This is a genomic window from Pseudochryseolinea flava (genome assembly GCF_003286915.1).
Taxonomy (GTDB): Bacteria; Bacteroidota; Bacteroidia; order Cytophagales; family Cyclobacteriaceae; genus Ohtaekwangia; species Ohtaekwangia flava.
Genome location: NZ_QMFY01000016.1, coordinates 57,672 through 115,342, shown reverse-complemented (window position 1 = coordinate 115,342; position 57,671 = coordinate 57,672). Strand labels below are relative to the sequence as shown.

Below are 57,671 nucleotides of genomic sequence, written 5' to 3'. Positions count from 1 at the left end.
CACCGTGTACCTTCGTAAGCCAATTAATATTTCACGGCAGGTATTGTACAAAGAAGACCACGCAGAAATTTTCTTTGACGCACAGATTAACTCAACGGGCATTATTTGGAAGGGACCTGTGACGAGCACACAATATCGCAAGGTATTTCAGAAATGTTTAGATTTCGTGAAGGCCTATAACACACCTAACTACATTGCCGATCTATCAAACCAAGGAATTATCGCCCGTGAAGATCAACAATGGATGTTTGACAAGATTCTTCCTGAGGCATCACACAATGGACTTTCACGCATTGCTGCTATTCGCCCCGATGCAACTGAACCATTAGTAAAAGAATATCTTGCCGGTATCAATCAAACGTTATCTTCGCTGGGTGTTCATCAGGAATTTTTCCTATCTATGGACGAAGCTGTAACTTGGATTGAACGCGAAAATGAAAAAGCAGCGCTTAGACAAATGACAAATGGAAAAGATCATAGAACTCGATAAAAAACTATTACTCTTCCTCAATAGTTTTCACGCCCCCTGGCTTGATCCTATTATGCTGTTCATCACGCATACAACAACGTGGATCCCGCTCTACCTATTTTTGGTGTACCTTATCTCGCGTGACTACAAAAAAGAAGTTTGGATCATTCTGCTTGGTATTGTCCTTACAATTTTACTTGCCGACCAAATTACAGCGAGTATCATGAAGCCATATTTCGAAAGATGGCGGCCTTCGAGAGAACCAACACTCCAGGGACTGGTGCATCTTGTCGATGGTTACGTTGGTGGCAAGTATGGATTTGCGTCGAGTCATGCCGCTAATACATTTGGTACAGCAACATTTTTCTTTCTGCTTTATCGACATTCCAAAAAGTGGATTGTGATTTTATTCTTGTGGGCCGCTGTGATGACGTACACGCGCATCTATCTTGGCGTTCATTACCCTGGCGATATTCTCGTTGGCGGAATAATCGGTGTGCTCTCGGGCATTGCAGGATTCAGATTAACGAAATGGATCGCACGCAAGCGCGATGTACCGCTGGTTACATTGCAAAAAGTAAACGCTTAGCGAAAGTTTAAGATTTATTCATGCGCATCATTCGTTGGATGTATTTACCAACGATATCGAATTCCAAATTCACAACGCTTCCTGTTTTCAGTTGATGAAAATTTGTGTGCTCATGCGTATATGGAATGATCGCCACGGTAAAACCGTTGTCACGTGAATTAAAGCATGTTAGACTTACACCATTTACAGCAATCGATCCTTTCTCGACTGTTACATTACCGAGTGAAGGATCATATTGAATATGATATAGCCAACTGCCGTCTTTGTTTTCGATTGATTCAACCACGCCTGTTTGATCCACGTGCCCCTGGACAATATGTCCATCAAACCGTCCATTGTTGAGCATGCACCGCTCTAAATTCACTTTGTCCTTAACTTGAAGATTTCCAAGACACGATTTGATGAGCGTCTCCTCAATCGCCGTTACCCGATATTGGTCGCCTTGAATTTCCACTACGGTCAAGCAAACGCCATTGTGCGATACGCTCTGGTCGACTTTCAATTCAGGCGTCAACACGCTTGAAAACCAGAAATGACGATTTGATCCCTCATTTTGAATAGCCTTCAGCAAGGCAATTGATTCAATAATCCCTGTAAACATGGCCGAAATTACGCTAAAAATGGTGTTTTAAAAATATTATGGTTTATAATATAAACTAGTTTATAACAATTGCGTATTTATGTGGTATGAAACCAGAAGCACCCATGACAGCCGAACAAAGCCTTGCATTAATCACCAGGATGATTGATCAGGCAAAAGGAAATGTAACGCGCAATGCGTTTTACTTTTTACTCTGGGGTTGGATCGTGCTGATTGCCAACCTTGGAATGTTTGTATTAATCAAACTCTCTTATCCGTATCCATTTGCGATATGGTTGATCACAATCCCGGCTTGGGCTTACACTATGTACGCGTCTTTCAAGCGCCAAAAAGAAACATCGGCGTTAACGCATCTCGACAGCATCAGTGGATGGCTGTGGATTACGTTTGGTGTCTGCATCATCACATTGATTGCATTTGGTTATCGCATTAACTTTCAAATCAACCCTGTGATTTTGTTGTTCTGTTCCATTCCTACATTTATGTCGGGTGTTATTCTGCGTTTTACACCTTTAAAATTCGGCGGCGTAATGTTCTGGATATTCGCAATTGTGAGTTTCATCGTCGGACATGAATATCAATTCCTCAGTGGCGCAGCAGCAATTGCGTTCGGCTATCTTGTGCCAGGATATTTATTGAAGCGCAAGGAATCACAATAATATGTTTGACGAACTCGATCCACTACTCCACTCACAATTACGTCTTGCTGTGATGTCGCTGCTGATTAGTGCAGAGGCTGCCGAATTCACTTTCTTGAAAGAAAAAACAAATGCGACCGCGGGTAATCTCAGTGTGCAGCTGGACAAACTTCAGGAAGCAGGATATATCACGGTGGAGAAATCTTTCAAAGGAAAAAAACCATTGACCACTTGTCGCATTACAACAAAGGGAATTCAAGCTTTCGAAAAATATGTGAACACGCTAAAACAATACATTAACAAATAACTTTATGAAAAACCTCATCATTATTATGATTGCTTTTTTTGGTTGCTACACCAGCACGGTGATTGCACAAGAAATGGGTGACAAAGAAAAAATGAAAGTCTTTGAAGGATGGGCTGGTCGTTGGCAAGGCGAAGGTGCCATGCAAATGGGTCCGGGCGAACCGAAGAAATCCAAAGTCGATGAAATCGTTCAATTAAAACTTGATGGCATGGTGCTGCTTGTAGAAGGTAAAGGTTTTGTGGTTAATCCCGCAACCAAAGAAGAGACTGTTGTACACCATGCACTCGCTGTTCTCTCCTATGACAAAAACACTTCGCAATATAAATTCAAGACATATTTAAAAGATGGTCGCAGTGCCGATGCGTGGTTCACCGTTCTCGGTGATAACAAATTCCAATGGGGCTTTGATGTTCCCGGACGAAAAATCCGCTACAACATCACGATCGATTCTGCTAAAAAAACATGGAACGAAATTGGCGAATCATCGGTCGATGGAACTAACTGGGGGAAATTTTTCGAAATGAATCTCACTAAAACGGAATAGGCTTTCATAAACCAAACCGCTGTCGACGTGTGAGAACCTTGTACGCGACAGCGGCATTCGTACAACAAATACTGCTTTGCTCAACAGGCAACGTTGGCTTCACATTTTAACACCAAAGGTAATCAAACACATTACCTATGATTGCACGAGACGGAGCACACGAAAGCCTTTGGCAACAAACAACATTCGAATATCATTCGACAAGCCAGTGGAAAAACAATCAGCAGTTTGATGTCGCTATTGTCGGCGGCGGTATCACCGGTATAACGACTGCCCTATTGCTTCAGCAGGCAGGAAAAAAATGTATCATTCTCGAAGCACAAAACATCGGTTTCGGCACCACAGGTGGAACAACGGCCCATCTCAACACATTGCTCGATACGCCATACCAGACGATTATTAAAAACTTTGATAGAAACAGCGCTAAAATGATAGCGCAGGCAGCAAAAGATGCTATCAGCCTAATTCGACAACACGTAGAGATTCACGATATCGACTGTGGCTTCCAAGAATGTAGTGCGTATTTATTTGCGCAGGATGAAAAACAAAATAAAGAACTTGATAGCACAATTGAGGCAACCCTACACGCGGGTGTTGTGGTGAATGAAGTTCATGAAATCCCCGTTCCCATTAATTTTACTCGTGCTATCGAAATTCCGGGGCAGGCAAAATTTCATCCCTTACGCTATGTCTATAAACTTGCGCAAATATTTATTGAGAATGGCGGAGTGATCACCCAATATTGCCGTGTTACGAACGCCGAGAGCAAGGATGACGTTGTGCATGTCGAGACATCCATCGGCAGTGTAACGTGTAATACATTGATTTACGCAACGCACATTCCGCCGGGCATAAACCTTATCCATCTTCGATGCTCGCCATTCCGTTCATACGCGATGGCCGTGCAACTGAAAGATGCAAAATATCCAGAGCATCTGGCGTATGATATGTATGATCCGTATCACTATTACCGTACACAGGAGATTGACGGCAAATCATACTTAATTGTTGGTGGTAACGATCATAAAACGGGTGAAGAAAAAAACACCGAAAGCGTTTTCCTAAATCTCGAAAGTCACGTCCGATCCTACTTCAATGTTGAACGCACAACGCAACGATGGTCGTCACAATATTATGAACCGGCAGATGGCATTCCTTATATTGGTGTTCTGCCAGGCAATTCAAAAAATATTCTCGTTGCCACAGGGTTTGGCGGAAACGGGATGATATATAGTGCCGTAGCCGCACGCGTACTGACCGATATAATCACACTTAACGAGAATGCCTTGATCGATTTGTTCTCCCCGTCCCGCATCAAACCAATTGCCGGCTTCCAGAATTTTGTATCACACAACGCCGACGTTGTGAAAGAGCTTTTCAAAAAATTAAAGCCCATCGAAACGCTCAACAGTTTTGCCGACTTAGCTCCTGGCGAAGGAAAGGTTGCTAAGATTGAAGGCGAAACCGTTGGCGCTTATAAAGATAATAACGGCGCGATACATTTAGTCAGCGCGACCTGTACACACATGGGCTGCCCGGTGCATTGGAACAGTACGGAAAAATCGTGGGACTGTTCTTGTCATGGTGCGCGTTATTCTGTTGATGGAAAAGTGCTAAACGGACCGACAGATCGAGATCTTAACTTGGCCGTAATCACTGGTGCGAAAGAAAAAGTAAATACAGAACATTGACCACGCGCTGTTAAAACGAGATGCATGGCCATTGAAAACACGTTTTTACTTATCTTTCCTTTATGGAATTTGGACGCATTACTACCGACGAACTCTCAGGTGTAGATTTCTCTCTCCCTGCAGACCGCGCTGATACAACTCGCATTTTAGCAGCCTCATCATCCCTTCATCCAACGCCACAGATTTTTGTGGGATGCGCAAAATGGGGACGAAAAGATTGGGTTGGAAAAATTTATCCGAAGGGAACGAAAGATGCTGACTTTCTAAATCACTACGCAAAGCATTTCAACTGCATCGAATTGAATGCGACGTTTTATCGGATGCCAACTTTCGCGCAAACGTCAGGATGGAAGAACAAGGTAGGACCTGATTTTAAGTTTTGCCCTAAGTTTGTTGATCAAATCACACACATTAGACGACTGAAGGAAACGAAAGAACTACTCGACAGATTCTTCGAAGGTATTTCAGGGTTTGGCGATAACCTTGGTCCCATTTTCTTAATGCCACACCCCGGCATGGGGCCCAAGACGCTCGAGACGATCGAAACCTTTCTTCAATCACTACCGAAAGACATACAGGTCTTTACTGAACTTCGCCATACGCAATGGTTTGAAGACCAAGTAGCATTCGACAACGTTTTTCACATGTTAGAGCGCCAAGGATCAGGCGCGATTATCACAGATGCTTCGGGCCGACGAGACTGCGTGCATATGCGATTAACGACGCCAGAAGTTTTTATTCGATTTGTCGGCAATGGACTTCATCCGACCGACTACACCCGGGTTGATGATTGGGTACAGCGGATCAAAAGCTGGATGGCACAAGGTATACAGAAGGTATACTTCTTTATGCATCAACATGAAGAACTACACTCACCCGAGTTGAGTAAGTATGTTATTCAACAGTTGAATTTGCATTGTGGGTTGTCGATACCGGAGCCGGTATTTGTAAAGGCCGAGCCTTCAATTTTGGAAGCAATTGATGCAGCAAAAAGAACTAAGAAAATCCCCAATCAAAATTCCGCTTCAAAAAATAACAAGACAATGGTAGCTAAAGCGAAACCAGGGGCGAAAAAGAAAGGGGCACGAGAGAAATAAAAACGTCTCTTGACCGATTATTTAGCAAAAAAGGACGCCGTGAACGGCGTCCTTTTTTATTAAGGACGATATCTTAGTAACCAGGATTTTGTTCCAGTTTATAAGCATTCACGTCATTGTATGGAATAGGCAGAAGTTCGTGAACACCTGTCTGAAATCCAAGTGCTCCAAGTTCCTCATCAGCCAGCCCCCAACGCACAAGATCTAAGTATCGGAACCCTTCAAATGCAAGTTCCAAATGACGCTCCGTTACCAACGCGGTAAACAATGCATCGTCTTTTACAGAAACTGCTAATGGCGCCAAATTTGTCCCTGGTCGTTGTCGAACTTGGTTGATCAGGTCACGTGCAGCGTCTTGATCATTGTTTCTGAAGTTCGCTTCAGCAGCCATCAATAGAACGTCGGCGTAGCGAATTACCCTGACGTTTGTGCTATAGTTCAACTGCGGCGTGGCTCCGTCATCACCAGTAGTTGCCTGGGCGAATGAACCATATTTACGCTGCCAGTATCCTTCGACATCCCAAGCATCACCAACAAATTTACCACCTCCGGCTTCAAGTTCTGCTTTTGAGAAAATTGTAACGCGTCTTCTATTAACATCACCCGCTGCGACAAAGGCGTCATACATTTTTTTCTTCCCTGCATTCATCCCCCAACCAGCTTGCAAAGAGTCTCCAGTCATTGGGGTATACATACCTTCACGAGGGCCCATCAATTGCACGTGAATGTTACTTTCCGGACGATTACCCCAAGGGAAATTGCCCCAAGTATACTTTTCGCTGCTCACGAATGAGAATTCAAACAGCGATTCTGATCCAAACTCACCAGTTCTGTCAAACACGGCTTGAAGAGATTCTTCGAGGGCATACTCATCCGACGAGATTACGGCATTAAACGCTGTAACAGCGGCGGCCCACTCTCCTTGATAGAGATGTGCTTTTCCAAGTAATGCTTGTGCCGCGCCTTTTGACCAACGGAAAGTATCTGCTGCATCATAGTCGCTTTTCACCGGCAACACCAAAATTGCCTCGGTCAGATCTTTTTCGATCAAAGCGTACACTTCATCTTTCGTAGCACGTTTTGTCGTTGTAAACTCTGACTCAAGTACATCATCCAGAATAATAGGAACACCTCCCCAAAGCGATACCAACTCAAAGTATGCATATGCTCGGAGTGTCTTGGCTTCCGCGAGCAGTCTTTTGCTATAATCGGAACCAGGTTCAACATTGTTTAACACTTTATTGGCACGGTAGATTACACTGTACAGGTTAGCCCAATACGCAACAACCTTATCGTTTTGCGAACTTACAGCAAAGTCATCAAGCGTCTGATAACCTACTTGGTCACCATTGTTAGCACCGCCAGCATTACTCTCGTCAGATGGCATCGTCTTGATCATGAGTGAACTTGCCCAAATGGTATTGTATTCAGCACCCAACATATCATAGGCTGCAATCACGCCCTGCGCGGCATCCTCATCTGTCAGGTAGAATGCTTCTTCAAAAAGTTGACCGTTGACAGTTTCGTCCAAAAAATCATCACATGCTGATACGCCCATCATCGCGGTCAGCACAATACAAGATTTTAATATTATTTTTTTCATACGTGTTTCTTAGTTAAATTCTTAGAATGTGAAAGTAAGACCTCCCAAGAATGTTCTCGGAACAGGATAAATACCGCGGTCAATGCCTTGGCTTCTATCATTGTTACTACCAGCTTCTGGATCTAGACCAGGGTAATCTGTGAATGTGAAGAAGTTATCTAAAGAGATGTACGCACGAACATTCTTCACTTTCATTTTGCTTGTCAACGAATTCGGGAGCGTGTATCCAAATTGCAACTGACGAATGCGCGCAAACGATCCATTGAAAATCATATAATCACTGCTGTAAGTTTTCTCGTCTCCAGTGTTAGCTTTGAACCAATCATTCGTGGGATTTTCGGGAGTCCAAGCATCCGTTAAAAAGAACTCTGGTCTATTCGCTCCTTGACGGTCTGTTCTGTTAAAGCCCATTAGGATATCATTTCCTCTTTGTCCTTGAATGAAAAACAAGAAGTCAAATCCTTTGTAGGCCAAACTTACACGACCACCATAATAGAAATCAGGAATCGGATTACCGATCATCGTCATATCTTCCGGTGTGATACGACCATTACCGTCACGATCAACAATTACTGGCATACCAAGCGCACCAGAGTAGCCCGTATAGATTTCATCGTTGTAAGCATCAACTTGCTGTTGTGTCTGGAAAATTCCGTCGGTTTGATAACCTCTGAAATACCACACCGGATAACCTTGTTTGAAAGCTGTTGCTCCCCCCCATCCTGTACCAACGTTAGCGCCTAAGATCTCAGGTACCGCTGGGTGAAGATAAGTAACCTCGTTATCGAGCGTCGTCATGTTTACAGAGACTTCATACTTCAACTGACTTTGTCCATTATCACGATAAGCGAGTTCGAATTCAAACCCTTTATTTACAACATCACCGCCGTTAAAGAATGGAATTCCGTTACCAGCAAATCCAGGAGGATTACCTTGCGTGATAAGGTTTTTTGATTTTTTGTTAAAGTAATCTGTAACAAACGACAGGCGGTCATTCATAAATCGAAGTTCCAAACCAATATCTATCTGTTCGCTAGTTTCCCACGTTAAGCTTCTATTTTCCAAGTTTGTAGGAGCAGCACCGATAACGTACAATCCATCATTGGAAGGGTAACGAATCTGACCATTCACATTCGTCGAGATCGCCTTCTGCCAGATGCCTGGGTATAGTCCTGCCAAGCTACCATTTTGTCCCCAGCTCGCGCGAATTTTGGCAAAGCTAATTGTTGATCCGAGGCTCTCACCAAAAAAATCTTCCTCAGAGACCACCCAACCCAAGGAGACCGAAGGGAAGGTACCCCATTTTTTCCCATCTGCTAGCATCGACGAGCCGTCTCGACGAAAGGTCACAGCAGCCAAATATTTCTCTTTGTAGTCATAGTTTACTCTTCCAAATACTGAGACAAGTGTACGTGTTTCTTGGTTACTTCCGATTCGGTCAATGGCGTCAGGAACAAAGTTGCCATAAGACCACTTATCTTCTTCTCTGAACAATCCAGAATACGATCCACCCAAAGTATTATCGGTAAGCTTCTGTTGGGCTCCCCCCGCTAGGAACTTAAAGTTATGATCGCCGAAAGACTTGTTGTACTCACCAAAAGTTTCCCACTGCCAAGTATACCATTCCTGCCAAGCATCGGAACCTGTTGGTGTACCATTGTTGCTTTCTGGTGAATACCAATTTGTAGGATTCCAGTTGTGATTGCGTTGGAATGCTGCATCGATCGAGAAGCGAGTTGTTACTGTCAAACCAGTAATCGGGCGTACTTCAGCGTAGACGTTGCCCAACATTTTGTTTTGAACCGTTCTGCCCATTGATTGATCAATTCTAGCAAGCGGATTGCCATACTCGCCTTGCACATATGGAGAAATACCATACAATTCACCATTTCCATTGCGGACCAAAGCACGATTCGCTGCAATTGCATCCTTTACGTGCTGAGGGTAATTTGTTGGATTGATACCAGCATACGTTACAGGTGTTGTAGGATCAAGTGCAATTGCGCTGCCTATAAGCGATCCGAATTCCGAGTCCTCAGCTAAACCTGCTCTATTAGTACGTAAAATTGAGAGGTTCTCACCAATTGTAAGCCATTCTTTTAACTTGTGCGACGTATTTACACGAATAGAGTAACGGTCAAATTTCGCTTTGTCTCCACCGGCAATACCTTGCTGCTTAAAAATGTTCCCACCGACGAAATAGGTTGATTTATCAGTGCCCCCGCTGAAATTCAGGGAATGGTTTTGTTGTGGCGCATTTTTAAACACCTCATCTAACCAATCTGTCCCGTCACCCGACGTACCCACGTAAGGCCGTGCACCTTGTCCGGCAGCTTGCTGATATTGTTGATACTGCGGCGCATTCATCACCTTCAAACCATTTGGTCTAACAGATTGCACACCAATTTGGCCGTTGTAGGTTATTTCAGAACTATTTGAACGGCCTTTCTTCGTCGTAACGATAATCACACCGTTCCCCCCCTCAGCACCATAAATTGCGGTCGATGCTGCATCTTTTAATACGTCGATACTCTCAACATCACTGAGCGATAGAAAATCCATGCCCGCAGCTGATGTTCTCACCCCATCAATAATGTATAGCGGGTTTGAATTGTTATTGGATGACACACCACGAATACGGATTTTAGTTGCGGCACCTGGTGACCCTGATGTAGGGGAAATATTAACCCCAGGCGTTCTACCCTGCAAGGCTTGATCAATGCGGCTTACAGAAACTGTGCTAATATCTTCCGATCTAACAGACGAGATTGCACCAGTCAATAGGGCTTTCTTCTGTTCACCATAACCGACAACCACAACTTCACCAAGTTGCGTAATATCTGACGCTAGGGTTACGCTAATTGATGTCTGCGTACCGACAGCAACTTCCTGGGCCAGATAACCGATAAAACTGAACACTAATACTGTGTTGTCATCAACATTGCTGAGTGAGAATTTACCCTCAACATCTGTTACTGAACCATTGGTGGTTCCTTTCACGACGACGTTAACACCGGGGAGTGGTTGTCCACTTTCGTCGAGCACTGTCCCTGATACGGACCGATTTTGCGCGGTGAGCACCGAGGCGCTCAAAAGCAATGCAAGCACTGCTAAACTCAATTTTTGGTAGAGTTTTTTCATCATTATTTGGGTTTTGAATTGGTTTAGTTGCCATCATTCAAACAACACCTCAGTGTATTATATTGAATGATGGCGCGCACAAGCTATAAAATTTGGTTTCAACCGATAGCATAATCGAAAACAAAATTAATTCAAACGTTTGTGAAACCGATTGCGACTTCCTTACCAGTACCTATTCCGAGATCGTTTTCGACAACTACACGCACCTGATTTATAAGGTATTGGCGTCAAAACGGCGATGCTTAACTTTAGTGTATATATGACACCTATCATCGTGAACACATAATATTTCGCGCTTCCTTCCAGGGTGCGATTGTCATCACAGGGGGTGAACAAGCTTGGGCGATTACTCGTACAAACACTTTTTAAATACAGGTCGACAACAGAAATGAAAAAGCCCTATTTTCGGCCGACTTTTAATTATGATGCTTTACGATCAATACCCTGTGCATTTGACCAATTCGGTCGGCGGAAAAAAGGAACAGTTTATACCCGTAAATCCAGGACATGTGGGTATGTACGTCTGTGGACCTACAGTTTACAACGATGTCCATCTTGGAAATTGCCGCACATTCTTGACGTTCGACATCGTCGCGCGCTATTTCCGTTATCTAGGCTACAAGGTTCGCTACGTCCGTAACATTACCGATGTTGGGCATTTAGAAAATGATGCTGATGAAGGTGAAGATAAGATCGCGAAAAAAGCGAGGCTCGAACAGCTTGAACCGATGGAAATCGTCAAGCACTATACTGAAGGGTTTCATCACGTGATGCGACAATTTAATATCCTTCCGCCAAGTATTGAGCCTTCTGCTACAGGGCATATTGTCGAACAGATTGAAATCACAAAAAAGCTCATTGACAATGGGTTGGCCTATGAAACAAATGGGTCCGTCTATTTTGATGTACTTCGTTATAATAAAGATCATCACTACGGCATTCTATCGGGACGTGTTGTTGAGGAGTTAATGGAAAGTGGTCGCAAGCTTGACAGTCAGGATGAAAAAAGAAATAAAGTAGACTTCGCGCTGTGGAAGCGTGCGTCTCCTTATCACATCATGCGTTGGCCTTCGCCGTGGGGCGACGGGTTTCCTGGATGGCATATTGAATGTACGGTAATGAGTACAAAATATCTCGGTGAAGAATTCGACATTCATGGTGGTGGTATGGACTTAAAGTTTCCACATCACGAATGTGAAATTGCGCAAGCTGTTGGTGCCAATGGTAAGGATCCTGTTCGCTACTGGCTTCATTCAAATATGCTTACAGTGAACGGGCAGAAAATGAGCAAATCGTTGGGTAACTCATTTTTACCACACGAACTTTTCTCTGGAAACCATCCACTCCTTGAGAAAGGATTCAGCGCAATGACCGTACGATTCTTCATGTTGCAATCACATTATTCAAGCACACTCGACTTTTCGAGCGAAGCATTGCACGCCGCCGAGAAAGGTTTTAAGAAACTCTCCAACAGCTTGGGTATTATTAAAAAACTTACTTACTCAGGAAAAGGAGAAGGAAAAACACAGGTTAACGAAGAGTTCTCGCGCCTTGTCTTTGAGTTGCACACGAACATGAGTGACGATTTCAATACAGCCAAAACATTGGCGGTACTTTTCGAAATGTCATCACGCATCAATGATTTGAAATCGGGGAACATATCCATGACCGATGTTAGTGAGGAAAAATTCAACATCTTTAAAGGCAGCTATGTCAAGATGATGGAAGATGTACTCGGACTACGTGAAGAAGCAGAACATAATCATGAGTTACTGAAAGGTGTCGTGAATGTATTGATCGAGCTTCGGAAGAAGGCTCGTGAACAGCGTAACTACGCACTCTCTGATACAATTCGCGATGATCTTAAAAAATTAGGCGTACAACTGAAAGATGGTAAAGACGGAGAAATGACGTTTTCTGTTGAGTAAAACTTGCGCTCTAGTGTCTTGCATATTGTGGGCATTCGAACTTACTGGCTAGCGCCGACTACTAAATGATAAGGTCATTAACGTGCTAAAGAAAATTTTCATCCTTCCCATTCGATTTTATCAATGGGCCATTTCGCCAATGCTGGGAACACACTGTCGTCACACACCGTCGTGTTCGCAGTATGCAATCGAGGCTATCCTGGAATGGGGCGTGATCAAAGGAATATGGCTCGGTGCAAAGCGAATAGGTAGATGCCATCCTTGGGGTACAAGCGGATATGATCCTGTTCCCAAAAAGCACGACCACACGTCTACCGATCATCATCATTAATCCCTACATCAAATCATTTGCCGTCAGCTTTTTCGCGCGAAAAAGAGTAGCTTAGAAAATCGATTTAGCAAAAAAGTCGATGCCCTGAACTATGCCTGATTTTCAAATTAAAAAAACTTCTAAGTCGTATGACGTATGCATTATCGGCTCTGGTGCCGGTGGCGGCATGGCGGCATATGTTTTAGCCAACGCGGGCATCAAGGTAGTGATGCTGGAAGCTGGGCCAATGTACGATCCGCGGAAGAACGTGACGCAGTTGAAATGGAACTATGAATCACCGCGTCGCGGTGCAGCAACATTTACGCGTGGATTTGGCGACTTCGACGCTGCTTACGGTAGCTGGGAACTTGAAGGCGAACCTTACACGCATAAAGATGACACCAAATTCGATTGGTTCCGCTCGCGCATGTTAGGGGGCAGAACAAACCACTGGGGAAGAATCTCACTCCGTTTTGGTCCAAAGGATTTTAAACGCAAAAGCATTGACGGGCTCGGCGACAACTGGCCAATCGGATATGAAGACGTTGCTCCTTACTACGACAAAGTTGATCAATTGATCGGCGTGTTCGGGAGCAAAGAGGGAATCGAAAATGAACCTGACGGGATATTTTTGCCACCACCAAAACCACGGCTGCATGAATTATTCATTCGCGATGCTGCAACTTCGATGGGCGTTCCGGTTATACCTTCTCGCCTATCGATCCTAACAAAACAACTCCCGAACAATGATAAGCGTGGCAAGTGTTTCTATTGCTCACAATGTAATAGAGGTTGCCAAGTATATGCGGATTTTTCTTCATCATCGGTATTGGTAAATCCTGCACTTGAAACAGGTAATGTTGATGTGATTGCTAACGCGATGGCGCGCGAAGTATTGACGAATGAAAAAGGATTAGCAACTGGCGTTTCTTATGTGAGCAAAGATGACATGCAAGAGTATGTAGTCAACGCACGCATTGTTGTGCTTGCTGCAAGCGCATGTGAATCCGCGCGACTACTATTAAACTCAAAATCTACCTTTCATCCAAACGGGCTTTCGAATTCAAGTAACATCGTCGGAAAATATCTTCACGATTCTACCGGCGCTTCTATGGGCGGGATATTACCGAAGTTAGTCGGGCGTAAACGTTACAACGAAGATGGTGTTGGCGGCATGCACGTGTATACACCTTGGTGGCTCGACAATAAGAAGTTAGATTTTCCACGAGGGTACCACATCGAATATGGTGGAGGTCAAACACAACCAGGTTATGGTTTCGGTTTTGGCATGCATAAACACAATGGAAAATATCCGGGGAGAGATGGTAATACAAAACCTGCGGGTGGCTATGGTGCATCGCTGAAAGATGACTATCGCTATTTCTATGGTGCAACGTTCGGGATGGCTGGACGCGGCGAGGCGATTGCACGAGAAGATAACTATTGTGAGATCGATCCTACAACTGTCGATAAGTTTGGAATACCCGTACTTCGCTTCAACTATACGTGGAGTGAGCATGAAATCAAACAAGCTAAACACATGAAGGAAACCTTTGAGGAAATCATTCATAGGATGGGTGGCGTTGTCACGTTTGGGAAGAGCGGGCCTGAGAATAATTATGGCTTAGAGAATCCAGGAAGAATCATTCACGAAGTGGGTACTACACGCATGGGCGACGATCCTAAAAAATCTGTTGTCAATCGGTACAATCAGGCACATGATTGTAAAAATGTATTTGTTGTTGATGGAGGACCATTTGTATCACAAGCGGACAAAAATCCGACATGGACAATACTTGCACTCGCGATGCGTGCGTCGGAATACATCATTGAAGAAATGAAGAAACAAAACATCTAACCAGTACGACCATGGATAGACGAAAATATCTCAAAACATTGGCCGCCTCAACAGCAGGCTTAGGCCTGTTATTTCATGCGTGCAAACCGGAAGACGCTGCTAAAACTGCCCCGCCAAAAGCGCCTGTGAATTACGACCGAACTCCCGTTGAACAAGAACGCGAGCAAAAATTATTCACGGAACAGTTCTTTGATGCGCATGAAATGAAAACCATCACAATTCTTGTCGACATCATCATCCCCAAAGATGAAACTTCTGGTAGCGCATCTGACGCAGGTGTTCATGACTTCATTGAATTCATCGCGAAAGACATGCCACGATATCAAATACCATTGCGTGGTGGTTTGAAATGGCTCGACGTGCAGTGTATGAAACAATTTAATGCCGATTTTGCGTCACTCAATGCAACACAGCAAGTTCAGATTATCGATCAAATAGCATATCCTGAGCAAGCTAAACCAGAGATGCAACAAGGCGTTGCGTTCTTTAATACAATGCGTGACCTCACGGCATGCGGTTTCTTCTCAAGTAAAATTGGGATTGCTGACATTGGATACAAGGGTAACACTCCCAATAGCTGGGACGGTGTGCCTGCAGATGTCTTAGAACAGTATGGTGTGAAATACGAAGAGCATCGGCTTGACAGCTATGTGAAGCACACATAGCTCAAATTCAACGCCGCACCTACAAATAAATAATGTACTATACAGAGCGGACAAGTTCCGCTCTGTATTTTGTTAACAAGCTTGACTTAGAAACGAAACCAACGTACTTCCCGCCATCAACCACTGGAAGATTCCATTGATTGGTTTCCTCGAATTTTAAAAGGACATTGTGAACATTCTCCGTGCATTGAATAACGGCAGCTGGTGTCGTCATGAGTTCGCGCACAAGCATCTTCTCTTGATGCTCTGTATTAAACATGATGTTACGGATGTTATCCATGTAGATTAATCCAAGTAGTTCATCTTGGTCGTTTACTACTGGGAAAATATTTCGCGTAGAAATTGCAATTACATTGATAAGATCTTTCAACGTCGCATCCGGATTAATCCGTGAAAAGTTTTTCTCGATCAACTCGGTGAGATCAAGTTTATTCAACAGGAAACTATCTTTGTTATCGACCGGTGAATTCAATTTTGCGGCGAGCTTCTTCCCTTCCATCGACAATGGCTCTAAATAGTGCGACACCAGCGTACTTAAAGCAGCAACAATCATCAGTGGTATCATTAATCCATAACCACCCGTGATTTCAGCAATAAGAAATATGGAAGTCAATGGTGCATAGAACACCCCACTTAACACACCCGCCATAGCAACCAATGTAAAATTCGTTTCAGGAATTCGGCCCAGTCCACTGATGTTTACCAACCTTGCGAATACAAACCCTAAATACGCGCCAACAAAAAGCGAGGGACCAAAACTTCCACCATTACCACCACTTCCAATTGTCACAGCGGCTGCAATTATTTTCATAAAAATGAGTGCACCTAAGAACATCAAGAGATGCGTTTCATTTCCCATAAACTCGTAAAGGATACTTGTTTTAATAAGCTCTTCCGGATTAAGCGCAGCAAGTGATTTTATGGTTTCATATCCTTCGCCGAATAAAGGCGGAAACAAAATCATCAAACCAAATAATAATATTCCACCTGCCGCAACACGAAGCCATGTTTGATCAACGGCCTTCATGCGTTCTTCAATCCAAGTAAACACGCGCGCGTATAATACGGACACTAATCCGGCTAAAACACCCACCACTACATAAAACAAAACGTTTCGATAATCGAAAGGCTGCTGCAATGAAAATGAAAGTAAAATACCATCGCCAAGAATGATTTTCGAAAGCAATGCACCCGACGCTGCCGCAACAATCAACGGAATAAATGCAGATGCTCCTACATCGGTGAGTAAAACTTCGATTGCAAAAAGAACGCCTGCAATCGGTGCGTTAAATGCGGCTGCAATACCAGCTGCCGCACCACAAGCTAGAAGAATAGTTCTTTCCTTATACGATAACCGGTAGGTATTGCCGAAATTTGCACCTATTGCCGAACCTGTGCTAACCATAGGCGACTCCAACCCTGTCGATCCGCCAAAACCAACAGTCAATGCGCTGGTGACCATGTGCGTATACATGTTCTTTAATGGGAGAAGACTGGATCTTTTTACGATCGCAAAAACGACCTCTGCACTGCCTTTCGCAAAATGTCCTTTTAGTACAACCTTGATGAAAATGACTGTGAGTATTAATCCGATCAGCGGACACAGTGCGAAGAAGAAAAACTCCTCATATGTTAAGGCATACATCGATACAAGTGAGCCGATGTAGTGAACAAACGATTTCAATACGACGGCAGCCAACCCTGACGAAAGGCCTACGACGATACTCGATGCAATAAAAAACTGCCGTGGTGAAAGTTTATCCTTGAGCTTAAATACGACGCGTTTGAAACCCTTGTACATTAATCTATCTTTCTACAGTCTTGAATTTTTAAATATAGTAGAAGATCGCGGTTTCCATGTCAAATAAATGTAAAAGTCACCGTTAAAATTGTAGCTGCGGCGGCATGAACGTCGACTACTCGAAATCATTCAGACTTTGTGCCGTTTCTCATCGACATCATCGTATAGAGACTAACGCGCTTCGCACGGACGTTCGAAGACAAATCACGCAAACGAAGGTGCCACTGTTTCTGGATCAATAATCTAAAAAGACGAACCTTCAACTTGGGGAATTCTTTTTGTATGTACGCCTTCAATACTTTGTTCACAACTTCGAATACCACGAATCCAATCACAAGTGCGATCACCCACTCCAACCAACCAAATGTTTCTTTACTGACAACTGTTTTCTTTGCCGTTAATCCCCATAAGTTGCGTAGGCCCTTTGTTTCGAAAAATCTCGACACCAGACCCGATGCCGACATACCGATCAGAAATCCTAAAAAATTTCCCGTGAGTGATTCGTATAAATAGCGTGCTATTCCCTTTCGCGTAACCAAAGCCATGTCAATCAATTTGATTGGCAATAACGTATGCTCTCGCGGAAATCAAAACCGAACATCTGCCAAAAACTTACATCTATCGAATTGCCGCCAAACCAACACTTATTCCGCGTATTGAACAACCATCTTCCGAATACGGTCTTCGATCTTTTCCGTAGTCAGTTTTTCGCGTAATCGATCGACCATAATTGGGAACGCGAAAGGCGTTGGTTTCACCGGCCGCGTAATCACAATCTTCTGCTGGGCTATGCGCTTCAACGCTTTTCGAAGACGCGCTTCTTCCAATTGAAAATCCATAACTTCATCAAATGCCTGACGCAATAAAAGATTGTGCGCTTCATAATCGTTGAACACATTAAAGAAAAGCTGAGATGAAGATTGAAGGTGTCTGTCCTTCACAGGCTTTCCTGGGAAACCTTTGAAAACAAGACCAGAAATAGCGGAGATATCACGAAATTTCCGCCGCGCCATTTCGGTAGAATTGATACTTGCCTGAATGTCTTTCAACAGATTGTCTTCCCCTAATACATCGGTTTCGACAGCTTCCTCAATGGGGATAGGTTGATCTGATAACAATTCAAATCCATAATCATTCATCGCGATGGAAAAGGTTATCGGCTGAATTTGCGCGATGCGATAAGCAACCAACGCAGCGATACCTTCATGCACAAACCTTCCTTCGAATGGATACATCAATAAGTGATACCCTTCATCACTCTGAAAATATTCAATTAAAAATTCCTTCTTACCTGGAAGGTGTGATCTGTCTCGCTGCAGTTCAAAGAGGGGTTGTAGAAATTTCAGTTCTTCATCTTTCTCTCGACCTTGTACCACTTCATCAATTTTATTTCTGATCAACTCGCTCATTTGCGATGACAGCGGCATCCTTCCCCCTTGCCACGAGGGAACAAGTCCAGATTTTTTGTTCGACTTCCGTACCTGCACTTCCATGTCTTTGATCCGAACCAGTTCAAGGTTTCTTCCTGCAAACCAAAACACATCGCCTGGATTCAGTCGTGAAATAAAATACTCTTCAATAGTGCCAAGATACTTCCCGGATACGAATCGAATATGCAGGGAACTGTCGCTCACGATTGTGCCGATGGAAAGTCTGTGGCGCATAGCGATGGTTCGATTCTCAACGCGATACACACCGTTTTGAATAATTACTTTTCGATATTCATCGTATGCTTGCAGCGAATCACCTCCCGTTGTAATAAAATTCAACAGCCAATGCCACTCATCTTCGGTCATGGTAGAGAAACTGAAAGTCTTCACTATCTCGGGATAAATTTCTTCTGGTTTAAATCCATCGGATACCGCGAGTGTTGTAAGGTATTGCATCAGCACATCGAACGATCTAACATACGGATATCGGTCTTCCACAATCCTCTTATCAATCGCCTCACGGATTGCAGCAGCCTCCATCAATTCTAATGCATGCGTTGGCACGAAATGAATTCTGCTGGTCGCGCCAGGTTGGTGACCACTTCGTCCTGCACGTTGAAGAAACCGCGCGATGCCTTTAGGTCCCCCGATTTGAACAACGGTTTCCACGGGACGAAAGTCTACACCAAGATCAAGACTTGATGTGCACACAACCGCCTTCAACTTCCCCTCGTGAAGTTGTTCTTCTACCCAGTTTCTTAACTCTTGGCTAATCGATCCATGATGCATTGCAATAACGCCTGAAAGCTCTGGCGCCACATCCAACATTTTCTGATACCATATCTCTGCAAATGACCGGGTGTTGGTAAAAATCAATGTCGTGTTACTGGCTCTCACAATATCCACCACCTTTTGAAGCAGTAAAATCCCAAGGTGTCCTGCCCAAGGCATTCGATCGAGCGAGTCGGGCATCACGGAGACAACCTCGATTACTTTTTCGATATCTGCTTTTACAATCGTAAATCTCTTTTCATGGTAATAGTTGCCGAGTAAAGCATGCAGTGCTTCATCCATATTGCCAATGGTTGCCGAGATGCCCCATACCTTTAATTCTGGTACGATGGATTTTAATCGCGACAACGCAAGTTCAACTTGGACGCCACGCTTGGATCCCATGAGTTCATGCCATTCATCGGCGATCACTACTTTTAACGTTTGAAAAAATTCTGGATAGCCCTTGCTGGCCAATAACAGATGCATGCTTTCAGGCGTGGTTATAAGTAACTCGGGAGGTTTTTCCTTCTGGCGTGCGCGTTCTTTTACGGATGTGTCGCCAGATCGTACGCCCACTTTCCACGGGAGACCCAATCCTTGAATTAAACGATTTGCAGATAGCTCAATTTCCTTCGACAACGCTCGAATTGGCGTGATCCAAATCGCCTGAAGTCCATTATTTCTTTTTGTTTGCCAGTCGGGATTATCGCGAATGAATTCCAGCATGACGGCCATCATCAGTGAATAGGTCTTTCCACTACCGGTGGGTGCGTTCACCAAGCCGCTCTGGCCATCGAGGTAAGCGTGCCAGGCCTCCAACTGAAAAGGAAAAGCTTTCCACCCCCTACTTTCAAACCATTCTTTTCCTAACTTTAAAGAATCCTTCGCCATGAAAAATAAAGTTATAATTTCCGGCCAAGGCAGGAAAACAATTTACCCATCAACCTGTTTAAAGGTTGATAAAAGTAGATCATGGGGAAATATTCCATAAAAGATCTGGAACAACTCTCGGGAATTAAGGCGCACACCATTCGTATTTGGGAGAAGCGACATAACCTCATCAGCCCTAGCCGAACTGAAACCAATATCCGATTCTATTCCGATGAAGATCTGAAAAGAATTATCAACATCTCTTTACTAAACAACTACGGAATAAAAATCTCGCGCATTGCAAGCATGACCGATAAAGAGGTTCATGAAAAAGTGTTAGAGATCAGCGAAATCAAAAATGAAGCAACAATCCATATCGATCAATTGGTGGTAGCCATGATCGATATTGACGAAGCACATTTCGAAAAAATTCTAAACACACTCATCCTTCGCTACGGGTTCGAGAAAACGATCACGGAGATGATCTATCCATTTCTTGAAAAAATCGGCGTACTCTGGCAAACCAAAAACATCACACCAGCGCACGAACATTTCATTTCTAATCTAGTCCGACAAAAAATTATCGTTGCCATCGATGGATTAGCATTACCGCCAACGTCAGCACATCGCGTATTGTTGTTTCTTCCAGAAAACGAGTTGCACGAAATTGGACTATTATTTTATCACTATCTGGTCCGAAAAGCCGGCTACAGAACATATTACCTTGGGCAAAACGTACCCCACGATGACCTCATGAAAATTGTCGAAATCCATCGACCGCAAACACTTATTACTTCCATTACATCGCTGCCCAGCAAACCAATCGATCAGTATTTTCAACGACTTACCAACGACTTCCCCGACCTATTGATCCTCGCCTCTGGTTTACAGATACAGCGCTACAAAGGACTGAAAGTCAACAACATTCAAACTTTTTCCACCGTCCTTGAGCTGAAAAACATTCTTCCCACGCTGGCCAAGTAACGACTCTCAACCCCGCTATTGAAATCCTTTAAGTTAATTTTTGTTTAATGTTCTAACATTTTTATTAAACATTATATACCATAATTGCGTCTTTGCCCTATATTTGTTTAACATTTAAAACGAACAATTAAACATAAAGTCATGACCGCCATTGAATTTTCATACAAAATTGCAAGTCTGCGGAGCACTCTTCAGACTTTCACAAAACGCTTTACCCGCGACAAAGAGGAGTCACATGACCTCGTACAAGACACTTTATTAAAGGCGTTGACCTATCGTGACAAATTCAAAGAAGACACAAATTTGAAAGGCTGGCTGTTCACGATCATGCGTAACACCTTTATCAACAACTATAGGCGTGTGCAGCGCGAACGTACAAGTCATGATCGGACAAAAGATCTTTATTATCTAAATGTTGAAGAAGACTACACCTTCAACAGACCACAGGAAAGTGTTGAGTTCAAAGAAATTTGGCAGAACGTAAACCACATTAAGGACGAGTTTCTTACGCCATTCAAAATGTACACTTCTGGTTATAAGTATCACGAGATTGCCGAACATCTTCATATACCGATTGGTACGGTGAAGAACCGTATTTTTCATGCACGCAAGGAAATCCAAAAAAGATTACAAGGATATTAATTAACTTCCTGCTTACCTTATAAAGCTATGAGTAGAATCGGCGTGATTGGATCTGGATTCGCTGGACTTTCATCGGCGTGCTTTCTAGCAAAGGCCGGATTCGATGTAACCCTATTTGAAAAGAACGACTCGATCGGTGGACGTGCGCGAAAGTTTACATCTGCTGGATTTACTTTCGACATGGGCCCAAGTTGGTATTGGATGCCTGATGTTTTTGACAAATTTTTTCACGCCTTTGGCTTCGACACAAAAGATTTTTACTCGCTTAAAAGATTAGATCCATCTTATCGCGTTGTCTACGGGAAAGATGACTATCTCGATATCCCCGCAGGAGAAGATGCGCTTTGTAAACTATTCGAAAGCATTGAACCGGGAAGCGCCCAGCAACTTCGCAAGTTTTTGCAAGAGGGGAAATTCAAATATGATGTTGGCATCAAGGATCTCGTGTACAAACCTGGCCTTTCATTGACTGAATTTTTTGACATTAAGTTGATGCGAGACGCTGCACGGTTACATGTTTTCAGCTCAATATCTTCATACATCAGAAAATTCTTCAAGAATCCACGCCTGATACAACTGCTTGAATTTCCTGTTCTCTTCCTAGGTGCCACACCCGAAAAGACACCCGCACTTTATAGCTTGATGAACTACGCCGACATGTCGTTAGGAACATGGTATCCAATGGGTGGCATGCATAGAGTGATCGACGCGATGGCTACCATTGCCAAAAAAAGCGGTGTAAAAATCGAACTTTCTTCCACCGTGCAGCAACTTGAAATGAATGGCGTCGGCGCAAAAGGCCTTGTTGTCAATGAACAATTCAGACCATTCGACTATATTGTTGCCGGTGCCGACTATCATCACGTTGAACAACATTTGATTCCTGTAAAGTACAGACGATACGATGCGCGTTATTGGGACAACAGAACGCTTGCGCCGTCGAGCCTGATATACTTTTTAGGGGTGAACAAACGCATCAAAGGACTCTTGCATCACACTCTATTTTTCGATCAAGATTTTAAAATACACGCAAAAGAAATTTACGAGCAACCGCAATGGCCCTCGGCGCCACAGTTTTATGTTTCATGTCCATCGAAGACAGACGACAGCGTGGCCCCAGTAGACTCGGAGAATATTTTTATTCTTATTCCTGTTGCTCCTGGTTTGAATGATACCGAGGCTGTGCGCAACACATACTTCGACCTTGTGATGGAAAGACTCGAGGCGCTTACCGGTGAATCGATCCGCGACCATATTGTTTTTAAACGAAGCTACGCGCACAATGATTTTATTTCCGATTACAACGCGTTTAAAGGAAATGCATATGGCCTTGCCAACACACTCCGGCAAACGGCTAATCTTAAACCGTCCATTATAAACAAAAAAATAAATAACCTGTTTTATACAGGACAGCTGACTGTTCCCGGACCAGGCGTACCACCATCCATTATTTCGGGTGAAGTGGTTGCTAATGAATTGATCAAAAGACATCAGCAAACAAAAAGTCGCTTATGAAAGAACTCTTCGACAAAGTATCCGTGCGTTGCAGTAGGCTAACGACCAAAATGTATAGCACGTCATTTTCATTAGGCATCCGTTGTTTAGATCATTCACTTCGCGATCCAATCTATGCGATCTACGGATTTGTGCGTTTTGCCGATGAGATCGTCGACACTTTTCATGACTATGATAAGGATACACTCCTCAAACGATTTAAAGCAGAGACCTATCTAGCGATTCAAGAAAAGATTAGCTTAAATCCTATTCTTAATAGTTTTCAAGCAACGGTGAATAAATATAACATTGGCCACGACGTTATCGAACAGTTTCTAAAAAGCATGGAGATGGATCTCTTATGCAAAGAGCACGATCAAAAATCGTATGAAAATTACATCCTAGGGTCTGCTGAAGTTGTTGGATTAATGTGTTTGAAAGTGTTTTGCAATGGCAACGAAGAAAATTATAATAAGCTTACCCCTTTTGCGATGCGTTTAGGAGCTGCTTTCCAAAAAATAAACTTTCTTCGTGACTTGAATGCGGACTATGCGGGAATGGGACGAAGCTATTTTCCGGGCGTCAACCTGGACCATTTTACAGAAGAGTGTAAGCGGCAAATTGAAGTGCAAATCAAAGACGATTTCGATGAAGGATATAAAGGAATAAAACAACTTCCCAAGTCCGCCAGGTTCGGCGTGTACGTAGCCTATGTTTATTACAAAGCACTCTTCAACAAAATTAAGAATACGCCATCGGAGCTGGTGATGCGGCACCGAATTAGAATTAGAAATCGGCATAAGGCTGGTCTATTGGCCTATTCATTTGTTAAACATCAACTGAATTTGATTTAATGGAAAAAGTAATACTTGTAGATGAAGCCGACAATGCGATAGGGACCATGGAAAAGATGGAAGCGCATCGCAGTGGAAAACTTCATCGCGCCTTTTCAATTCTACTTTTTAATGACAAGGGGGAACTGCTTCTCCAAAAGAGAGCAAAGAAAAAATATCATAGTGGTGGTTTGTGGACGAACACGTGTTGCAGCCACCCCCTACCAGACGAATCGATGGATGACGCAGCGCGGAGAAAGTTAAACCAAGAAATGGGTATCGATCTGCAAGCGAAGTTCGCGTACAAATTTATCTATACGGCAAAACTCGACCAAGGGCTTACTGAACACGAACTCGACTATGTCTACTTCGGACAGTACAACAACGTTCCGAATGTAAACCCAGACGAAGTGGAAGATTGGAAATACATCAACATCGGTTCATTGAAAGACGACATCAAACGTCATCCTGAGCAATACACCGAATGGTTTAAATTGATTATCAACCATGGCGAGTACCAACACTACACGCTATGAGATGCCGCATCACTAAGTATTATCTATTTGATGTGGTCTAATGAACAGCTGTTTGAGATCATTAAACCTGAAGACACGATCTTCTGGTTTCGAAGAGATTTGCGTCTTGATGATAACGCTGGCCTCTATCGCGCCTTGCATGGCAACAGTAAAGTCGTACCCATTTTCATTTTTGATTCAGTAATCTTAAACGAACTGGAGGATAAGAATGATCGACGTGTTGACTTCATCTATCAGTCGTTGCTTCAACTGAAGTCACAGCTTGAAGAACTCGGCTCTTCGTTGCTCATCTTTTATGGTGATCCAATAAAATTGTATGACCGGCTTCACGCGAAGGCTGTTTATACAAACCATGACTTTGAACCATATGCGATCAAGCGTGACGATCAAGTGAAGGCGTTGCTGATGAAAAAAAACATTGCTTTTCATCACTTCAAAGATCACGTCATCTTTGAAAAGGACGAAGTCATAAAAGATGATGGGAAGCCCTATACTATTTTTACGCCTTACAGTAAAAAGTGGAAAGCCAAGCTGAACAAGTTCTTTCTCAAATCGTATCCTACAGAAAAGTACTTCAATAACTTTAAAAAGTTTAAGAAGGTAAATACACCCTCGCTTCAAGATATCGGTTTTGGAAAAAGTGATGCTTATTTTCCACCACGGGTAATTTCACAGGCCATTATTCAAAACTATCACAAGACGCGCGACTATCCGGCTATTAAGGGAACAACGCGGCTGAGTGTTCATCTTCGTTTTGGAACGGTAAGCATCCGAAAACTCGCGCAGATCGCTTTGAAAAAGAATGAAGTTTGGTTAAATGAATTAATCTGGCGCGACTTCTATGCGATGATCCTTTTCCATTTTCCGCACGTTGTGAATAAGGCTTTCAAGCCAGCATACGATCAAATTCGCTGGCGGAATAATGAGAAAGAATTTGAGAAATGGTGTGACGGAAAAACCGGCTATCCAATCGTCGATGCTGGCATGCGCGAATTGAATGCAACAGGATTTATGCATAACAGGGTGAGGATGATTACCGCGAGTTTCCTTGTCAAGCATCTCCTTATCGATTGGCGCTGGGGAGAAGCTTATTTTGCGCGACAACTATTAGATTACGACTTAGCCTCAAACAATGGTGGATGGCAATGGGCTGCGAGTTCTGGATGCGACGCAGCACCGTATTTCCGCGTGTTCAACCCAGAATTACAAACCGATAAGTTTGACGCGGACCACAAATACATCAAGCAGTGGGTTCCCGAATGGGGCACACCAAAATATCCAGCCCCGGTAGTAGACCATAAGATTGCGCGTGAACGTGTATTGGAAACTTATAAGAAAGCTTTAAACGATTAGTGGAGAATGAAAATATATCACCTGAAGCGAACGCAATTTCTTCCGATTTCAATTCAAGAGGCATGGACATTCTTTTCATCGCCAGCCAATCTTGGCGCCATTACTCCACCGCGAATGAAATTTCATATCGTGTCGATTTCGGGAGGTGAAAAAATGTACGCTGGTCAATTGATTCGCTACAAGATCAAACTATTCCCTTGGTGGACATTGCATTGGGTTACTGAGATAACACATGTTAACGAACCTCATCATTTCGTTGACGACCAACGGTTCGGCCCTTATGCACTTTGGCATCACCAACATTCTTTTTCAGAAGACAATGGCGGAACGTTGATGACAGATGAATTGCATTATGCAATACCCTTTGGCGTGATCGGTCAGTTGGCCAATTGGCTTTTTGTAGGACGCGAGGTAAGTCGTATTTTTGACTACAGGTTCGAAACGTTAAAAACATATTTCGATAAGAAAACTGATCACGATTTTAAACATTAGAACATGAGTATACTTACAATCATACTGTGTGCTTTCATCGTGATTGCAACATTTCTGTTTTGGGAATTCGTAGCGTGGTTTTCACATAAATATATTATGCATGGCTTCTTATGGGTGTGGCACAAATCCCATCACACCGTGCACAACCACGAACTAGAACGCAATGATTTGTTCGCTGTTGTTTTCAGCATTCCTTCGATCGCAATTTTCTACTATTTCACAATCGTACATTACAATCCATATATGATTGCCGTCGGGATAGGAATTTTATGCTATGGGATTTTCTATTTCATTTTCCACGACATCATTGTTCACCAGCGGATACGTTGGCGTCCGGTGAAAAGGAGCCGTTACCTTCAACGAATGATCAACGCGCATTACGTTCATCATGCAAAACACACGAAAGAAGACTGTGAAGCATTCGGTTTTTTGTATGCGCCGAAGAAATATGAGCCAAAAATATTTAGCTTTAAGCAAAACCGTCAAGAAACTCAATAGTATCATCCATTGAACCCCAAATATTTATATCTCACAATCGACATCCTCACGATTCTTGTCCCCTTTCTTGCGAGCTTTTACCCTAAAGCGCCATTTTACAAGAAATGGAAATACTTGCTTCCAGCGATCGCCATACCGGCAATAATCTTCCTCGTCTGGGATGAAGTATTCACCCAAGCCAATATTTGGGGATTCCGAAACGAGTATGTCACCGGTTGGTATATCGGCACACTCCCACTTGAGGAAGTACTTTTCTTCATCTGCATTCCTTACGCCTGCGTATTCACGTACTTTGCATTGAATCACTTAATGGAAAATGATTTCCTTTATCCTCATCACGAGCTGATATCGAGCGCCCTCATTGTGACATTGCTTGTAATCGGCGCGGCCTATATGGAAAGACTTTATACGGGCATCACATTCATTATGCTCGCGTTCTTCCTAGCGTGGTCTGTATTAAAATTGCGTCCGCGTTACATGGGAAGATTTTATTTTGCTTACGCCGTCATTCTCATTCCTTTTTTTATCGTGAATGGAATTCTCACAGGATCATTTATCGAAGGTGAAGTAGTTTGGTACAACAACACGCATAATCTTGGCATCCGCATTGGCACGATCCCAGTAGAAGATATCTTTTATGGAATGCTTTTGATTCTATCGAATGTAGCTATCTATGAGTGGCTACAAGAAAAAGCATCCAGTCTAAGTTGGCGTAAGTCTCACCGGAATTGACAAAATAAAAAAGCCCTCCATCACGAGGGCCTTTCATTCTCACTTATAACAGTCCTACATCGCTTCAGCAAGTGCAGGCTTTTTAACTTTCTTCGCTTTTTTGATTTTCGGCGCGGCATCGGCACGTTCAAGCTTGCGTTTTTTCTTTTCTTCACGCTTCATCATATCTGAATAAACCGTCGCCAATTTCTTAGCGTTTCTATAAATCAGTTTCTTAACCTTCTTTGTTGGTTCAGGCAATGCGAGACGACTAATGGCTTCTTGAAGCGTATCATTGATAAGCCCCTTCAATTCCTTCTTAGATGACTTTTGTTTTTCCATGTCCATTGTTAATTGGGAACGTAAAATAGTAAATGAAAACCCGATAACTCGGTTCTTAACAAAAACTTAACATTGGGTATTCGGCGAATCAACGTGAAAAGGTACCCTTTCGAGTACCTTCTGTTTATATTGTCGATGAATAAAAGATTATTCGTATCGAATGGAATTGATCGGATTGGCTACCGCAGCTTTAATAGCCTGGTAGCTTATGGTAAGCCACGCCACAAGGGCCGCCACAACACCACTCGTAACGAAAACCCAAATCGGAACGGGTATTCTAAATGCAAACGACTCCAGCCACCCATTCATCACATACCATGCCGGCACCACGGCAAGGAGAAATGCAACGGCTACCAATACCATAAATTCGCGCGATAATAATAAGCTCAGATTCGTTACTGATGCACCCATTACTTTCCGGATACCAATTTCTTTCGTGCGTTGCTCTGCCATAAATGCCGCCAATCCAAATAAGCCCATACAGGCAACTAAGATGGCTAGCGCTGTAAGAACGGTGGCTAACTTTCCTAATCGTTGCTCTTCACGGAAGATCTCATCGAAACTTTCATCCAAGAATACATATTCAAAAGGTTCACCACTCGCTTGTTTTTTCCAAAGTTCCTCCGCCGCAGCGATCGCTTCTTGAGGTGCACCCTTGTATCGTATTTGTAAAGTGTTATTCACATCTGATAACATGATAATCAGTGGACGTACCTGCGATTTTAACGTCTCGAAGTTAAAGTTCTTTACGACGCCAACCACCGTTAGTGTATCCGGACTATTCCCTTGATAAGACACGATCTTCCGGTTCAAAGGATCAGTCCAGCCAAATTCTTTCACCGTTGCCTCGTTAATGATACAAGCCAAACTGTCCGTTGGAAAGTCTTTCGAATAATAGCGTCCATCAGCCAATTCAAATTTCATAACTTTTTGATGATCGTGATCTGCCCAGTAGCAACCAAGGATTTTATCCTCCACCGTTCCATTCGCGCGAAATACTGAATTGCTAGAAACACCTGGAAAAATATTATTAGAATAACTCGCTGACTCTATACTGGTATGGCGGAGTAGTTCATTTTTAAAAGCTTCACGGCCTTTATCGAGGCGTGCCATATTTCGCAAAATCAAAACGTTGTGTTTGTCCAAACCAAGATTTTTCTCTTGCATGAACCGAAGTTGTTGATAAACAACGCCTGTACAAATAATCAACACAATCGAAATCCAGAATTGAAACACCACTAAGAAACTGCGAATACCTTTACTCTTTGCTCCTGCTCTAACCTTGCCTTTCAATACTTCAACTGCATTAAATGATGTCAAGTAGAACGCTGGGTAACTTCCTGCAATCAAACCCACCACCACAATCAAAGCTGCAATGGCTAATAAAAACGGACCAGACAAAAGGAGTCCAAATGATAATTCCTTCCCTGACAATAAATTAAACGAAGGCAGAAGTGCATACACGGCAAGCAAAGAAATTACTGCGGCGATGATGGTATAAATCACAGATTCAGCAAGGAATTGTCCGATCAAATGACTTCTGAATGACCCTAATGTTTTTCGAAGTCCTACTTCTTTCGCGCGACCTGCAGAACGCGCAGTCGATAAATTCATGAAGTTTATACAAGCGATTAACAAAACAAATATTCCTATCGCACCTAAAACATAAACGTATTTGATGTCGCCATGCACGGCAATGTCGTGTTCCAAATGAGGCACATACAAATGCGTATCGGTCATAGCGAATGAGTAGTATCCGTACTTACCGCCGTTCTTCACAAAATTTTCGAAGCTCATTCCGAGGAACTTCTCCAACTCGGCGCCTACATTCCGTATCGTAATCGCTTCCAATTTTTTGTCAATATCAGCTACCGATACTTGCGCGTTCTTTCGATAGTAGGTATGTAATGAGTTGTTTGTCCAAACAGGTTGTCTAAAAAAGTCTCCTTGCGACCCTGCTAATAAGACGTCAAACTTGATGTGTGAATTCCCTGGCGGTTCTTCACAAATGCCGGTTATCTTGTAGGCTTTGTTATCGTCTCCTACACTGAGCATTTTACCAATCGCTTCTTCTGTTCCGAAATATTTACTTGCAACAGCGCGCGTCACAACCATGGTGTTAGGCTCCATGAGTACTTTTGACGGATCGCCTTCAATGAGTTCGAAAGAAAAGAATTGAAAAAAGTTTGAATCAACCATCATCACGTGTTGCTCCATGAACGATTTATCTTCATTTCGGATCACCGTGTTTCGCCATTGCCAAATACGTGTCGCTGCTTCAACGCCTGGAATCTCCTGCACGAGTGCATCAGCCAACGGCGTACAAGTAGTTGTTGACTTAATTTCTTGGTCACCAAGTTTCCCATCCAGCGCAACACGATAAATGTTATCGTTATCGCGATGAAACTTGTCATAGCTCAGATCGTCAGCAATGTACATGCCCACCAGCAAACACACCGTTAGCCCAATAGCAAGACCGACAATGTTTATTGCCGAGAAGAACTTGTGCTTCATGATCGTTCTTAACGCGACAGTGAAATAGTTTTTTAGCATATGGTTATTGAGTTGAGTTCAAAAGAATTGTGGTAACCCGATATAAGACGCCTCGCCTATGCATCAGGTTACCACAACAGTAAATTTAATTTTATCGAGAATACTATTCCACGCGCAGCGTATTGACAGGGTTTGTTGCAGCCGCTCCCAGTACTTTTGCACCGATCGTTATTGCTGATGTAATGAACATCAACACGATTGCAATAACAAAAGTTAATGAACCTGTTGCCTGATAATAGTCCCAAATGCTATCCATGAGCGCATCAACCAACAACGCGCTGAGAAAACATCCCAACAGTGCAGCAACGCTCAAAATGATCGCGAATTCCGCGTTGATGATGCGGCTGATATTTCCAACGGATGCCCCGAGTACTTTTCTCACACCTATCTCCTTCATACGTTTGATGATATTCAACGAAACCAATGTAAACAACCCCGTGGCTGATAACATCAGCGCTACAACGCCCAAGAAGACAAATATCTTCACGATGTTGTTGTTTACAGTATAGGCCTCGATCATAATCTCATTAATGTATCTGCCGTTATAAAGTCTATTGGGAAATACTTCCCGCCATTGCGATTCCATGAACGTATTCACGGTTGTAGCTTTTTCCACCGGCACATTAACGATCACGTGTGTGTATTTTTCCTTATTGGCATATCGGATCATCATGGGCTGAGTCTCGCGCCACAATCCCTGTGTATACACATCTTTTACAACCCCAACAACGTAAAGCTTTACGGAATCATGCCAGATAATTTCCTTACCAAGCGGTTTATCCCAGTTGAATGTAGCCGCAAATTTTTCGGTGATGATAATCGACTCTTTCTGATCCGTTTCAGAATCCTTTTCGAAATCACGTCCATCCAACAAGGTAAGCCCCATCGTTTTCAAATAGTGATCTCCCACATTTATCGCTTCTACTTCTGTTTGTTTGGATTGATATTTCACTGGCGTAGAATACCGCGACGAATAAACACTATGCTCCGATCCCGCAATGCCTAGAATATCTTTGTTCTCCAGCAACGCATTTCGATACACTTCGAACTCACTACCGTTATCGACGTACGCAATGATGATACCGTCTTGATTAACACCAAGATCGAAGTCGCGTTGATATATAGAGTTTTGATAAAACGCAATCGCACAAACTAATCCAATAAATGAAAAAGTATATTGTAGTCCGAGCAGCACTCTTGTAAACCAGTTAGTACCACCAAAACGAAGTTTACCTTTTAAAATGCTTACGGGCTCGAAGTTGCTGATGTATAGGGCGGGATATCCGCCTGAAATAAGTCCGGTAAACAACAGCATACCCAATAAAAACAAAACGATCCCAGGATTGTCTTGGTAGTGCGAAGTAATCTTCATCTCTTCCCAAAGTGAATTCCAAGCATTGATCAATAATTCTCCCATGAACAATCCAATGATTAACGCGATGGCACAAATGAACATTGTCTCGCCAATAAATTGAACTACGAGCTGCATGCGCATACTGCCCATTACTTTCCGAACGCCTATTTCTTTTAGTCTGCGCGACGAAATGGCAATGGAAGTATTGGTCATATTAAAACATGCGATCAATAATAAAAGGACGGCCATGAAAATCGGTGCTATCACAGCCGGTATCGGGTTCGACTCGCGGGTATCAGCCCAGGTATCTGTTGCCCGATCACGATGCGCCATGCCTTCAAATGGCTCAACAACATAGGCTTGAATTTGAAAATCTTCACGAACCTTGTTGTGATTCGTTTTATATTGTTGCAGCTGCGCCGTAATCGTGTTGACACGTGTTGGATCATCCACCTGCAAGAACAGTGTCGTTTGAGCGCGCCAATCATCGCGCTTCAGGTTTTTATCGTCATCAAACACGTTTTCAAAATTCGCATATGAAGAACGTTGAAAGCTTGAGTTCTTTGGTTGATTCTTAAAAACGCCGGCTACTTGAAATTCTTTGAGATCGTTTCCAATTACCTGTGTCACCATTTTTCCTACAACATCTTGCGAGCCAAACAATCGCATCGCCATTTCCTGGCTGACAAAAAGTTTAGACTTATCTTTCAAATCTGCCGGCTTACCGGAGAGTAACTCAAACGAAAACATTTCAAAGAAATCAGGATCGACATAACCAAGGTCTGCATAGAAGAGGTTATCGCCTATTTTAAAATTTGACCACGACAGTGAAAATCGCGTCGACTTTGATGCATCTGGTATCGTCTGCTGAACAATTTCGCCCAAAGGAAAAGAAGCATGAGAATGTAATCGCGTTTGCCCTTCAAATTCACGCGTCATGCTAACACGATAAATCTTTTCTTTGTTGGTATGGTGTGCATCCCAACTTGCATCGTGCTCCCAGTTAAAATAAGCAACAATGCAACAGCCAATACCGATGGCCATGCCGAATATGTTGATGAAGAGAAAAAGCTTATTCTTCATCATACTTCTTAGCGTGATCAGTAGAAAGTTCTTGATCATATGGGTGAGGGTGTATGTTTTTTCAAAAGCGATATCGCGTTAAAGGAGTTCGCGGAGAGAAGCTGGTTCCGTCGAAGTAGAAAGATAAAAGAGAGAAAATAAAAGAGACATCAGGTACTGATGAAAGGCCACGATCACCTGATGTCTCTTTAACGAATTCTTTAGAAAAGACTAAATATGGAAAGCTTTCTGTGTATTTTCAGTTACAACTTTTCCATCGAACAAGTTGATGATACGGTGTGCATAGTTTGCATCATACGGAGAGTGCGTTACCATCACAATCGTTGTTCCTTCTTCGTTCAACTGAGAGAGGAGTTTCATCACTTCTTCGCCGTTGGCAGAGTCCAAGTTACCTGTAGGCTCATCGGCGAGGATCACTCTCGGCTTGGCAACGATGGCGCGCGAAATCGCTACACGTTGTTGCTGACCACCCGACAACTGTTGCGGGAAGTGATTTCTTCTATGCATAATATTCATGCGCTCCAACACCTCTTCTACACGTTGCTTACGCTCCGCTGCCGGTACTTTCATGTACAGTAATGGAAGCTCTACGTTTTCAAATACGGTAAGCTCATCGATCAAGTTGAAGCTTTGGAAAACGAAACCTATAGAACCTTTGCGTAATTGCGCGCGCTGACGCTCTGAGTATTTCGCAACTTCATGTTCGCCGAAGAAGTACTCACCCCCTGAAGGATTGTCAAGCAAGCCAAGGATGTTCAGCAACGTAGATTTTCCGCAACCTGACGGTCCCATGATAGCGACGAATTCGCCTTCTTTTATTTCTACATTAATGCTGTTAAGCGCTGTTGTCTCCACTTCTTCGGTGGTGTACACTTTTTCAAGGTTTTTAAGTTTGATCATGGCTGGTGTTTTAAATAATGGTTATCGATTAATTCCTTATATACTGTGTCTTTTTCGAATCGTTACATCGTTTGACAACATTTCGATGCGATAGGTTACATTTTAGTTGAGTACGAGCACTTCACTCGTTCCAAAATTTTCGTAGGAAGATGTGATCACTTTATCGCCAGGCTGTAATCCTTCTAGCACTTCAAAGTATTCGTTGCCACTTCTACGGCCCAACTTAATCGGACGTTTCTCTGCCTTGTTATCGGCTGTTAATACAAAGATTGAATTTCCGCCGGTGTCCTTGAAAAATCCGCCTACTGGCAGCAACAATTCCTCGGAAGTCTGACCTAATCCAATTCTTAAACGAACTGACTGACCTCTTCTGATACCACTTGGCAAGTCGCCGGTAAAATTCATATCCACCTCAAATCGTCCATTTTGAATGGTTGGATAAATATACGTGATCTCCAAAGTATAGTCCTTATTGTTCAGTGTTGTCGTCGCGATCAATCCGGTAGAAATTCTTGGCAAGTAAATCTCATCGATCGGTACTTTCACTTTATAACTACCCACTACATCCACTTGGCCGAGACGTTGACCTCCTGTCACGTTTTGTCCCGCGTCCAACTGTGGTCTTGAAAGTTGACCATCCATCGGGGCGCGGATCACCAGGTTATCCAAAATTCTTCCTACCCCATCCAAGTTTTCGCCCATGCGATACTCGGCAGAATTCAACTCACGAAGTTGTCGAATACGATCTACTGAGTCTGCACGGTAACCACCATAGGTGATATCACGACGCTGGATGTTATACTTATAGTCAGCCTGAGTTTTTTCAAACTGCTGCTTAGAGATCAGCTTTTTTTCAAATAGTTGCTTCTCTCGTAAATATTGTGGTTCAAGAATCGCCAATTGCCCGTCAATTTCCGCCAACATACGACGTTGCTCCAAGTCATTTCTGGTAATGGCAAGTCTGGTATCACGAACGCGGGTAATACTTTCGTTCAGAGCAGCTTCTCGTGCTAAGACATCCAACTCACGGTTAAGGTTGCTTAACTCAAGAATAACGTCGCCTTTTTTTAGCATGGCGCCACTTTCAGCTACCACTCTTTTAATCGTTCCCCCTTCAACAGCATCAAGATATACTGTACGGCTAGGCTCAACAGTACCCGTTTGCGGAATCCACTCTTGGAAATTTCCACGCTTAACCTCAGAGATTGTGATCTTGTCTTTATCAATTTTCAGCGTGCTTCGTCTATCGGCGAAGATGAGTTGATAAGCGACAACAATTACAAATAGAGAGATACCTCCAAACGTGGCAATACGCTTTAACGTCCACTTCTTCTTGACAATCTGTTTATCCATTGGTTAAGTTTTTTGCTTCGGGGTTTCACCTCATTTCGATATCGATAGAGAAGATTCCCTGGACAGCCGGATGCCAACAAGCGTGCCAAGCACAGAATCTCGCTTTCTACTACAGGAATCGCATAATTTGAGAAGAATGGGCGTCCGGTGTTCGTTCAACCGTGAACGGATCTGTCCGCAATCGAACGCTATCGGACAGTCGATTCATTTGAAAACCGGCATTTTGATGCCAGAAAAGCGACTAACAGTTTCGGTATGGCCTTTGCCCGGTACCGGACATGATGTTTGTATTTGTACACCTAAATCATCCGAAATACCTTTTCTAATGGAACCAAAGCAAGGCAGAATTCTCATCGTAGACGACAATGAAGATTTATTAAAGGCAGCGAAAATGCACCTGAAGCGTCATTTCGCACAAGTCGATATAGAAAAAAATCCCGAAGCCATTCCTGCGCTCATGAACAACGAGGATTACGACGTCATCCTCCTCGACATGAACTTCACAAAAGATGTTAGCAGTGGTAGTGAAGGATATTATTGGCTTGAACGCATTCTTCAAATTGATCCCTCAGCAGTTGTCGTTTTGATAACAGCATACGGTGATGTTCAAATGGCCGTGAAAGCAATCAAAGCAGGTGCGACTGATTTTGTGTTGAAGCCTTGGGAGAATGAGAAATTGTTGGCTACACTTTATTCTTCGATGCGATTACGTGAGTCGCGTGATGTGATCGAAAATCTGAAGATCAAAAATCAGGAGATCAATCAAACATTGAATAATCGTTTCAGTGAAATCATCGGACAAAGCGCGGCGATGCAGAAAATCTTTCAAACCATCGAGCGTGTTGCCAAAACGGATGCTAATGTTTTGATCCTTGGAGAAAATGGAACAGGGAAAGAGTTAATCGCACGCGCCATTCATCGTAACTCATCGCGGCAAAAAGAAAACTTCGTCGGCGTTGACTTGGGATCCATCACCGAAACACTATTTGAAAGTGAACTCTTCGGTCACAAAAAAGGATCTTTTACCGATGCCAAAGAAGATCGTGCTGGACGTTTTGAATTGGCCAATAACGGAACCCTCTTCCTCGATGAGATCGGAAATCTTTCAATGCCGCTTCAAGCAAAGCTACTTACGGTATTGCAAAACAGAAGAGTAAGTCGTGTGGGATCAAATAAAGATACGGCTGTAGATCTTCGGTTAATCTGTGCAACGAATATGCCATTGTACGACATGGTGAAGGAGAATCGCTTTCGTCAAGATCTTCTTTACAGGATCAACACCATCGAGATTGAAATCCCTGCACTACGAGAACGCTTCGAAGACATTCCGCTGTTAGCAAATCACTTCTTAAGACATTATGCAGCGAAGTACGAAAAGTCTGTCAACAAAATTAGTGAAGCCGCCATGTCGCGCATGCATAAACATCCGTGGCCAGGAAACATCCGCGAACTTCAACATGCTGTGGAACGCGCAGTCATCCTCAGCAACAGTAGCGTACTCCAGCCAGAAGATTTCACATTCACCGCATCTAGTGGAAAAGAAGAAGGCCAGCTGAGCCTAGAACAATACAATCTTGATGAAGTCGAAAAATTACTCATCCGAAAAGTATTGAAGAAGTATAACGGAAATATCACGCAAGCAGCCTCAGAACTAGGATTGACGCGATCATCGTTATACCGCCGATTGGAGAAACATGGCTTGTAGGCGATCACGTTTTACTGCTCTCCATAATTTTACCACGTCAAACTGCATCAGGACCGCGAGTGGCTCACTAGTCATTCGCGGTTTTTAACATTCTCCAACAACACGCTGCCGACGACAGAAAGCAGCCGATCCGTATAAGGATTGCTATCCGGCCGATATTCAATATTTTGCGGCCGTGTCGTTTAATCTCGCATGCAATGAAATCACTTCCAATTATTCTTGTGGCCACCTGTCTAATACTCGCCAGCTGCGCCTCGTCATCATCAGTCGCCATAGACCGGGCCACCCACGAGAAGGATATCAATTTACTAATCGACAGCTGGCATCGTGCTGCTGCCGAAGCGAAGGGTGATGTTTTCTTTGCCGCGATGGCTGAAGACGCCGTATACATCGGCACTGACGCGAGCGAGCGTTGGACGAAAGAACAGTTCTATTCTTTTGCAAAGCCCTACTTCGACAAAGGAAAAGCTTGGGACTTTAAACCTTACGATCGCGACCTTCATGTAACATCTCAAGGCGATTGTGCATGGTTCTCCGAACTTTTAACGACATGGATGGGAGTATGTCGTGGCTCTGGGGTGCTCCGAAAAACCCCAAACGGCTGGAAAATCGAACAATATCATCTCTCCGTAACAGTGCCGAATGATATTATCAGGGATTTTATTTCACTCGTCGACAGTTACAACATGCGGAAGCGTTAACAGCGCTTGATGTCGAATTTCATAACTCGCATTATTCCAATGCTTTAAGTGTAAAGCTACCGATGTATGGTTTAACCAATCTTTCGGTTGAAAACAGGGGTGTGTTTTTACGAATTTTGAATTGTTAAAAACAACCAACTATGCCTACTTACTCAAACTACCGCGCTGTATCCAACACAAGGATCTCTGGACGTTTAAGACAAGTTTTAATTTTGGCGCTCACTGTAGTGGCCGGCATTTTGATTTCTGTGACGGTAAATTCCTAAAGATAGTGAGCTTCGGCTCCCCCACGGAATCTCAACTCTGATCAGGTCATCAGGCCTCCTTAATGATCTGGACGTCGTCCTGGTCAGCGTTGAAATTCAATTTTTTAAGCTGGAACTGTACATTTTTTCATCTTCACACTGATTTTTTTAAGGTTAATTAGTTTCCGAAGCCCCGCCGCAAGCGGGGTTTCGGTTTTTATCGCACCAGCCTTTTCCTCCAACACATGCTGCTGCCAAAATCCAATTGCATAGTTTTGCCGGATGGAGTTCAGTCAAGACATCTTTCTAAACAACATCGCTCAAACTACACCCTTCCCTTACCTGATTAGCATTGCTCGTGCGGAGGGGATTTACCTCTACTCACCAGAAGGAAAACGCTACACCGACCTGATCTCAGGTATCGGCGTCAGCAATATCGGTCACCGACATCCCAAGGTTGTACAAGCCATAAAAGATCAAGTTGACAAACACCTGCATGTGATGGTGTATGGCGAATTCATCCAAGCTACACCAAACCTACTCGCACGTAAGCTCACCGAGCTACTTCCACCTTCGCTTCACTGCTGCTACTTTACCAACTCAGGTACAGAGGCTAACGAGGGCGCACTTAAACTCGCCAAGCGCTATACCGGAAGAACAGAGATCGTATCGTTCCGAAAATCTTATCACGGTAGTACACACGGCACCTTGAGTGTTTCAGGAAACGAAGTGAAGAAAGCTGCATTTCGCCCCCTACTACCGGATGTGAAATTTATAACCTTTAACCACTTACCCGACCTCCAACAGATAACAGATCGTACAGCATGCGTGATTATGGAAACGATTCAGGGCGACGCCGGCGTTCGTGTTCCAGATAAAGCATACATGAAAGCATTGCGAAAGCGTTGCAACGACACTGGCGCGTTGCTAATACTAGATGAAATTCAATGTGGCATGGGTAGAACAGGAAAGCTGTTTGCCTTTGAACATTTCGACATCGTACCCGATATTCTCACGATCGCGAAAGCTTTTGGTGGCGGTCTTCCCATAGGTGCCTTCATTGCCAGCAAAAGAATCATGGATACGTTAACACACGATCCGATGCTCGGACACATTACTACTTTCGGTGGTAATCCCGTGTGCTGCGCATCTGCCCTGGCAACGTTAGAGGTGCTTACTGCTGATCATTTAATCGAACAAGTCGAAGCGAAAGGGAAACTCATCGAATCGTTGCTCACACATCCGCATATCAAAGAGATTAGAAGAATAGGATTAATGTTCGCGATAGACTTCGACTCGGCAGAACGGGTTAATCGCATTGTCGAGAAAGGAAAAGAACTTGGCGTCATCTGCTATTGGTTCCTGTCACATCCTTACAGTTTTAGAATCGCACCGCCACTAACTATTACGGAGGAAGAAATCAGGGAATCGTGCGCGATGATTTTGCAGGCTATCGATAATGCTTAATTTAGGGGATGACGGAAAATACCCCTCGCTCCTTTGATAGACTCGATTACGTCTACAAGTTGATGGTCGTTGTTGCATTAACCATTGCGGCCATCATTCTCGCTAGCGACATCATCATTCCCATTGCTTTTGCCGGACTCTTCTCCATCATGGTGCTGCCTATCATCAAAAAAATGGAGCGCCGTAAAATTCCAACTTGGCTTTCGATTACCATTGTGCTCCTCGTCACCATAGTGATTTTCGGACTTTTCATATGGCTGATCATCGGTCAAATGGTTTCATTGGTGAATGACTTACCGAATCTGCAAGTCAAGTTTGATGCGTTCATTTCGAATCTACAGACCATGCTCCTTCGCGATTTTGGGATCAGTGGCGCTGAACAATCCGCCATGATTCGTGATCTGATGAAAACCTTTAGCGCCATGGCCGCGGGAATTTTGTTGGGTACAACGAATGCAATTTCAACGCTCGTACAAATTCCAATCTACATCTTCTTATTCTTAATCTATCGTCACAAGTTCCGTGACTTCTTCGTAAGTCTACTCCCCGGAAACGAAGACCTTGCCTGGAAGAAAGATGTGGAACGCGTCGTTCAAGGATATCTCTCCGGATTATTTCTTGTAACGTTAATCATTGCAACACTCAACGCGATAGGCTTGATGATCGTCGGTATCGATCACGCAATCTTCTTCGGTATACTCTCAGGCGTACTTACCATTATTCCTTATGTCGGTATCATTATCGGAGCCTTGTTCCCGATCGTGATGGCGTTGATCACAAAAGACAGTCTTTGGTATGCGATAGGCGTTGTGATCGTCTTTTCAATTGTTCAATTCCTGGAAGGTAATTTTATCACACCGAGGATAACCGGATCGAAAGTAAGTATCAATGCACTCGCGGCCATCGTTGCCTTGGTGATCGGTGGAAAAATCCTTGGCATCGCAGGTATGATCTTGGCGGTACCTGCTATCGGGCTAGTGAAAATTTTGATTTCACATTCGACACATCTGAAACACTTTGTGATTTTACTGGAAGATTCTTCTCCTAAAAAAGAGACTGTGCTTGAAGAAAGTGTAGAGGAGCCTATGCAGAGCTCCTCTCAAGAGTAAAACTTCGATGCACTTCAATTATTTCAAAGCTTCTCAATCACCAGATTGTGATTCGTATAGATACAAATATCCGCCGCAATCGTTAAGCTTTCGCGTACCATTTCCTCAGCTGTTAAATGCGGTGCATGTTTCTTTAACGCCAACGCTGCGGATTGCGCGTACATCGATCCAGAACCGATCGCACATACGTCATGATCGGGTTCGATCACATCGCCTGTACCGCTGAGCAGTAATAGATCTTCTTTGTTCACCGCTATCAACATAGCCTCAAGTTTTCTGAGGTAACGATCCATGCGCCAATCTTTGGCCAGCTCGATCGCAGCACGCTTCATGTTACCACCATAACTGTTCAGTTTTTCCTCGAAACGTTCTAGCAATGTAAAAGCATCGGCTGTCGATCCGGCAAAGCCTGTCAATATTTTGCCTTCTTGGAGCTTGCGTATTTTTTTGACGTTACTCTTTGCCACATAGTTACCCATCGTAGCTTGTCCATCACCACCGATCGCTACTTGTCCATTGTGTCGAATCGCGATGATGGTTGTTGCATGTATTTTTTCCATGAGAGAATCAGGTTAAAACAGACGTGCCCCCGATTATTCGGAGGCACGTGTTATTGATCAAAGTTCTTAAATTAAAATTCTTACAGGATCTTCGAGTAATCCTTTCAAAGTCTTAAGGAATGCAGATCCAACGGCACCGTCAACGGCACGGTGATCGCATGACAACGTTACTTTCATAACGTTACCTACTGCAAGTTGACCGTTTTTCACTACCGCGGTTTCTTTAATACCACCCACTGCGAGGATACACGCATCTGGAGGATTGATGATCGCCGTAAATTCTTCGATACCAAACATACCTAAGTTAGAAATGGTAAACGTGCTACCTTCCCAATCTGCAGGTTGAAGTTTTTTATCGTGCGCTTTCTGAGCTAGGTCCTTTACTTCTGTTGCGATATGCGACAACGATTTGTTATCGGCAAAACGTACAACAGGTACGAGTAAGCCATCTTTAACAGCTACCGCAATACCGATGTGTACATGATGATTTTTTCTCATCTTATCACCAAGCCAGCTTACGTTAACATCAGGATGTTGGCGCAACGCTGCGGCCGTGGCTTTCACCACCATATCATTGAAAGAAATCTTTACTGGACTTATTTCGTTGATGCTCTTACGAGCTTCAATGGCTTTGTCCATATTAATTTCCATCGTGAGATAGAAGTGCGGCGCAGAGAATTTACTTTCAGCAAGACGTTTTGCAATCGTCTTACGCATCTGTGACACTGGAATTTCTTCGAAACTTTCTTGTCCTACTACCTTAGGCAATGACACTGGTGCTGCAGACTTTCCTTTTGCTGCTGGTGCTTCCGCAGAAGGCTTATAGTTTTCAACATCGCTCTTCGTAACACGACCATGTTCACCACTTGGTTTGATCGAAGCGATATCGTAACCTTTATCTTTTGCTAATTTTTTCGCGAGTGGAGATGCTTTCACTCTTCCGTTTGCAGACTCAGCCGCTACTGCTGTCGGTGCAGATGAAGCTGCTGACGATTTTGCTTCCGCTTTTTCTGTTGAAGCTGGTGCTGCACTACTTCCGCCTTTCTGAGAGTTTGCCTTTAAAAGCGTTTCCCAGTCGGCACCTTTCTCACCAATGATCGCTAAAACACCATTGACAGGAACAGATTTTCCGGCTTCAGCGCCGATGTACAGTAATGTACCAGCATTGTACGACTCATATTCCATCGTTGCTTTATCGGTCTCGATCTCCGCGAGGAGTTCACCAGTTTTCACTGGATCACCGATTTTTTTGTGCCATGCCGCAATAACACCATCAGTCATGGTATCGCTCATTTTAGGCATGAGAACAATTTCCGCTTTAATGCCAGATATATCAATGGCAGGACCTGACGAAGAAGCTGCTGCTGGTGCGGCCGCCTTTGGTTCTTCTTTCGCGCCACCTGAAGTCGCTGCTGACGAAGCGCCTTGAAGTAATGCCGCGTAGTCTTCGCCTTTATTTCCAACAATGGCCAATACGTCATCAACTTTAACAGCCTGTCCTTCTTTAGCGCCAATGTAAAGTACGGTTCCGGTGTTGAACGACTCATAATCCATGGTCGCTTTATCCGTTTCAATCTCTGCCATCAGTTCGCCTGATTTCACCGAGTCACCAACTTTTTTGTGCCATTTAGCGATCACCCCTTCTGTCATGGTGTCGCTCATCTTAGGCATGCGTACTATTTCTGCCATTTTCTTTTCTAAAGTTTTTTATAGATCACCAAAAAAAACGCCTCTGCAAACCTTTGCAAGAGCTTGTTTTCTCCTTAGGCCTCCAAAAATAGGGTATAAAACAGGATTTTCAAGTTAGAATCCGATATTCCCAATCAAAAACTCGTAGACCATGCCGGTGTTAGGATGATATCGATTTGTTTGCGCGAGATAGGTTGCACGAAAACCTAATTCAAATTTCTGCGTAAGGCGCATCACGTTGAAGTCAACAGTCACTTCTGCACCTGTCGACAGGTACTTGGCATCCGTTAAACTAACGTAAACTTCAGGTTCCGACGTATGATAGAAGTAGCGGTATCCGCTCCCATTACCATAATCAACAAAAGCATTCGCCTTAATTCGTTGAATATTCAGCAAAGGTCCAATGCTAACATCTGGATACCATAATGGAAAAGCATAGTTTGCCGACAGTGACGCAAATTTTTCGTCAGCGGGATACGCATAGCCACGTGGTTTAGAAATTCGATTTCTGAAGGTATACAAATCACCTTCAACACCTTGACGACTCTCTTGATACCCGCCTCTAAAATATAAGTAGTGATGTTTTAAGATCCCGGGAAAATACAATGTGGACCTAACCGCCCACAAGTAACCTTGAAAATCGCCGCCAAACGGTGTGTGCATCACGTCGGCAGAAAATGTTTGTCCCCATCGATATAGAAAATCGCGATAGCTTGTTTTCATCACATGCGCGTACGAAAGCGATATTCGATTGTAGATTAAATCTCCGTTATTAAGGTCATCCTTGTAAATGAATCGTAGTGAGTCATTGAAGATTGCAATGCGTGATGGCCCTTGATAAATGAGTTTATCCCCTTCATAGATTGAGTTTTCATAATCTATAGATCGGGTTAATCCAACAGCAGTACCGATAGACAAGTCCTGCATATATTTTGAGTTGGTCAATACCAACGGAACGCGTATCCCCCCTTCCACGGTTGTTTCATTCCACGTCGTTTTGATATCGGTTCTTCTGCCAATTTGTTCCGCGTCGTACTTATAGAATGAACGATCCGTATCTCGATCTCCGGTTTCTACCGTCAAATCAATGATCGGATACAAACCCTGATAACTTACACCGGCACGAATCAAGCCCGTGCGCTCATTGCTGTCATATACATAACCTGCAGTAATCTGTGTTGTACTCAATAAATCGCGTGAAGTAATACCAAAGAGTAGTTGTGAAAAATCATTACTCAACACATTGAATCCCCAACTATAAGGATTGAGTAGACCGCTAATCTTCGTATACCGCTTTGCTGACAGTTGATTTTGTGGAACACTGTCTAAAATATGTTGGTGGTGCTCTTGTTCTACGAGCGTACTCGCCAATGATGATGGTCGTGCATACTCATTAAAAACTGCCCACGCAGTCGGATCAAAAGGGATCCGCACAATATCCATCCCGTCCTTAGATTGGTCATTGTAGTAAACGTGTTTTCCATCGGCAGAGATCGCCGGGTTGTAGGCGCCATATTTACTATTGGTGACCAGTAGGCGTTGTTTGTTGGATAAATCCAAAGCATAGATATTATCAACACCACTGATAGGTGAATTGAAAAATAAATATGTCCCATGCAATACTGGGTGACCGACGTTTTCATGCGTGATGGGCAGGTAATCGGAAATCGTATTTGCATTCACGTCGATCGCAGAGATCGTCTTGCCTTGTGTTGTTGTTCTGAGGACAACAATTTTAGTTCCGTCAGGAGACCATCGTGGCATTGCATAGAATTCTCCTTCTACGCTATACTCAAAGATTTGTTTACCTGTAAACAATTCGAAAACAACTACGGAGGTTTTGTAATCCGTGGTTGTGCGGACCGCGGCAATTTTCGATCCGTCCGCCGACAAGACAGCACTGCCAAGTCGCTCACGTTTTCCACCAATGACGCGCTTCTTATGCGTTTTCGTTTCGTAGATTTTTACAAGCGAATAATTTCTAGCGCGCCATCGCGGATCATATCCAAATTCATTCCAGAGGATAGCATCAGCATGCGCTGAGAGCATACCGGATTCATTTACAAATCCCGGTGTAAAGATGTGCTTCTCTTCACCATCCTTTAACCTGACGAATTGATCAATATCGCCAATACCTTTTTTCCAGGCAATCACACTTCCATCGGATTGTGGCTGCGGATAAAGATAGTCTGTGTATGCTTTCGTACGCCGAACATTCACATTTTCAAACGTCGATATCTTACGCGATTCAATTTCGTTTTTCCATTCTGCCTTAAGACTAGCGGCCATATCGCGGTAAAGCGCCGATACGGTCATTCCGGTTTCTCTCTTGATCGCATTTGAAAACGCAAATGGAATAAAAGGCATGTTCCAGGAACGTCGCGTAATTTTTCCAAAAATCTCCGGATCATTTGTCTTTTTCCTTAGGTAACTCACCATGTGATAACCCAATACATAGTGGTCAGGAATAAAATGTTTGTAAGATCGAAGGTGTTGTTTGTTGTAATGAAAGGTTCGGCCTTCCATCAGATTGCTTTTGAATACGAGCCCAAAGTTAGGAATCTTACCACGTCCACTTGGCGTGAACGCCGTCTCGGTAGCTACTGCATCACCCTCCCAAAACCATGGCGGCGCTGCCATCTGCGCAACAGCCGCAAAAGTCGGATTTCCGAATAAGTAATATACACCCTTGGTTAGCCCACGACGCGCATGTTGATACTGCACAATATGCCTATACTCGTGCGTTGCCAATAAATTCAACCAGTCGTTGGTCCCCAGAAAATTATAGTCCTGAGGTGGCATTGTATAAAACTCCGAACGTCTTGGAAACATCGACACAAAACCATTCGATACCGACGATTGATTTTGCATCAACACGGTAATTTTTCTTGGTATCGGTCCTAATGACTTAGCTTCTGCAGCATGCAATGATTCCAGCGTATTGGCCATCCGTTGTGCTTGGACTTCGAAGCCCTTTAGATACAATACGCGAAAATGATCCGTGTTGACTTGATACCATCGAAGTGAAGGTGGGTTGTTCTCGAGAATGTCTTGCGCCTGCAGGATGCAGCACGAAAGCATTAAAAACAAAAAGGAGAGTCTCGTTTTCATTGGCAAATTTTGCTAATGAAAGATGAAACTCCCCTTCGTGAAATGCAACTTTTTAGGAAACTTATTCCTCCACGGTGATCTCAATGCTATTCACCGCGCTTACCTGGAAGAATCCCAAGGCACCATTGGTAAGGTTTGTGCGTGGTGTTGATGGTATCGGACCAAACATGCCGCCGCCATCATTGTTCAACAAGGTTGATAAATCATTGAAGAATACATAGCCCACACGTGACAAGCTATACATCTCGACTTTACCCTTGTCTTGCGGCGCATAATAGATCGGCGACGTAACACCATCTATATTTTCAGCCAAATATTTATCGTCACTGTAGTAGATGTCTGTATCGCCATAGGTCGTTAGTGAATCATTACGATAGAACTTAAATAGGTAAAAATTTGATTCGTTTTGGGGCTCTTTCGCGTACATCAACAATTCATAGAATTTACCATCGGTTTTCGGATCTTCACGCTCGTCTTCGTTGATACGATATTTTAGACTATCCATATCAATCACACTCACCATCTTATCACTAGCTTCAAAAATTTCGCTGCCTACTGACACACGGAGCGAATACGTCTTCCCAATTTCACCAACAAAAGATGGTGATGGAATGTAGACACCTGCTGAATCGGGGTGATTATTTGGATTATGAACAAACTCAATTTCATTGCCGTCGCTGTCCGTAACGATTACAGTAGCATTGGTAATGCGGGGTGATTGTCCAGACGAGTAGAAGTCAACAGAACGCGATATCTTGACCGACTGATAGCCCGGATGATTGGTTACCTGACCTTCGATGACAACTTTCGGAGGTGTTTGTTTCAAGTCCAGCTGAACTGTTTCCTGACATCCAGAAAGCGCCGCTGCACCAATGATTGCTGAGAGAATATAGGTTATACTTTTCATAAACAAGATCAGAATTTAAAGTTGTAAGTAACGGAAGGCAGAATTGGAAAAAGATATACGAGACGCGCTTCTTTCTGACGTCCATCACCAATGATGTTTCCGTCATCATCCTGCTTCGTGCGTGTATAGATTGTAAAAGGATTTTTTCTGTTGTACACATTGTAGATCGCAAAGATCCATTGTCCTTTCCATCGGCGATTGGCATTCTTTTTCGGCGTGAGTGTTGCCGATAAATCCAAACGATGAAAGTCAGGCAAACGATAACCGTTACGTTCCGTGATGATATCAGGATTATATTGACCGTACTCCCATTTACCTGAACCCAGCGTAATAGGTCTTCCCGTGTTGTAGGTAAACGACGCTCCAAAAGTCCACTTCGGGTTAAGATCGTAAGCTGCTTGAATATTTAAGGAATTTCGTCGATCGTAGTTCGCATCAAATGTTTTTCCACCATTCACCTCTGGAATTTTACGCTCTACTTTTGAAAGCGTATAACTCACCATACCCGTCAATCTTCCTGAAGTTTTGTTAACCATGAACTCGGCACCATATGCCCATGAATCACCCTGGCGATACTCTGTCGACAAATCTTCGTTGAAGAAAAGATCTGCATTGTCGGCAAAGTCAGTCACGTTGTTGATGTCTTTGTAAAACACTTCCGTTGACGCTTCAAACATATTGTCTTTGAAGTTTCTGAAATACCCGACGGCAAATTGATCGGCAATTTGTGGTTTGAGATAGTAGTTACTTGGATTCCATGTATTGAACGGAACAGGAACTGTTGACGCGGACACAAGATGCGTATTCTGCACCATGCGATTGTATGACAACTTAAGTGATTGCCCCTCTTTGAACATGTAGCGAATACCAACACGTGGCTCTAGGTTCACGTACGACTTGATTGTTTCCCAGCCATCATAGTGCAGCGTATCCGTTCTGTTTTTACCGATTGGATCTTGAGGATCTTCGTATTTGTACACATAGCCTTTGCCCATATTTTGGAATATCGATAAGCGTACGCCATAGTCGAAGCTCAACTGATCATTTACGCGCTGCTGGTTCCCGATGTATAGCGCATGATCGAGCGCATACATGTGCTGTTGCTTCAATTCCGTAAACATGGACCCTTCTGTGTTCGGACCTATTTCGCCAGGAGAAAATCTTCTTCCTGTGAGATGATATCCAAAAGAAAGCTCGTTGTTAGCGCTAATCGCATAAGAAAGATCAGCTTTCATGCTGAGTTCTTGAAGGTTTGATGTCCATTTGAATCCTTGCACTTCATCTTCAATCTCAAGCTTGTAGTCGAAGTTACTTCCGATCACAGAAATATTAGAAAACAGCTTATCATTGAACAAGTGGTTCCATCGGAAAGTAGCCGTCATGTTACCCCAACCAAAACCGAATTGATCATCGAGTTTCAACACATCGCGACCGGCATAGGCTGCCACAAAAAATCGATTCTTATTGCTTTGTCGCCAGTTTACTTTCGCATTGATGTCGTAGAAGTATATATCCGTTTCTTCACCAGATGCTTTCAAGAAAATATCGGCATAAGAACGACGTCCAGAGAGAATGAACGAGCTCTTTTCTTTTTTTAACGGACCCTCAACAGCAACGCGCGTTGCAAGCGTACCAATACCACCGGTAACACCAAAATTTTTGTTGTTACCATCTTTCGTTCTCACGTCAAGAATAGACGAAAGTCGTCCACCAAAACGTGGAGGTATGCCGCCTTTGTAAAGATCTGAATCTTTGATCACGTCGGCATTGAATACAGAGAACAAACCAAACAAGTGAGAAGGGTCGTAAACCGGTGCTTCGTCGATTAAGATCAAGTTTTGATCGGCACTTCCACCGCGAACGAAGAAAGCTGACGTTCCTTCACCTGCGGAAACAACGCCAGGCAACATCTGCACATTTTTGATAATATCCACTTCACCAAAAAGTGCTGGCAACTTTTTGATACGCGCCAGGTCGACTGTATTTCTACTCATCTGAACGTCAAATACATTTTCATCGACGCGTTTTTCAGTGACGACTACTTCTTGGATCACCTTGGCTTCTGTTTCCATTTCGATGTTTTGAGAAACGTTGGTGGTAAGCTCACCCTTGTAGGTGTAAGGCGTGTAGCCCATATAGCTAAAAACAATTTCGTAAGAGCCAGGTGGCACAGTTATGGCGTAAAATCCATAAGCATTGGTCACTGTACCTGCCTTAAGTTGAGGAATGTAGACACCTACACCAATGAGTTCTTCACCATTGGCGGCATCCTTAACATAACCATTGATGGTTACTTTCTGCTGCGATCGAGCAGTAAAACTTAGTAGTACAAATGTTAGAACGGTTAAAAATCGGATCATTTTATGAGGTTTAAAACGAACTACAGACAATCGACTTGATGCGCCCCCCTATAGCTCACGTAAATTTATTTGCGTAGACAACTCCCCTTCTGACGGATACCGTTTGAAATGGTTACTTTTACCATTGAAATGATTAAAAAAATCCGAGAATTGTATAAAGAGTATCGCGCTTATGTGCGTGTGGACCTTATCATGTACGGCGTCATGATCTTGATGATCATTATGTATGGCATTTATTCAGCGCTTCGTTAACCCCATACAAGTACAATAGTCCTCAGAGAACCAAGCTCCAGCTTAACGTACAGATAAAATTTCCTTCACATTGTCCTTGATCTTCTTGGCAAGTTCGTCTGTCGGCAAGTCGTTTACGTCTCGACCAAAAGGATCTTCAATCTCCTCACCGATCAACTCCACGCTCAACAAGATAAAGGCTACGAGAATCACTGTGGCAATGGTGAAATACCCAAATGTGGTTACGAAACCGAAAGGAAGCGTTACAAGATAAATGAATATAAATTTCTTCATGAACATGGAGTAGGAATATGGAATCGGCGTATTCCGGATACGTTCGCATGCTCCCATCAGGTCGATGAAGTCTTTTAATTCTTTATCAACATTAATTAAATGATCGCCCGTGAATTTACCCGCGCGATACAGCGTGTTGATCCGCGTATAAATCTGTCCGACGATATTGTTAGGCTTGTGCTTAACCGCTTTCAATTCCTGAAGGAACGTCTCATGCGGAGGGTCTAATTCAGATAGCTGTACACCTTGTCGTAAGCTCTCCTTGGTAGCATAAATAAAGTTCGATATCATCTTTGCAAACCAGGTACGCTCTTCCAAGTCTTGTGGTTCGATATAGGCATTCAATTTCAGTGCAAGGTTACGTGTACTATTCACTAATCCTCCCCACAATCTTCGGCCTTCCCACCAACGATCGTAGGCTGAGTTCGTACGAAAAACCAAGAACAAACCGAGTACGATACCCAATAACGAGTGCACCGTTGTTGAGCCTTGAAATTCGTGAGGCTGAAATGCGAAATAGTCCAAGATCAAATAGCAAACAAAGGCGCTGAAACCAGCCAACATGGCCAGGGCCGGCAATAGTGTTTTTAAAACGTGCTTGCTATAGGAATGGAAGATGATTGAGAACCAGATCTTCGGATTGTATTTGACCATAATAGACTGATAAGGGCGCAAATATAATTCGAAGAGCGCTTTTTTAAAGGTTTTGTATCGCCAAGAAGAAAGAAAAGGTCGACAGAAATAGATTGCATCATAGCGCGTTTATTCTTTATTTGGTCAAAACTATTACAATGAGAACTATGCGCGCCACGTCGCTTTTAACTGCTCTTTTCATTTTTGCCATCGGCACAAGCCTTTCGGCTCAAGATTATGTGATTACCGTAAAAGGCGACAGCCTCGCCGGAAAAGTAAAGATGTTCAATTTCGGAGTGGAGAAAAAGGTACAGGTTACCACTGCAGACAAGAAGAAAAACAACCTTAGCCTCTTCCAAGTGAAAATGGTCATGTTCGAAAACGAAAAATATGTACCCGCCAAAGGTCCTGCTGGCTATACTTTCATGAAGGTTGTCAGGGAAGGATTCTTATCGCTGCTCGCATTTCAGTTGGAAAATCAAACAGGTTATGATGGTCGCTACCTCCAAAAGAAAGGCGGTCAAGGGGTAGAGGTACCGAACCTTACTTTTAAGAAGACCTTACGCAATTTTCTAGAGGATTGCCCATCGCTTAGTCAACGCATCGAGGCTGGTGAATTTTCACGCAACGACCTCGATCGCATTATCGACGAATACAACCAATGTATTACAGGAAGGTTCAACGCAGTACAAAAGCAAATTGCTCAACAAAAGCAACAAACGGCAAAGCTGAATCCCTGGGAAGCATTGGAAGAGAAGGTTAAAAGCACCGCTGATTTAGAGGGCAAAGACAATGCACTTGAGATGATTACTGAAATTAAAGGCAAGATTGCGCGTGCTGAGAAAGTACCAAACTTTATGGTTGATGGGTTGCGTAGTATTTTGAAAGCACCAGAAATTCAACCTGAACTTGAAGCCGCGTTGAAGGAAATTCAATAGATTCGCAGCTTGATAAAACACGAAAGAATGGCATTGATTTAATCGATGCCATTCTTTTTTTGCACCTACACCATCAGGCACCGAATTATCGTTATCGCAGTTACAATTTCATTTTTGTATTTTGCCATATAACCATTAGCCTATGCCGAAGTTCGATATTCATCCTGATATCGCTAAAGCGACTACGATCCCGACCGATTTTTATCTTCAAACCGAATATTTCGAATACACACAACAAAAGTTATTTCCCAGTACCTGGCAATTTATGGGTGATACCGACCGGGTTAAAGAAGCAGGCTGGGTAACGCCGCTAACCTTCCTCGAAAATTTTGTAGACGAACCTCTCCTTCTCGCGCACGATCAAGACAACGCCATCCGATGTCTTTCTAACGTGTGCACACACCGCGCGAATCTAATCATTGAGCGCCCATGCAAAACAAAAGATCTCCGCTGCAAATATCACGGACGTAGATTCAAACTTGATGGCAAATTTCTATCGATGCCTGAATTTAAGGAGGTCGAAAACTTTCCTGCGGAGACTGACAATCTCACCAACGTTCCATTATCGCAGTGGGGAAAATTTCTTTTCACATCGCTCTCTCCGCTTGCACCTGCGGAATCTTTCTTCAAAGAAATGCAAACGCGAATGTCATGGCTTCCCTTGCAGGATTTTCATTTCCGCCCGGAGCTTTCACGCGACTATATAGTGAATGCACATTGGGCATTGTACTGCGAAAATTATCTCGAAGGTTTTCACATTCCGTTTGTTCATGCCGGACTTAATGCTGTAATCGACTACGGTAACTACACTACCGAACTCTATCCTTACGCTTCACTGCAACTCGGACTGGCCAAAGACGATGATGACGTGTTCGACCTACCAGAAAACTCTCCCGACTATGGTAAAAAAGTCGCGGGCTACTACTTCTGGATTTTTCCAAACATGATGTTCAACTTCTATCCATGGGGACTATCAATCAATGTTGTAAAACCAATATCCCCATCGCAAAGCAAAGTTTCATTTCTTTCATATGTGTGGGATGAAAACAAATTGCGGCAAGGCGCAGGTGCGAATCTTCATCAAGTTGAAATGGAAGACGAAGACGTTGTACAACAAGTGCAAAAAGGAATTCGCTCTCGCTTCTATCATCACGGTCGTTACTCGGCGAAGATGGAAAAAGGCACCCATCACTTCCATCGCTTGTTAGCCAAATTGATTGATATGTAATGACGAATCGAAACCTCCTTCCAACGCTCGGCTTGTGGACCAGTGTGTCGATGGTTATCGGCGGCATTATTGGTTCAGGAATTTTCATGAAGCCAGCAAGCATGGCTGGAGTCCTTGGATCACCTACGCTACTGATTGGCGTGTGGATCTTCGCGGGAGTCATTACACTATTTGGAGCACTTAGCAACGCAGAGGTTGCCACGATGATTCCTGAAACTGGCGGGCAGTATGTGTTCTTTCAGAAAATGTATGGTGATATGGTTGCGTTCCTTTACGGATGGGCAGGCTTCATCGTTTTTAACACTGCTGGTGTCGCATCTATCGCATACATGCTGGGAATTTACACGGAATACTTCATTATACTTCCTCGATTTCCAACAGCGATAGAGCAAGAAATATTCGTACACATCCCCTATCTCGGAAAGATTTTTCCCCTGGAAAATATTGGCGTTAAGTCGATAACGATCTTGGTGGTCGTGTTCCTGACTTGGATAAATTACAGGAGCACACGTACTGCGGGGAACGTGCAAGTTGTGTTGACGATCATCAAAGTTATCGCAATCTTGTTATTGATCTTCGGATTACTTTTTTCGGGTGCAGGAAGTAGTACCTACTTCTTCACAAACAGCAGCACCATTCATCCTGAGGGATGGGCTTTAGTGATGGCGATCATGATGGCTATGTCGGGCGCGTTTTGGGGTTATGATGGATGGAATAACATCACGTTCATCGCAGGAGAAATCAAGAATCCACAGCGCAACATTCCGAGAGCGTTAGTTGTTGGTGTAACGATTTGCATTCTGATTTACACGTTGATGAACCTCGCGTATTTGTACATCCTTCCCGTTGATCGCATTGCCCAATCGGAGATGGTGGCCACAGATGCAATCGCTGTTGTGTTGGGTGGTATCGGCGGCGCATTGATCGCACTGATGGTGATCATCTCAACCTTCGGAACCACTAATGGGAATATATTGGCGACGGCACGAGTCTCTTTCGCTATGGCACAAGAAAGAATGTTTTTCAAAAGTATCGGCGACGTGCATTCTATTTTTAATACACCTGCGAAAGCGCTTTGGCTACATGCAGTCTGGACGTGTGTATTGATCATTAGTGGCTCGTTTGACATGCTGACCGATATGCTGATATTTATCAGCTGGGTTTTCTATGGCCTTAGCGCGTTTGGAATTTTTATACTACGGCGAAAAATGCCGAACGAGTTGCGTCCTTACAAAGCTTGGGGATACCCTGTCGTGCCCGCGATTTTTGTCGTGTTTACTGCGACGTTTTTAATCATCACATTGGTGAACGACATTTCGAATTACAACGCAGGAAATACCAGCATCATTCATTCGGTACTTGGACTGGCACTGACGGGCACTGGAATTCCTTTGTACTGGTACTTCAGACGTGTAAATAAAAAAGGAAACCAGTAACGGTTTCCTGAATATCTGATGCTATATCGCTATACCTTAGATCCGCTGTTGTGTAGCAGATTTTGTAGGCTTAGGAGTTTCCTTTTTTGTATACGTTGGACATGTATACTGACTGCACGCTGAAATAAAGGCGGCAAGAAGGACAAACGCTACGATCTTTTTCATTTCACTGGCTTTGATTAAAACAAAAATAGAATTTCTTATCAAGAAAACAAACGAACAGGTGCCTTAAGTCGTTAGTTCGAAATTTTTATTACCCAACTAGCAAATTACACCCCCGAACGTCACTATTGTCCATTCGTCCCAACACCTCAAAACTACCATTCGGATGCAATCGACCTAGATCTTCCGTCTCAATAAAAGAGATGGTGTTCCAATTCGCCAGATCGATGACATTAATACCGCCTGTCTGACTTTGTAACCCCTTCGCAAAAGGGTCCGTCAAATCTCGAATTGTTACCGACATCCAAGGTGGCAATTGAAATCCTTCGTTAGTTAACAAATAAGCCTGAGACAACAACTCGGTCATGCCATATTCCGAATAAATCTGCTGTACACCAAATGCGCGAGTCAACTTCTCATGAAGTTCATACCGCGTCATCTCCTTACGCCGTCCCTTCATGCCACCAGTTTCAAAGATCAAACAGTGGCTAAGATCGGGACTAAATTGTTCGACTAAATCCGTAAGCGCAAATGATACACCCCACACGACAGTCTTACGAGCATCAGTCTTTGTCGCTTCAATGTCACGCAATAAACGGTCTACATCATACAGATAAAAACCCGAAAACGGAGAACGGCTTTCTTGAATGAAATAGTCCATCATGGCGATCAGCGATGATCCAGACCGCTCCAGATACGAAGGTAGAAGCGCCAGAAAATTGTAGTTGGTGAGCGCTCCAAAAAAATACTCGAAACATCGCTTAGAATGACGAAGGTAGAATTGCAAATCTCGTACTGGGTGCCTGCTGGTTTGCGCCCCCGTAGTTCCGCTACTGGTAAAAGTTACTTCCGGCTCCCATTTCCCACTCATCATCGTTTGCGATTTAAAGAAAGAAATAGGCATGAACGGAATATCGTCAATCTTGCGAACATCAGTGACATTCACACCCAGATGCTGGAGAAATGCGTGATATGGCGCATTCTGAACCGCTTGATAACGAAATACTGCCAAAGCAATATCCGCGAAGCTGTCAGCGTTAACGTTGTATAAATTCGATTTAAAACTTTTAAAAGTCTCCAAGTGTTAAGTAACTTGTCCAGCATCAAAAATACAGAATGAAAGCAATAAAGGGATTGATACTGTTTGCAAGTATTGTCATTTCGATCAGCTCGTGCTTCGACCCGCCAGAATTTTCGACAGTGCCACAAATTTCGCTGAACTCCATCACATTCACAGAATCCCTGAGTTCCGAAGTACAAGACTCGATCGTCATTGATTTATCGTTTAGAGATGGCGACGGTGACTTAGGTCTTAACGACAGCGACACGGTACCTCCCTATCAGACATACCAAGCCTATGTGGCTGATAACGGTGTCATTAAGCCTATCCTTGTGCCTAAGCTATTCCCAACCAGAACTGATCTACTAGTCCTCGATTTCGGAAATACGACTGGACGGTTAGTCATGTCCGATCTCGCTTCCCACCCGCAATACACCAATGTTCTTCCGCCCTTCGACCCAAGTAGCAATTGTAATCGCTACATGCTTATTGGCAGCGACAGACGGCTTATGAAGCTCTTGGTACGAATGGGCGATATTGACCGCGTCCCTGATGAATTCCATCTTAAAGACACAACCATTGGACCAACCTCCTATAAGCTTTTGAAGGGCAACCTTTACTTTACACGAAACAAATATGTTAACAATTACCACGTACGAATACTTGAGCAAGTGGCAACTAATAAATTTGAAGAAATATTCTTGTCCAGTGAGAACAACGAAATATGCTACTCTCCATTTGACGGTAGATTCCCCGTTTTAAAGGACGACACCAATTCACCATTAGAAGGTGACCTTTCATATTCCTTGAAATCGTTCGGACTTCTTACCGTCCTTTCTCCAAGGTTGTTCAAATTTGAAATATCCATTGTAGATCGAGCTCTTAACCAATCAAACGTAATAGAAACCAAAGTCTACACGCTCGACGAGTTGAGGCCCTAAAACATTCAACAGCCTGCAATAAAAAAAGGAAAGCAACTCTACTTTCCTTTTTTTATTTCCGATAACGACTCGTCACTAATATAACGAAGGGAACCGCTGCGGATTTACTTCTACCATTAGTTGGTAAACATTCTCAAACACTTCCTCAGCATTAGGCTTCGAGAAATAATCCCCATCCGATGCGTACGCTGGACGGTGCTCTTTTGCTGTAATTGTTATTGGCTTTGAATCAAGATATTGATATCCGTCTTGGACCTCCAAGACTTGCTGCATCATGAACGACGTCGCTCCACCAGGAATATCTTCATCCGCAAATATAACGCGGTTTGTCTTCTTGATCGATTCAACAATACGATGATGAATATCAAATGGCAGCAGCGATTGAACATCAATTACTTCGCAAGAAATACCAAAGTGCTCAAGTTCATTAGCCGCTTCCATTACTACGCGGCACATAGAACCATAGGTCACAACCGTTACATCTGAACCTTCTTTCAATACCTCTGGAACACCAACTGGCAAAGTAAACTCTCCAATGTTATCTGGAACTCTTTCTTTCAATCGATAACCATTCAAACATTCAATGATGACCGCAGGATCATCGGCGCGCAACATCGTATTGTAAAAACCTGCTGCTTGTGTCATATTCCGAGGCACGAGTATCATAATACCGCGCAAACTATGGAGCAACATCCCAATTTGCGACCCGGCATGCCATACACCTTCTAAGCGATGTCCGCGCGTACGGATAATCAAGGGTGCCTTTTGCCCTCCTTTTGTTCTGTATTGTAAACACGCCAAATCATCAGAGAGTGTTGGCAATGCATAAATGAAATAGTCGAGATATTGTATTTCGGCGATCGGTCTTAAGCCGCGTAATGCAGCTCCGATACCTTGCCCGATAATTGTACACTCGCGAATACCGGTATCCGTAACACGCAGTTCGCCGTGCTTCGCTTGAAGACCGGCAAAACCTTGATTTACGTCCCCTATTTTTCCAACGTCTTCACCAAAAGCGAGTACTAGTGGATTGCGTGTCAACGCAGCATCGAAACACGCTTGCAACACTTCTCTTCCATCAACGATCGAAGAAGACTCACTATATTGTGCAGGGACAATTTCCACTTTAAACGCTGAGTCATCAGAAGCACTATATACGTGTGAACTGTAACGACTATAATTATCACCTTCTGCCGATGCAAGCCATGCTAAAAGTTCCAGCTTGGCATCACTCGACTCGTCTCGTAGATAGCGAAGCGCCTTTTTTGCAGCTTTCATCGTATCAAGACGCGTCGGATTGATGGTCGTCAATAGATCATTCTTGATGTTCTCAAGTGAGTCAGACGACTTTCCTTCTCCCACAATTTTATCGAGGATGCCGGTGATGATATGCTGATCTTTCTTTACATCATCTGTAAACGCGCGCCATGCTTTATCACGCGCTTCTTTC

48 protein-coding genes (2 of these 48 cut by a window edge) are annotated in these 57,671 nt (G+C 43.5%); 29 read left to right on the top strand and 19 right to left on the bottom strand.

The features are described from left to right. Together DQQ10_RS23190 and DQQ10_RS23185 are read left to right on the top strand one after the other, a co-directional pair. Nucleotides 1-490, top strand: partial view of a sensor histidine kinase gene (locus DQQ10_RS23190; protein WP_112749321.1) — the 3' end only. Its footprint begins 1,511 nt before the window's first position; 490 of the gene's 2,001 nt are visible here — the last part of the coding sequence; its start codon lies off the left edge, out of view; it ends in the stop codon at nt 488-490. Continuing rightward, entirely contained in the window at nt 465-1,058 is a 594-nt protein-coding gene (locus DQQ10_RS23185) for a phosphatase PAP2 family protein (protein WP_112749320.1), read from the top strand. Before DQQ10_RS23190 ends, DQQ10_RS23185 begins: the two co-directional genes overlap by 26 nt. Before the next feature lie 7 nt (nt 1,059-1,065). Here the strand turns inward: DQQ10_RS23185 and DQQ10_RS23180 are convergent, their stop codons facing one another. Continuing rightward, the gene (locus DQQ10_RS23180) at nt 1,066-1,659 is read right to left on the bottom strand and encodes a riboflavin synthase (RefSeq protein ID WP_112749319.1); all 594 of its coding nucleotides are present in this window, start codon (nt 1,657-1,659) and stop codon (nt 1,066-1,068) included. A gap of 104 nt (nt 1,660-1,763) precedes the next feature. Here DQQ10_RS23180 and DQQ10_RS23175 point away from each other — a divergent pair, with 104 nt between their 5' ends. From DQQ10_RS23175 to DQQ10_RS23155, 5 genes are all read left to right on the top strand, one after another. Next, nucleotides 1,764-2,318, top strand: a complete 555-nt coding sequence (locus DQQ10_RS23175; RefSeq protein ID WP_133259739.1) for a hypothetical protein — start codon at nt 1,764-1,766, stop codon at nt 2,316-2,318. 1 nt (nt 2,319) lies between these two features. After that, on the top strand, nt 2,320-2,604 hold the full coding sequence (locus DQQ10_RS23170) for a winged helix-turn-helix domain-containing protein (RefSeq protein ID WP_112749317.1): 285 nt from the start codon (nt 2,320-2,322) through the stop codon (nt 2,602-2,604). A 4-nt stretch (nt 2,605-2,608) separates the two neighbouring features. After that, nucleotides 2,609-3,148, top strand: a complete 540-nt coding sequence (locus DQQ10_RS23165; RefSeq protein ID WP_112749316.1) for a DUF1579 domain-containing protein — start codon at nt 2,609-2,611, stop codon at nt 3,146-3,148. Between the two features lie 137 nt (nt 3,149-3,285). Continuing rightward, on the top strand, nt 3,286-4,839 hold the full coding sequence (locus DQQ10_RS28250) for an FAD-dependent oxidoreductase (protein WP_112749315.1): 1,554 nt from the start codon (nt 3,286-3,288) through the stop codon (nt 4,837-4,839). Between the two features lie 62 nt (nt 4,840-4,901). Continuing rightward, the gene (locus DQQ10_RS23155; protein ID WP_112749314.1) at nt 4,902-5,936 is read left to right on the top strand and encodes a DUF72 domain-containing protein; all 1,035 of its coding nucleotides are present in this window, start codon (nt 4,902-4,904) and stop codon (nt 5,934-5,936) included. Nucleotides 5,937-6,009: 73 nt separating this feature from the next. Here DQQ10_RS23155 and DQQ10_RS23150 read toward each other — a convergent pair whose 3' ends face one another. Both DQQ10_RS23150 and DQQ10_RS23145 read right to left on the bottom strand, forming a co-directional pair. Further along, nucleotides 6,010-7,539 carry a RagB/SusD family nutrient uptake outer membrane protein gene (locus DQQ10_RS23150; RefSeq protein WP_112749313.1) on the bottom strand — a complete coding sequence of 510 codons (1,530 nt, stop codon included), beginning with the start codon at nt 7,537-7,539 and terminating at the stop codon, nt 6,010-6,012. A 21-nt stretch (nt 7,540-7,560) separates the two neighbouring features. Then, nucleotides 7,561-10,683, bottom strand: a complete 3,123-nt coding sequence (locus tag DQQ10_RS23145) for a SusC/RagA family TonB-linked outer membrane protein (RefSeq protein WP_221409778.1) — start codon at nt 10,681-10,683, stop codon at nt 7,561-7,563. A 419-nt stretch (nt 10,684-11,102) separates the two neighbouring features. On the opposite strand from DQQ10_RS23145, the gene cysS reads away from it, so the two are divergent. From cysS to DQQ10_RS23125, 4 genes are all read left to right on the top strand, one after another. Next, nucleotides 11,103-12,608: a cysteine--tRNA ligase gene (cysS, locus tag DQQ10_RS23140; protein WP_112749312.1), complete on the top strand. Its 1,506-nt coding sequence runs from the start codon at nt 11,103-11,105 to the stop codon at nt 12,606-12,608. Between the two features lie 82 nt (nt 12,609-12,690). Then, nucleotides 12,691-12,939 (top strand): membrane protein insertion efficiency factor YidD, encoded by a 249-nt coding sequence (gene yidD / locus DQQ10_RS23135; RefSeq protein ID WP_317047963.1) that lies wholly within the window; start codon nt 12,691-12,693, stop codon nt 12,937-12,939. 91 nt (nt 12,940-13,030) lie between these two features. Then, nucleotides 13,031-14,776, top strand: a complete 1,746-nt coding sequence (locus DQQ10_RS23130; RefSeq protein ID WP_112749310.1) for a GMC family oxidoreductase — start codon at nt 13,031-13,033, stop codon at nt 14,774-14,776. Nucleotides 14,777-14,787: 11 nt separating this feature from the next. Further along, the gene (locus DQQ10_RS23125) at nt 14,788-15,441 is read left to right on the top strand and encodes a gluconate 2-dehydrogenase subunit 3 family protein (protein ID WP_112749309.1); all 654 of its coding nucleotides are present in this window, start codon (nt 14,788-14,790) and stop codon (nt 15,439-15,441) included. Between the two features lie 37 nt (nt 15,442-15,478). Here the strand turns inward: DQQ10_RS23125 and DQQ10_RS23120 are convergent, their stop codons facing one another. The 3 genes from DQQ10_RS23120 to DQQ10_RS23110 all read right to left on the bottom strand — a co-directional run bounded on the left by DQQ10_RS23120 (nt 15,479) and on the right by DQQ10_RS23110 (nt 20,337). After that, nucleotides 15,479-17,242 carry a chloride channel protein gene (locus tag DQQ10_RS23120; protein WP_112749308.1) on the bottom strand — a complete coding sequence of 588 codons (1,764 nt, stop codon included), beginning with the start codon at nt 17,240-17,242 and terminating at the stop codon, nt 15,479-15,481. Between the two features lie 125 nt (nt 17,243-17,367). Then, nucleotides 17,368-17,787: a hypothetical protein gene (locus tag DQQ10_RS23115; RefSeq protein WP_112749307.1), complete on the bottom strand. Its 420-nt coding sequence runs from the start codon at nt 17,785-17,787 to the stop codon at nt 17,368-17,370. Nucleotides 17,788-17,886: 99 nt separating this feature from the next. Then, nucleotides 17,887-20,337, bottom strand: a complete 2,451-nt coding sequence (locus DQQ10_RS23110; protein ID WP_112749306.1) for a ligase-associated DNA damage response DEXH box helicase — start codon at nt 20,335-20,337, stop codon at nt 17,887-17,889. Between the two features lie 81 nt (nt 20,338-20,418). Here DQQ10_RS23110 and DQQ10_RS23105 point away from each other — a divergent pair, with 81 nt between their 5' ends. The 9 genes from DQQ10_RS23105 to DQQ10_RS23065 all read left to right on the top strand — a co-directional run bounded on the left by DQQ10_RS23105 (nt 20,419) and on the right by DQQ10_RS23065 (nt 27,880). Then, complete coding sequence (locus tag DQQ10_RS23105; protein ID WP_112749305.1) at nt 20,419-21,300, top strand: MerR family transcriptional regulator; 882 nt, start codon at nt 20,419-20,421, stop codon at nt 21,298-21,300. Between the two features lie 141 nt (nt 21,301-21,441). After that, nucleotides 21,442-21,942: an RNA polymerase sigma factor gene (locus DQQ10_RS23100; protein ID WP_112749304.1), complete on the top strand. Its 501-nt coding sequence runs from the start codon at nt 21,442-21,444 to the stop codon at nt 21,940-21,942. 27 nt (nt 21,943-21,969) lie between these two features. Then, nucleotides 21,970-23,457: a phytoene desaturase family protein gene (locus tag DQQ10_RS23095; protein WP_112749303.1), complete on the top strand. Its 1,488-nt coding sequence runs from the start codon at nt 21,970-21,972 to the stop codon at nt 23,455-23,457. Next, entirely contained in the window at nt 23,454-24,290 is an 837-nt protein-coding gene (locus tag DQQ10_RS23090) for a phytoene/squalene synthase family protein (RefSeq protein ID WP_112749302.1), read from the top strand. The genes DQQ10_RS23095 and DQQ10_RS23090 overlap by 4 nt, the downstream gene beginning before the upstream one ends. After that, nucleotides 24,290-24,805: an isopentenyl-diphosphate Delta-isomerase gene (idi, locus tag DQQ10_RS23085; protein ID WP_112749301.1), complete on the top strand. Its 516-nt coding sequence runs from the start codon at nt 24,290-24,292 to the stop codon at nt 24,803-24,805. Before DQQ10_RS23090 ends, idi begins: the two co-directional genes overlap by 1 nt. Before the next feature lie 30 nt (nt 24,806-24,835). Further along, nucleotides 24,836-26,158, top strand: coding sequence for a cryptochrome/photolyase family protein (locus tag DQQ10_RS23080; RefSeq protein WP_112749300.1), 1,323 nt, complete (start codon nt 24,836-24,838; stop codon nt 26,156-26,158). A gap of 6 nt (nt 26,159-26,164) precedes the next feature. Then, a complete protein-coding gene (locus DQQ10_RS23075) occupies nt 26,165-26,650 on the top strand; it encodes an SRPBCC family protein (protein WP_112749299.1) in 486 nt (161 codons plus the stop codon). A gap of 3 nt (nt 26,651-26,653) precedes the next feature. After that, on the top strand, nt 26,654-27,148 hold the full coding sequence (locus DQQ10_RS23070; RefSeq protein WP_112749298.1) for a sterol desaturase family protein: 495 nt from the start codon (nt 26,654-26,656) through the stop codon (nt 27,146-27,148). Nucleotides 27,149-27,157: 9 nt separating this feature from the next. Beyond that, nucleotides 27,158-27,880: a lycopene cyclase domain-containing protein gene (locus tag DQQ10_RS23065; protein WP_112749297.1), complete on the top strand. Its 723-nt coding sequence runs from the start codon at nt 27,158-27,160 to the stop codon at nt 27,878-27,880. A 54-nt stretch (nt 27,881-27,934) separates the two neighbouring features. Here the strand turns inward: DQQ10_RS23065 and DQQ10_RS23060 are convergent, their stop codons facing one another. The 5 genes from DQQ10_RS23060 to DQQ10_RS23040 all read right to left on the bottom strand — a co-directional run bounded on the left by DQQ10_RS23060 (nt 27,935) and on the right by DQQ10_RS23040 (nt 35,444). Beyond that, nucleotides 27,935-28,201: a hypothetical protein gene (locus DQQ10_RS23060; protein WP_133259738.1), complete on the bottom strand. Its 267-nt coding sequence runs from the start codon at nt 28,199-28,201 to the stop codon at nt 27,935-27,937. A gap of 147 nt (nt 28,202-28,348) precedes the next feature. Beyond that, nucleotides 28,349-30,754 carry an ABC transporter permease gene (locus tag DQQ10_RS23055; RefSeq protein WP_112749295.1) on the bottom strand — a complete coding sequence of 802 codons (2,406 nt, stop codon included), beginning with the start codon at nt 30,752-30,754 and terminating at the stop codon, nt 28,349-28,351. Between the two features lie 103 nt (nt 30,755-30,857). Next, nucleotides 30,858-33,230 carry an ABC transporter permease gene (locus DQQ10_RS23050; protein WP_112749294.1) on the bottom strand — a complete coding sequence of 791 codons (2,373 nt, stop codon included), beginning with the start codon at nt 33,228-33,230 and terminating at the stop codon, nt 30,858-30,860. A 171-nt stretch (nt 33,231-33,401) separates the two neighbouring features. Next, nucleotides 33,402-34,091, bottom strand: a complete 690-nt coding sequence (locus tag DQQ10_RS23045) for an ABC transporter ATP-binding protein (RefSeq protein ID WP_112749293.1) — start codon at nt 34,089-34,091, stop codon at nt 33,402-33,404. Nucleotides 34,092-34,193: 102 nt separating this feature from the next. Continuing rightward, nucleotides 34,194-35,444, bottom strand: a complete 1,251-nt coding sequence (locus DQQ10_RS23040) for an efflux RND transporter periplasmic adaptor subunit (protein WP_112749292.1) — start codon at nt 35,442-35,444, stop codon at nt 34,194-34,196. A 325-nt stretch (nt 35,445-35,769) separates the two neighbouring features. On the opposite strand from DQQ10_RS23040, the gene DQQ10_RS23035 reads away from it, so the two are divergent. From DQQ10_RS23035 to DQQ10_RS23020, 4 genes are all read left to right on the top strand, one after another. Beyond that, entirely contained in the window at nt 35,770-37,149 is a 1,380-nt protein-coding gene (locus DQQ10_RS23035; protein ID WP_112749291.1) for a sigma-54-dependent transcriptional regulator, read from the top strand. A 197-nt stretch (nt 37,150-37,346) separates the two neighbouring features. Next, nucleotides 37,347-37,850 carry a nuclear transport factor 2 family protein gene (locus DQQ10_RS23030; RefSeq protein WP_112749290.1) on the top strand — a complete coding sequence of 168 codons (504 nt, stop codon included), beginning with the start codon at nt 37,347-37,349 and terminating at the stop codon, nt 37,848-37,850. Nucleotides 37,851-38,377: 527 nt separating this feature from the next. Continuing rightward, nucleotides 38,378-39,562 (top strand): aspartate aminotransferase family protein, encoded by a 1,185-nt coding sequence (locus tag DQQ10_RS23025; protein WP_112749289.1) that lies wholly within the window; start codon nt 38,378-38,380, stop codon nt 39,560-39,562. 8 nt (nt 39,563-39,570) lie between these two features. Then, entirely contained in the window at nt 39,571-40,671 is a 1,101-nt protein-coding gene (locus DQQ10_RS23020; RefSeq protein ID WP_112749288.1) for an AI-2E family transporter, read from the top strand. A 23-nt stretch (nt 40,672-40,694) separates the two neighbouring features. Here DQQ10_RS23020 and hslV read toward each other — a convergent pair whose 3' ends face one another. The 5 genes from hslV to DQQ10_RS22995 form a co-directional block, all read right to left on the bottom strand. After that, on the bottom strand, nt 40,695-41,231 hold the full coding sequence (gene hslV / locus DQQ10_RS23015; protein WP_112749287.1) for an ATP-dependent protease subunit HslV: 537 nt from the start codon (nt 41,229-41,231) through the stop codon (nt 40,695-40,697). Nucleotides 41,232-41,297: 66 nt separating this feature from the next. Continuing rightward, the gene (locus DQQ10_RS23010; protein ID WP_112749286.1) at nt 41,298-42,920 is read right to left on the bottom strand and encodes a pyruvate dehydrogenase complex dihydrolipoamide acetyltransferase; all 1,623 of its coding nucleotides are present in this window, start codon (nt 42,918-42,920) and stop codon (nt 41,298-41,300) included. Nucleotides 42,921-43,034: 114 nt separating this feature from the next. Next, nucleotides 43,035-46,031 (bottom strand): TolB-like translocation protein, encoded by a 2,997-nt coding sequence (locus DQQ10_RS23005; RefSeq protein WP_112749285.1) that lies wholly within the window; start codon nt 46,029-46,031, stop codon nt 43,035-43,037. A 61-nt stretch (nt 46,032-46,092) separates the two neighbouring features. Further along, complete coding sequence (locus tag DQQ10_RS23000) at nt 46,093-46,938, bottom strand: DUF4249 domain-containing protein (RefSeq protein ID WP_112749284.1); 846 nt, start codon at nt 46,936-46,938, stop codon at nt 46,093-46,095. Between the two features lie 8 nt (nt 46,939-46,946). Then, nucleotides 46,947-49,298: a TonB-dependent receptor gene (locus tag DQQ10_RS22995; RefSeq protein WP_112749283.1), complete on the bottom strand. Its 2,352-nt coding sequence runs from the start codon at nt 49,296-49,298 to the stop codon at nt 46,947-46,949. Between the two features lie 129 nt (nt 49,299-49,427). Between DQQ10_RS22995 and DQQ10_RS28330 the strand changes: the two genes are divergently transcribed. Continuing rightward, nucleotides 49,428-49,550 (top strand): hypothetical protein, encoded by a 123-nt coding sequence (locus DQQ10_RS28330; protein WP_262511778.1) that lies wholly within the window; start codon nt 49,428-49,430, stop codon nt 49,548-49,550. 42 nt (nt 49,551-49,592) lie between these two features. On the opposite strand, the gene DQQ10_RS22990 is transcribed toward DQQ10_RS28330, so the two are convergent. Then, a complete protein-coding gene (locus DQQ10_RS22990; protein ID WP_112749282.1) occupies nt 49,593-50,477 on the bottom strand; it encodes a bestrophin family protein in 885 nt (294 codons plus the stop codon). Nucleotides 50,478-50,614: 137 nt separating this feature from the next. On the opposite strand from DQQ10_RS22990, the gene DQQ10_RS22985 reads away from it, so the two are divergent. The 3 genes from DQQ10_RS22985 (at nt 50,615) to DQQ10_RS22975 (ending at nt 54,058) form a co-directional block, all read left to right on the top strand. Continuing rightward, complete coding sequence (locus tag DQQ10_RS22985; RefSeq protein ID WP_133259737.1) at nt 50,615-51,394, top strand: hypothetical protein; 780 nt, start codon at nt 50,615-50,617, stop codon at nt 51,392-51,394. 142 nt (nt 51,395-51,536) lie between these two features. Then, entirely contained in the window at nt 51,537-52,622 is a 1,086-nt protein-coding gene (locus tag DQQ10_RS22980; protein ID WP_112749280.1) for an aromatic ring-hydroxylating oxygenase subunit alpha, read from the top strand. Continuing rightward, complete coding sequence (locus DQQ10_RS22975; RefSeq protein ID WP_112749279.1) at nt 52,622-54,058, top strand: APC family permease; 1,437 nt, start codon at nt 52,622-52,624, stop codon at nt 54,056-54,058. Before DQQ10_RS22980 ends, DQQ10_RS22975 begins: the two co-directional genes overlap by 1 nt. Before the next feature lie 253 nt (nt 54,059-54,311). Here DQQ10_RS22975 and DQQ10_RS22970 read toward each other — a convergent pair whose 3' ends face one another. Next, nucleotides 54,312-55,301, bottom strand: a complete 990-nt coding sequence (locus DQQ10_RS22970; RefSeq protein WP_112749278.1) for a long-chain-fatty-acid--protein ligase — start codon at nt 55,299-55,301, stop codon at nt 54,312-54,314. Between the two features lie 35 nt (nt 55,302-55,336). Here DQQ10_RS22970 and DQQ10_RS22965 point away from each other — a divergent pair, with 35 nt between their 5' ends. Continuing rightward, entirely contained in the window at nt 55,337-56,221 is an 885-nt protein-coding gene (locus DQQ10_RS22965; RefSeq protein WP_112749277.1) for a hypothetical protein, read from the top strand. A 75-nt stretch (nt 56,222-56,296) separates the two neighbouring features. On the opposite strand, the gene DQQ10_RS22960 is transcribed toward DQQ10_RS22965, so the two are convergent. Further along, nucleotides 56,297-57,671, bottom strand: partial view of an alpha-ketoacid dehydrogenase subunit alpha/beta gene (locus tag DQQ10_RS22960; RefSeq protein WP_245970510.1) — the 3' portion only. The gene runs 1,037 nt beyond the window's last position; only the last 1,375 of its 2,412 coding nucleotides appear in the window; the start codon falls outside the window, past its right edge; it ends in the stop codon at nt 56,297-56,299.

Bases quoted from the DNA above. Each gene is read 5' to 3' on its own strand.
- DQQ10_RS23020 (WP_112749288.1), top strand. From the start codon at position 39,571: ATGACGGAAAATACCCCTCGCTCCTTTGATAGACTCGATTACGTCTAC.
- DQQ10_RS23110 (WP_112749306.1), bottom strand. From the start codon at position 20,337: ATGGCGAAGGATTCTTTAAAGTTAGGAAAAGAATGGTTTGAAAGTAGG.
- DQQ10_RS23100 (WP_112749304.1), top strand. From the start codon at position 21,442: ATGACCGCCATTGAATTTTCATACAAAATTGCAAGTCTGCGGAGCACT.
- DQQ10_RS23090 (WP_112749302.1), top strand. From the start codon at position 23,454: ATGAAAGAACTCTTCGACAAAGTATCCGTGCGTTGCAGTAGGCTAACG.
- DQQ10_RS23105 (WP_112749305.1), top strand. From the start codon at position 20,419: ATGGGGAAATATTCCATAAAAGATCTGGAACAACTCTCGGGAATTAAG.
- DQQ10_RS28330 (WP_262511778.1), top strand. From the start codon at position 49,428: ATGATTAAAAAAATCCGAGAATTGTATAAAGAGTATCGCGCTTATGTG.
- cysS (WP_112749312.1), top strand. From the start codon at position 11,103: ATGATGCTTTACGATCAATACCCTGTGCATTTGACCAATTCGGTCGGC.
- DQQ10_RS23120 (WP_112749308.1), bottom strand. From the start codon at position 17,242: ATGTACAAGGGTTTCAAACGCGTCGTATTTAAGCTCAAGGATAAACTT.
- DQQ10_RS23170 (WP_112749317.1), top strand. From the start codon at position 2,320: ATGTTTGACGAACTCGATCCACTACTCCACTCACAATTACGTCTTGCT.
- DQQ10_RS23125 (WP_112749309.1), top strand. From the start codon at position 14,788: ATGGATAGACGAAAATATCTCAAAACATTGGCCGCCTCAACAGCAGGC.
- DQQ10_RS23010 (WP_112749286.1), bottom strand. From the start codon at position 42,920: ATGGCAGAAATAGTACGCATGCCTAAGATGAGCGACACCATGACAGAA.
- DQQ10_RS23180 (WP_112749319.1), bottom strand. From the start codon at position 1,659: ATGTTTACAGGGATTATTGAATCAATTGCCTTGCTGAAGGCTATTCAA.
- DQQ10_RS23055 (WP_112749295.1), bottom strand. From the start codon at position 30,754: ATGCTAAAAAACTATTTCACTGTCGCGTTAAGAACGATCATGAAGCAC.
- DQQ10_RS23145 (WP_221409778.1), bottom strand. From the start codon at position 10,683: ATGATGAAAAAACTCTACCAAAAATTGAGTTTAGCAGTGCTTGCATTG.
- DQQ10_RS23050 (WP_112749294.1), bottom strand. From the start codon at position 33,230: ATGATCAAGAACTTTCTACTGATCACGCTAAGAAGTATGATGAAGAAT.
- DQQ10_RS23075 (WP_112749299.1), top strand. From the start codon at position 26,165: ATGAAAATATATCACCTGAAGCGAACGCAATTTCTTCCGATTTCAATT.
- DQQ10_RS22965 (WP_112749277.1), top strand. From the start codon at position 55,337: ATGAAAGCAATAAAGGGATTGATACTGTTTGCAAGTATTGTCATTTCG.
- DQQ10_RS23070 (WP_112749298.1), top strand. From the start codon at position 26,654: ATGAGTATACTTACAATCATACTGTGTGCTTTCATCGTGATTGCAACA.
- DQQ10_RS23095 (WP_112749303.1), top strand. From the start codon at position 21,970: ATGAGTAGAATCGGCGTGATTGGATCTGGATTCGCTGGACTTTCATCG.
- hslV (WP_112749287.1), bottom strand. From the start codon at position 41,231: ATGGAAAAAATACATGCAACAACCATCATCGCGATTCGACACAATGGA.
- DQQ10_RS22985 (WP_133259737.1), top strand. From the start codon at position 50,615: ATGAGAACTATGCGCGCCACGTCGCTTTTAACTGCTCTTTTCATTTTT.
- DQQ10_RS22995 (WP_112749283.1), bottom strand. From the start codon at position 49,298: ATGATCCGATTTTTAACCGTTCTAACATTTGTACTACTAAGTTTTACT.
- DQQ10_RS28250 (WP_112749315.1), top strand. From the start codon at position 3,286: ATGATTGCACGAGACGGAGCACACGAAAGCCTTTGGCAACAAACAACA.
- DQQ10_RS22980 (WP_112749280.1), top strand. From the start codon at position 51,537: ATGCCGAAGTTCGATATTCATCCTGATATCGCTAAAGCGACTACGATC.
- DQQ10_RS23000 (WP_112749284.1), bottom strand. From the start codon at position 46,938: ATGAAAAGTATAACCTATATTCTCTCAGCAATCATTGGTGCAGCGGCG.
- DQQ10_RS23005 (WP_112749285.1), bottom strand. From the start codon at position 46,031: ATGAAAACGAGACTCTCCTTTTTGTTTTTAATGCTTTCGTGCTGCATC.
- DQQ10_RS23060 (WP_133259738.1), bottom strand. From the start codon at position 28,201: ATGGAAAAACAAAAGTCATCTAAGAAGGAATTGAAGGGGCTTATCAAT.
- DQQ10_RS23115 (WP_112749307.1), bottom strand. From the start codon at position 17,787: ATGGCTTTGGTTACGCGAAAGGGAATAGCACGCTATTTATACGAATCA.
- DQQ10_RS23165 (WP_112749316.1), top strand. From the start codon at position 2,609: ATGAAAAACCTCATCATTATTATGATTGCTTTTTTTGGTTGCTACACC.
- idi (WP_112749301.1), top strand. From the start codon at position 24,290: ATGGAAAAAGTAATACTTGTAGATGAAGCCGACAATGCGATAGGGACC.
- DQQ10_RS23130 (WP_112749310.1), top strand. From the start codon at position 13,031: ATGCCTGATTTTCAAATTAAAAAAACTTCTAAGTCGTATGACGTATGC.
- DQQ10_RS23030 (WP_112749290.1), top strand. From the start codon at position 37,347: ATGAAATCACTTCCAATTATTCTTGTGGCCACCTGTCTAATACTCGCC.
- DQQ10_RS22975 (WP_112749279.1), top strand. From the start codon at position 52,622: ATGACGAATCGAAACCTCCTTCCAACGCTCGGCTTGTGGACCAGTGTG.
- DQQ10_RS22990 (WP_112749282.1), bottom strand. From the start codon at position 50,477: ATGGTCAAATACAATCCGAAGATCTGGTTCTCAATCATCTTCCATTCC.
- DQQ10_RS23045 (WP_112749293.1), bottom strand. From the start codon at position 34,091: ATGATCAAACTTAAAAACCTTGAAAAAGTGTACACCACCGAAGAAGTG.
- DQQ10_RS23035 (WP_112749291.1), top strand. From the start codon at position 35,770: ATGGAACCAAAGCAAGGCAGAATTCTCATCGTAGACGACAATGAAGAT.
- DQQ10_RS23175 (WP_133259739.1), top strand. From the start codon at position 1,764: ATGACAGCCGAACAAAGCCTTGCATTAATCACCAGGATGATTGATCAG.
- DQQ10_RS23040 (WP_112749292.1), bottom strand. From the start codon at position 35,444: ATGGATAAACAGATTGTCAAGAAGAAGTGGACGTTAAAGCGTATTGCC.
- DQQ10_RS23185 (WP_112749320.1), top strand. From the start codon at position 465: ATGGAAAAGATCATAGAACTCGATAAAAAACTATTACTCTTCCTCAAT.
- DQQ10_RS23080 (WP_112749300.1), top strand. From the start codon at position 24,836: ATGTGGTCTAATGAACAGCTGTTTGAGATCATTAAACCTGAAGACACG.
- DQQ10_RS23155 (WP_112749314.1), top strand. From the start codon at position 4,902: ATGGAATTTGGACGCATTACTACCGACGAACTCTCAGGTGTAGATTTC.
- DQQ10_RS23025 (WP_112749289.1), top strand. From the start codon at position 38,378: ATGGAGTTCAGTCAAGACATCTTTCTAAACAACATCGCTCAAACTACA.
- DQQ10_RS23150 (WP_112749313.1), bottom strand. From the start codon at position 7,539: ATGAAAAAAATAATATTAAAATCTTGTATTGTGCTGACCGCGATGATG.